The sequence below is a fragment of the Saccharicrinis sp. GN24d3 genome (genome assembly GCF_052400645.1).
GTDB lineage: Bacteria > Bacteroidota > Bacteroidia > Bacteroidales > Marinilabiliaceae > Saccharicrinis.
This window is the reverse complement of sequence record NZ_JBQTGI010000015.1, coordinates 56,909-114,579: the sequence shown is the minus strand read 5'-3', so window position 1 is coordinate 114,579 and position 57,671 is coordinate 56,909. Positions and strand designations below refer to the sequence as shown.

The 57,671-nt window shown below is 41.0% G+C and carries 41 protein-coding genes (2 of these 41 running past the window's edge); 23 read left to right on the top strand and 18 right to left on the bottom strand.

Features of this window, described 5'->3' with window-relative positions; translation table 11 throughout:
* From ACT29I_RS17825 to ACT29I_RS17785, 9 genes are all read left to right on the top strand, one after another.
* Positions 1-2,201 carry the 3' portion of a SusC/RagA family TonB-linked outer membrane protein gene (locus ACT29I_RS17825; protein WP_444794044.1) on the top strand. It extends 835 nt beyond the left edge of the window, so 2,201 of the gene's 3,036 nt are visible here — the last part of the coding sequence; the start codon falls outside the window, past its left edge; it ends in the stop codon at positions 2,199-2,201.
* A gap of 13 nt (positions 2,202-2,214) precedes the next feature.
* Positions 2,215-3,744, top strand: coding sequence for a RagB/SusD family nutrient uptake outer membrane protein (locus ACT29I_RS17820; RefSeq protein ID WP_444794043.1), 1,530 nt, complete (start codon positions 2,215-2,217; stop codon positions 3,742-3,744).
* A gap of 105 nt (positions 3,745-3,849) precedes the next feature.
* Complete coding sequence (locus ACT29I_RS17815) at positions 3,850-5,604, top strand: LamG domain-containing protein (RefSeq protein WP_444794042.1); 1,755 nt, start codon at positions 3,850-3,852, stop codon at positions 5,602-5,604.
* 155 nt (positions 5,605-5,759) lie between these two features.
* Positions 5,760-7,745: a glucoamylase family protein gene (locus ACT29I_RS17810; protein WP_444794041.1), complete on the top strand. Its 1,986-nt coding sequence runs from the start codon at positions 5,760-5,762 to the stop codon at positions 7,743-7,745.
* 137 nt (positions 7,746-7,882) lie between these two features.
* A complete protein-coding gene (locus ACT29I_RS17805) occupies positions 7,883-9,247 on the top strand; it encodes a glucoamylase family protein (protein ID WP_430934428.1) in 1,365 nt (454 codons plus the stop codon).
* A gap of 79 nt (positions 9,248-9,326) precedes the next feature.
* The gene (locus tag ACT29I_RS17800; RefSeq protein ID WP_444794040.1) at positions 9,327-11,132 is read left to right on the top strand and encodes a family 43 glycosylhydrolase; all 1,806 of its coding nucleotides are present in this window, start codon (positions 9,327-9,329) and stop codon (positions 11,130-11,132) included.
* Positions 11,133-11,210: 78 nt separating this feature from the next.
* Positions 11,211-11,996, top strand: a complete 786-nt coding sequence (locus ACT29I_RS17795; protein WP_444794039.1) for an alpha/beta hydrolase-fold protein — start codon at positions 11,211-11,213, stop codon at positions 11,994-11,996.
* Between the two features lie 69 nt (positions 11,997-12,065).
* Positions 12,066-14,423, top strand: a complete 2,358-nt coding sequence (gene bglX / locus ACT29I_RS17790) for a beta-glucosidase BglX (RefSeq protein WP_444794038.1) — start codon at positions 12,066-12,068, stop codon at positions 14,421-14,423.
* Between the two features lie 278 nt (positions 14,424-14,701).
* The gene (locus ACT29I_RS17785; RefSeq protein WP_444794037.1) at positions 14,702-16,297 is read left to right on the top strand and encodes a sulfatase family protein; all 1,596 of its coding nucleotides are present in this window, start codon (positions 14,702-14,704) and stop codon (positions 16,295-16,297) included.
* A 60-nt stretch (positions 16,298-16,357) separates the two neighbouring features.
* Here the strand turns inward: ACT29I_RS17785 and ACT29I_RS17780 are convergent, their stop codons facing one another.
* On the bottom strand, positions 16,358-19,216 hold the full coding sequence (locus ACT29I_RS17780; protein ID WP_444794036.1) for a triple tyrosine motif-containing protein: 2,859 nt from the start codon (positions 19,214-19,216) through the stop codon (positions 16,358-16,360).
* A gap of 152 nt (positions 19,217-19,368) precedes the next feature.
* Here ACT29I_RS17780 and ACT29I_RS17775 point away from each other — a divergent pair, with 152 nt between their 5' ends.
* From ACT29I_RS17775 to ACT29I_RS17760, 4 genes are all read left to right on the top strand, one after another.
* Positions 19,369-19,623 (top strand): hypothetical protein, encoded by a 255-nt coding sequence (locus ACT29I_RS17775; protein ID WP_444794035.1) that lies wholly within the window; start codon positions 19,369-19,371, stop codon positions 19,621-19,623.
* 12 nt (positions 19,624-19,635) lie between these two features.
* Positions 19,636-20,217 (top strand): GNAT family N-acetyltransferase, encoded by a 582-nt coding sequence (locus tag ACT29I_RS17770; RefSeq protein WP_430934434.1) that lies wholly within the window; start codon positions 19,636-19,638, stop codon positions 20,215-20,217.
* Positions 20,218-20,333: 116 nt separating this feature from the next.
* The gene (locus tag ACT29I_RS17765) at positions 20,334-21,818 is read left to right on the top strand and encodes a dihydrolipoyl dehydrogenase family protein (RefSeq protein WP_430934435.1); all 1,485 of its coding nucleotides are present in this window, start codon (positions 20,334-20,336) and stop codon (positions 21,816-21,818) included.
* A 28-nt stretch (positions 21,819-21,846) separates the two neighbouring features.
* Positions 21,847-23,001, top strand: coding sequence for a serine hydrolase domain-containing protein (locus ACT29I_RS17760; RefSeq protein WP_444794034.1), 1,155 nt, complete (start codon positions 21,847-21,849; stop codon positions 22,999-23,001).
* A gap of 210 nt (positions 23,002-23,211) precedes the next feature.
* Here the strand turns inward: ACT29I_RS17760 and ACT29I_RS17755 are convergent, their stop codons facing one another.
* The 4 genes from ACT29I_RS17755 to ACT29I_RS17740 all read right to left on the bottom strand — a co-directional run bounded on the left by ACT29I_RS17755 (position 23,212) and on the right by ACT29I_RS17740 (position 27,817).
* Entirely contained in the window at positions 23,212-25,113 is a 1,902-nt protein-coding gene (locus ACT29I_RS17755; protein ID WP_430934437.1) for an amidophosphoribosyltransferase, read from the bottom strand.
* A 182-nt stretch (positions 25,114-25,295) separates the two neighbouring features.
* Positions 25,296-25,751, bottom strand: a complete 456-nt coding sequence (locus tag ACT29I_RS17750; RefSeq protein ID WP_430934438.1) for an SPOR domain-containing protein — start codon at positions 25,749-25,751, stop codon at positions 25,296-25,298.
* Between the two features lie 8 nt (positions 25,752-25,759).
* Positions 25,760-26,620 carry a universal stress protein gene (locus tag ACT29I_RS17745; protein WP_430934439.1) on the bottom strand — a complete coding sequence of 287 codons (861 nt, stop codon included), beginning with the start codon at positions 26,618-26,620 and terminating at the stop codon, positions 25,760-25,762.
* An 852-nt stretch (positions 26,621-27,472) separates the two neighbouring features.
* Positions 27,473-27,817, bottom strand: a complete 345-nt coding sequence (locus ACT29I_RS17740; protein ID WP_430934440.1) for an STAS domain-containing protein — start codon at positions 27,815-27,817, stop codon at positions 27,473-27,475.
* Between the two features lie 409 nt (positions 27,818-28,226).
* Between ACT29I_RS17740 and ACT29I_RS17735 the strand changes: the two genes are divergently transcribed.
* Positions 28,227-29,360: a 1-acyl-sn-glycerol-3-phosphate acyltransferase gene (locus tag ACT29I_RS17735; RefSeq protein WP_444794033.1), complete on the top strand. Its 1,134-nt coding sequence runs from the start codon at positions 28,227-28,229 to the stop codon at positions 29,358-29,360.
* 409 nt (positions 29,361-29,769) lie between these two features.
* Here ACT29I_RS17735 and aspS read toward each other — a convergent pair whose 3' ends face one another.
* Positions 29,770-31,527, bottom strand: a complete 1,758-nt coding sequence (gene aspS, locus ACT29I_RS17730) for an aspartate--tRNA ligase (protein WP_444794032.1) — start codon at positions 31,525-31,527, stop codon at positions 29,770-29,772.
* 193 nt (positions 31,528-31,720) lie between these two features.
* Here aspS and ACT29I_RS17725 point away from each other — a divergent pair, with 193 nt between their 5' ends.
* The 4 genes from ACT29I_RS17725 (at position 31,721) to ACT29I_RS17710 (ending at position 37,608) form a co-directional block, all read left to right on the top strand.
* Entirely contained in the window at positions 31,721-32,167 is a 447-nt protein-coding gene (locus tag ACT29I_RS17725) for a nucleoside deaminase (RefSeq protein WP_430934443.1), read from the top strand.
* A gap of 38 nt (positions 32,168-32,205) precedes the next feature.
* On the top strand, positions 32,206-32,892 hold the full coding sequence (locus ACT29I_RS17720; RefSeq protein ID WP_430934444.1) for a DNA alkylation repair protein: 687 nt from the start codon (positions 32,206-32,208) through the stop codon (positions 32,890-32,892).
* A gap of 327 nt (positions 32,893-33,219) precedes the next feature.
* Complete coding sequence (locus tag ACT29I_RS17715; protein ID WP_444794031.1) at positions 33,220-34,551, top strand: DEAD/DEAH box helicase; 1,332 nt, start codon at positions 33,220-33,222, stop codon at positions 34,549-34,551.
* A gap of 369 nt (positions 34,552-34,920) precedes the next feature.
* Entirely contained in the window at positions 34,921-37,608 is a 2,688-nt protein-coding gene (locus ACT29I_RS17710) for an MGH1-like glycoside hydrolase domain-containing protein (protein ID WP_430934446.1), read from the top strand.
* 97 nt (positions 37,609-37,705) lie between these two features.
* Here the strand turns inward: ACT29I_RS17710 and ACT29I_RS17705 are convergent, their stop codons facing one another.
* The 3 genes from ACT29I_RS17705 to ACT29I_RS17695 all read right to left on the bottom strand — a co-directional run bounded on the left by ACT29I_RS17705 (position 37,706) and on the right by ACT29I_RS17695 (position 40,232).
* Positions 37,706-39,259, bottom strand: a complete 1,554-nt coding sequence (locus tag ACT29I_RS17705) for a M81 family metallopeptidase (RefSeq protein WP_430934447.1) — start codon at positions 39,257-39,259, stop codon at positions 37,706-37,708.
* A gap of 120 nt (positions 39,260-39,379) precedes the next feature.
* Positions 39,380-39,640, bottom strand: a complete 261-nt coding sequence (locus ACT29I_RS17700) for a hypothetical protein (protein ID WP_430934448.1) — start codon at positions 39,638-39,640, stop codon at positions 39,380-39,382.
* Positions 39,641-39,677: 37 nt separating this feature from the next.
* Positions 39,678-40,232 (bottom strand): sigma-70 family RNA polymerase sigma factor, encoded by a 555-nt coding sequence (locus ACT29I_RS17695; RefSeq protein ID WP_430934449.1) that lies wholly within the window; start codon positions 40,230-40,232, stop codon positions 39,678-39,680.
* Between the two features lie 332 nt (positions 40,233-40,564).
* Here ACT29I_RS17695 and fabD point away from each other — a divergent pair, with 332 nt between their 5' ends.
* Positions 40,565-41,449, top strand: a complete 885-nt coding sequence (gene fabD, locus ACT29I_RS17690) for an ACP S-malonyltransferase (RefSeq protein WP_430934450.1) — start codon at positions 40,565-40,567, stop codon at positions 41,447-41,449.
* 218 nt (positions 41,450-41,667) lie between these two features.
* Here the strand turns inward: fabD and ACT29I_RS17685 are convergent, their stop codons facing one another.
* From ACT29I_RS17685 to hrpB, 9 genes are all read right to left on the bottom strand, one after another.
* Positions 41,668-44,313, bottom strand: a complete 2,646-nt coding sequence (locus ACT29I_RS17685) for a hypothetical protein (RefSeq protein WP_444794030.1) — start codon at positions 44,311-44,313, stop codon at positions 41,668-41,670.
* Positions 44,314-44,736: 423 nt separating this feature from the next.
* Positions 44,737-45,597, bottom strand: a complete 861-nt coding sequence (locus ACT29I_RS17680) for a protoheme IX farnesyltransferase (RefSeq protein ID WP_430934452.1) — start codon at positions 45,595-45,597, stop codon at positions 44,737-44,739.
* A 117-nt stretch (positions 45,598-45,714) separates the two neighbouring features.
* Entirely contained in the window at positions 45,715-46,668 is a 954-nt protein-coding gene (gene coxB / locus ACT29I_RS17675) for a cytochrome c oxidase subunit II (RefSeq protein ID WP_444794029.1), read from the bottom strand.
* 2 nt (positions 46,669-46,670) lie between these two features.
* Positions 46,671-46,958 (bottom strand): cytochrome C oxidase subunit IV family protein, encoded by a 288-nt coding sequence (locus ACT29I_RS17670; RefSeq protein ID WP_430934454.1) that lies wholly within the window; start codon positions 46,956-46,958, stop codon positions 46,671-46,673.
* An 11-nt stretch (positions 46,959-46,969) separates the two neighbouring features.
* Positions 46,970-47,587, bottom strand: a complete 618-nt coding sequence (locus ACT29I_RS17665) for a cytochrome c oxidase subunit 3 family protein (protein WP_430934455.1) — start codon at positions 47,585-47,587, stop codon at positions 46,970-46,972.
* Between the two features lie 10 nt (positions 47,588-47,597).
* Positions 47,598-49,208 carry a cytochrome c oxidase subunit I gene (locus tag ACT29I_RS17660; protein WP_430934456.1) on the bottom strand — a complete coding sequence of 537 codons (1,611 nt, stop codon included), beginning with the start codon at positions 49,206-49,208 and terminating at the stop codon, positions 47,598-47,600.
* A 12-nt stretch (positions 49,209-49,220) separates the two neighbouring features.
* Positions 49,221-49,982: an SCO family protein gene (locus ACT29I_RS17655; RefSeq protein WP_430934457.1), complete on the bottom strand. Its 762-nt coding sequence runs from the start codon at positions 49,980-49,982 to the stop codon at positions 49,221-49,223.
* A 258-nt stretch (positions 49,983-50,240) separates the two neighbouring features.
* Positions 50,241-50,396 (bottom strand): hypothetical protein, encoded by a 156-nt coding sequence (locus ACT29I_RS17650; RefSeq protein ID WP_430934458.1) that lies wholly within the window; start codon positions 50,394-50,396, stop codon positions 50,241-50,243.
* 188 nt (positions 50,397-50,584) lie between these two features.
* A complete protein-coding gene (gene hrpB, locus ACT29I_RS17645; RefSeq protein ID WP_430934459.1) occupies positions 50,585-53,053 on the bottom strand; it encodes an ATP-dependent helicase HrpB in 2,469 nt (822 codons plus the stop codon).
* Between the two features lie 424 nt (positions 53,054-53,477).
* Between hrpB and kdsA the strand changes: the two genes are divergently transcribed.
* From kdsA to ACT29I_RS17625, 4 genes are all read left to right on the top strand, one after another.
* A complete protein-coding gene (gene kdsA / locus ACT29I_RS17640; protein ID WP_430934460.1) occupies positions 53,478-54,311 on the top strand; it encodes a 3-deoxy-8-phosphooctulonate synthase in 834 nt (277 codons plus the stop codon).
* A gap of 23 nt (positions 54,312-54,334) precedes the next feature.
* Entirely contained in the window at positions 54,335-55,357 is a 1,023-nt protein-coding gene (locus ACT29I_RS17635) for a transaldolase family protein (protein ID WP_430934461.1), read from the top strand.
* A 156-nt stretch (positions 55,358-55,513) separates the two neighbouring features.
* Entirely contained in the window at positions 55,514-56,695 is a 1,182-nt protein-coding gene (locus tag ACT29I_RS17630; RefSeq protein ID WP_430934462.1) for a DegT/DnrJ/EryC1/StrS family aminotransferase, read from the top strand.
* 146 nt (positions 56,696-56,841) lie between these two features.
* A protein-coding gene (locus ACT29I_RS17625) for an iron-containing alcohol dehydrogenase family protein (protein WP_430934463.1) crosses the window boundary here: on the top strand, positions 56,842-57,671 show its 5' portion. 259 nt of this gene lie beyond the right edge of the window; the window shows 830 of its 1,089 coding nt (coding positions 1-830); the start codon lies at positions 56,842-56,844; its stop codon lies off the right edge, out of view.

Genomic DNA, 57,671 nt, shown 5'->3' with positions numbered 1-57,671 from the left:
TGCAAAGGTTTGGTAGAAGTCGCATAAACCCGAATATACCTGCCGTAAACACCGACTGGTATAAAGAAATTATGCATTCTGCAGCCACACAACAAAATCATTCACTTTCCATTGTTGGAGGAAGTGAGAATACGGCTTATTCGTTTGGTGTGAGTTATTTTGAACAAGAAGGACTGCTTAAAACGAAAAACGCCTACAAGAGATTTAATTTTAGGGGAAAGCTGGATCAACAGGTTAATAATTGGTTGAAAGCCGGAATAAATGTGAATATGAGCAACGGCATAAAGTACTTGGCTGATGATGCTGCATGGTTTAAGGCTTACCATGCGGTTCCGATTTTGCCGGTATATGATGATGAAAATTTTGCTGAGATGGTAGCCCAGGGGCATGAGAATCCGAGTAACTATGCAAATGCTAAATTAATTGGTTATCGTGGGTCACAAAACCCATTTATAAACCTTAAATATAGAGATCACAGGCAGGATATCAGAAAAGCACTTACAGGAATATACTCGGAAATAAGTATTATCCCGGAGAAGTTAAATCTAAAAACGAGTTATAATTTGTCGGTTCTGCATATTAAAGACAGAAACGTAGGTTTACCTTATGATTTAAATGGCGATGAAGTAAGACCGCTATCTACACTCAGTACTTACCGGGCATTGGACGTAAATCAGTATTTGGATAATGTGTTAACATTTACGGATAGTTATGGAGGCCATAATGTTTCGGTAATGTTAGGGACTTCATACAGAGATGAATGGTACGATTATTTAAGTGGTTCGGCAGAAGATGTTCCCCAAAATGAAAACTCGTGGTATATCGGACAGTCCCAGTCAGAGACATCAAAACAAGTAGATGACAATGCGGAACGAATATATGGTCTTTCGTACTTTGGACGAGTAGCATATAATTATAACAGCAAGTATTTGGCATATTTTACCCTACGACGGGATGGAACATCCAAATACCAGGAAAAATGGGGTACCTTCCCTGCCTTTGGGCTGGGGTGGGTAGTTTCGGAAGAAGATTTCTTTACTGATAACGTTAATTTCATTAATTATTTAAAAGTACGCGGAGGTTGGGGAAAATTAGGAAATGATAAAATCAAAAGACAAGATGGTGCCAATACCACAAATCCTCAATTTCTTGCCATCAATGATACGCAGGTAACCGGAACAACAACTACCAGTACCTTTGGATATCTGGGTTGGGAAACCGTTAAAGGGACAAATATTGGGATCTCGGCTAAGTTTCTGAATAATCAACTTAGCTTAGAGTCGGATTATTATATCCGGAATACAGAAAATGCTGCTATACCCGTTAGTCTTAAACTGCAGTCAGGAAGCGTACTGAAAAATGTAGGAACGATCAGGAACTCTGGATTTGAATTGGCAGTGAGCTATAACGGAAAAATCACAGATGATCTTAAATATATGGTCGGTGCCAATATGGCGACCCTTAAAAATGAGGTGCGCGACTTGTTCGGACAAGCCTTTATTAACGGCGGACAGGCAGAATTCCGGCAAAGGTCGCAGGTTGGCGAACCATTATTATCTTTCTACGGATATGAAGTGGAAGGCGTTTACCAAAATCAAGCTGAAATAGATGCGGACCCTGTGGCTGTTGACAATGGATTGGTCCCTGGAGACTTCAAATTTAAAGACCAGGACAACAGCGATGTGATCGACGATGATGATAAAGTGTTTTTGGGGTCTTATATTCCGGACTTAACCTATGGAGGGGTTTTGGGGCTTACTTATAAAAATGCCGAGTTTTCAATGAATTTCACAGGTCAAAGCGGTAACAAAATCCTAAACCGGAAAAGAGGTGAAATTATCTGGACCAACGACACAAATATAGATGCGGATTTAGCCAACAATCTATGGAATGGCGAAGGAACGTCGAATAAATACCCGTCGGCATCAGGATTAAGAAGAGGCTGGAATCAAAACTTTAGTGATTATCTGGTAGAGGACGGCTCGTTCTTTAGAATTCAAAATATTCAGGTAGCCTACAATATTAAAGGAGAACGTTGGTTCGGCCAAGGTATGCCTGATGCACGAGTGTATTTTACTGCGGAAAGACCACTAACGGTATTTGATTATAACGGCTTTAATCCTGAGGTTCCCAACGGAATCGATCGCCAGTTTTATCCGGTACCATCCGTTTATACCGTAGGACTTAATCTTAAATTCTAAACTCTATATAAAGATGAAAAAGATATTAAAATATTATATGTCTGTGCTGCTTTGTGGATTACTTCTGTTATCTATGTTCAGTTGTGCCGACAAGTTAGATGAGCCTTTTGAGGATGAGGCTTTCACCAGTGATGTAGATTATTCGAACGGTGAGGATATGATCCTTCCTATGTTAGGGGCCTATTATGGATTATATACCCGGGGATGGGAAGAGCCAATTACGCTAGGACTGCGAGGGGATGATGTAAACGCGGCCGGCGACCAGGTGCCCATGCAGGAACAAGATCAGTTTAAATACCTGCCAAGCCATTGGAATTCGAATGCCATTTGGCAAGGGCATTACAATGATATCGTCAATGTGTTTACCGCCATGGATGAAATTGAGAAGTACAGGCCGGCAGCTGCCGATGATGCTTTGGCGGATCAGTATATTGCGGAATGCCGTGTAATTAGAGCGTACCTGTATCTGAATATATCCAGAACCTATGGAGGGTGTATTGTGATTGACCAGTTGGATAATATCCAAAATACGCCGGTAAGTAACAAGGCAGAAGTAATGCAATATATAGTAGATGAGATGACAGAGGTAATTCCTAATTTGATGGATTTACACCCCAATAAACGGGACGATATAAAGGGAGGAATAACCAGTTATACAGCATATGCAATCCAGGCATTAGCCTACCAGGAAATGGAAAATTATCAGGGAGTTGTACACGCCACATCCCAAATCATTAGTTCAGGCGAATATGAACTGGCTGCAGATTTTTACCATTTATTCAAAAAAGCAGGCAAACTGGATGATGAAAATATTCTGGAATTTCAGTATTCAGACTTTGGTCAGGGAGAAGGAGATAGGTTCGCTTTCTTGTTTGCCCCGTTTGGCATTGGAGGCTGGACCCCTGTTGTGTCAGGAGCAGGTGCCGGATGGGGTTTCTATGAACCTACCATGAAATATATATCTTTTATGCTGGACCGTGGGGAAACAGTTCGCCTGGAAACAAGTGTTGTTTTTACACCGGATGGTATTACTGAAATTCAAGATGATTATAGTGGGACCATGCCCGCATGGATTTCCAATGTAAACAGGGAGGGCGATATTTTCAACAACAACGCCCGCTTAAATTTCGGTAGTGGCAAACATATACAACCTTCTACTGAACTAATACCGGGAAGAACAAATCCGGGAAGCAACAAAAATTTTATCGTGATCAGATATGCGGAGATGTTACTGATGTATGCGGAAGCTTTGACAAGAGGGGCTACAAGTAGTATTTCAATGAGCGCTGATCAAGCGGTCAATTTAGTGAGAGCGCGTGCTGGTATGAGTAATTTAAGCAATGTGACCACGGAAGATGTTTTGGACGAAAAATTTGCGGAACTGGCCATGGAATGGGGAACCCGGTTTTACGATATGGTTCGAACCGGCAACACTTCGGAGCTTAGCCACGAAGGTAAAACATTTACCATGGAGGACGCTTATTTGCCATTCCCCGCAGATCAGGTATCGGAGTTGCCGCAATTGGCTGAAGGAATCAACTAAAGATTTAGGAAAATGAAACGAGCCATAAGAAAAGGTTCTCGTATGAGGGTGATTATGTTTCAGGCGAGTTCCATCGAATACATTAGGAATTAAAACTATAATGAGATGAAAACATATTTTAAACTTATCATGTTCGCTTTGGCTATCTTGGTTTTGAATGCCTGCGAACAGGACTATATAGACGGTATAACTAAAGTAGATCCGGGATCGGATGAAGCGAATCCGGTAATTACGGTGAGCTTTCCTCCCGAAGGTTACGAGCTACAGACGAACGAGGATCTGGCTACAATTGATATCAAATTCGAAGTCCGGGACGACATAGAAATAGGTTCAATATCTTTGAAAGTGGATGGAACTGAAATAGCAAGTTTTTCAGAATTTAAAGATTACCGCAAATTTATTGGCAAATATACCTACGACCAGGTTACCACAGGTAGTCACGTGTTAACCATTGATGTAACTGACCTTGAAGGAAAGTCTTCTACCTTCAATGTAAACTTTTCTAAATCTCCTCCTTATGTACCCTTGTATCCCGGGGAGGTTTTCTATATGCCATTTAACAATGAGTACCGCGAGATGAATGGATTGCAACTGGCTACAACCGTTGGGTCACCGGGTTTCAGTGAGGGTATCCAGGGAGGAACAGCTTATGCGGGTTTAGCCGATGCATATCTGACCTTCCCATCCGCTATTTTGCAAGGCGCCACCGCAATGAGTGCCAGCTTCTGGTTGAAGATTGACGATGCCATGGATAGGGCCGGTATTTTAGTGGTAGCCCCACCTGCAGATAATAACAATGACAGGACCAAGGGATTCCGTTTCTTTAGAGAAGCCAGTAATGGAGGTGTAACGCAGCGTTTTAAGTTAAACGTGGGCAATGGTACCTCAGACAGCTGGTTCGATGGAGGTGCAACTGCTGATGTTACCCCAAATACGGGTGAGTGGGATCATTTTGCCTTTACTATATCGGATACCGAAGCAGTGGTTTATGTGAATGGTGAGGTAGTTAAACAAGGTGCTTTCGACGGCATTGACTGGACGGATTGTAACGTGATCTCTATTATGTCAGGAGCACCTAACTGGACCGGATGGAGCCACTTTTCGGATGGAAGTTTAATGGATGAATTGAGGATTTTCAATACTGCACTGACACAAACAGAGATTCAAACCATCATGCTGAAAGAAAAGGCTACTTTCTATATGGACTTTAACGGGGATTACAAAGATATGATCACAGGTACAGACGCAACAGTGGTAGGTTCTCCTTCTTTTGACTATGGAGGAGGCGTTTCAGGGGATGCTTATCAGGGTGCTTTGGATGCTTATTTGACTTTCTCTACAAGTGATATCAGTGTGCAAGGAAGCGAATTTAGTGCCAGCTTCTGGTTAAATATTAATAATGTCCCCGACAGGGCAGGTATCTTAACCATGGGGCCTGAGGATACCGCAAATCCGGATGCTCAAAATGTAAGAACCAACGGATTCAGGTTTTTCCGTGAAGCCTCCAATGGTGGCGCCACGCAACGTTTTAAATTGAATGTAGGAAACGGAACCGCCGATTCGTGGATTGACGGTGGTGAGGCTGCAGACGTAGACCCCACAACAGGTAACTGGGTTCATTTTGCATTTGCGGTGGATGACACAGAGGCAAAAGTATTCATTGATGGAGTACAAGTTAAACAAGGCGACTTCGATGGTATCGATTGGACAGGCTGTAATTTGATGTCTATCATGTCCGGATCCCCCCGCTTTAATGGATGGAATCATAAATCGGATGCAAGTTTGATGGATGAATTATATCTCTTTGATAAAGCGCTTTCGGATGCAGAAGTAGTGCTAATGATGAACGACGGATTATAGTTACAGTGATAGATAATCAAAATTAATGGGTTCTTCCCCTGGCTTTGAGGCCGGGGAAGTACTCCAACGCAGTTGGAGGGATGGGGGTGATTTTAATAATCTGGTTTTATTCGCGAAGTCATAGACTATCCTCTTTTATTTTTTATTTAAACAACATGAGATTAATGCGCGCTTTTCTGTTGGTGATATGGTCATGTTTGCTCCTTACAGTCTCCTGTTCCGATGATGATTCCGGTCCTGAAAAGGCGCCGGAAAAATTAAGCGTTACCTATGTCTATATCGGCGAAACGGAAATTTTGGCTGCTGGCGATAATAAGAATGTTAAAACCGAGGAACGGATTGAAATACGGTTTGATAAATCTGTAGATATAGTTTCTGCTGAAAAGAACATTCGTCTGTTAGATGATTCCGGTCAGGCCATTCATCTGGAATTTACTTTCTTCAATGAAAACAAGTTGGTCAAGATGGATCATGAAGAACTAAGTGAAAATTCCACATATACCCTTTCCATTTCAGGTGGTCTGAAGGGAGGTAACGATGAAGTTTTTAAAGAACAATCATATACTTTTACAACTTTCACCCCACCGTTGCTGCTTGAGTCGATAGTGGTTGATGGGTTTCAGGTAAATCCTGCTGCGAGAATCAAAGATGTAAAAAGGAACGTGTCCATAGAATTTGGGTTTAATTCTTCGATTGAGGCTGAGGATCTCACTGTTTATTCTTCTTTTACCCAAAACGGAGCACCGGTGGGTTATACCTTAAAACAGGTGAATGAAAAGTCTGTCTCTTTTTCTGCAAACCAAGCATTGGAGGGATATAAGAAATTTCGATTCAGGATCTCTTCCAATATCGAAAACCGAATAGGTAAACCATTTGATGGCTTGGAACTAAATTTTTATACCGAACTGGATTCATCTTATAAATTCCCTGAGATATCCGACGATGAGCTCTTGACAAAAATTCAGGAGCAAACATTTAAATACTTCTGGGATTTTGGGCACCCTGTAAGTGGACTTGCACGAGAGCGTAATACCTCCGGTGAAAATGTAACCTCCGGGGGATCGGGTTTTGGGGTAATGGCCATTATTGTTGGTATTGAACGCGGTTTTATAACCCGTCAGCAGGGCGTGGAACGATTAAATACCATGGTTGATTTTCTGGGTAATGCAGAACGTTTTCATGGAGCCTGGTCGCATTGGCTCAACGGGACTACCGGTAAGGCAAACCCTTTCAGCCTGAAAGATGACGGTGGCGATTTAGTGGAGACCTCCTATATGGTAGCCGGATTGTTGGCAGCTCGCCAGTATTTAAATTCGGGCAATGCCATCGAAAACAGTCTGATCACTAAAATCAATGAATTATGGGAGGCCATTGAGTGGGATTGGTATACCCGGGGAGGGCAAAATGTTTTGTACTGGCACTGGTCGCCGAATTATGGTTGGGATATGAATATGAAGATCCAGGGGTATAATGAGGCATTGATTACCTATGTTATGGCTGCTTCCTCCCAAACACATTCTATTTCAGCCGATGTTTATCATCAGGGTTGGGCTAAAAACGGAAGCATACAAAACGGGAATGAATATTATGGCATTTCCTTGCCTCTGGGCAAGAATCTTGGTGGACCGTTGTTCTTTGCGCATTATTCCTTCTTAGGTATCGATCCCCGGAAATTATCCGATAATTATGCCAATTATTGGGATCAAAACAAGAACCATACTTTGATAAACCGGGCTTATTGCATCGAGAATTCAAAAGGTTATGTAAGCTATAGTGCCGATTGTTGGGGACTTACGGCCAGCGATAATCATGAGGGATATTCGGCACATTCGCCAAATAACGACCTGGGGGTTATTAGCCCAACCGCGGCTATATCCTCCATTCCATACACACCGGTAGAGTCCATGCAAGTCATTCGTTTCTTTTATTATTTAATGGGGGATCAACTATGGGGAGAATATGGTTATTATGATGCATTTAACGTAACCCAGCAGTGGACTGCAAGCTCATATTTGGCCATTGACCAGGGGCCTGTTATTATAATGATTGAAAATTATCGTTCCGGACTGATATGGAACCTATTCATGTCGTGCCCCGAGGTACAGTCCGGGTTGAGCAAATTAGGCTTTACCTATGAGTAAGCAGTGGGGGCGATGCGACTTACACGCAACTGTGGATGATTTTTAAATGGCGATAAACATCTGGTAGATCCGTCACCCTGCATTGGTGGGACAGGTTTTATCCGGATAATTAAATCTTGATTCTAAATTTTAGATTGATGAAGAAGAAACAACTACACATATCGGTTATTGTATTGCTTATGGCATTGTTAGTATCAGCTTGTCAGCCTAAACAAGGACATAAACGTGGGGCAACGAACACTATGGCAGCCGTACAAAGTGATTCATTGCTCGACTTGATTCAGTACCAGACTTTCCAATATTTTTGGGATGGTGCCGAACCTAACTCAGGTATGGCTTGTGAGCGAATACATGTAGATGGGCAATACCCGCATAACGACCGGCATATAGTTACTTTAGGTGGTTCCGGCTTTGGTGTTATGGCCATCCTTGTAGGTGTCGAGCGTGGCTTTATCAAGCGTGAGGATGCTTTAATGCGTTTTCAAAAGATAGTGAATTTTCTGTCCGAGGCCGATCGTTTTCATGGTGCCTGGCCGCATTGGCTCAATGGCCGGACGGGTAAGGTAAAGCCTTTCAGTAAGAAAGATGATGGGGGCGATTTGGTGGAGACGGCCTTTATGGTCCAGGGGCTGCTGACCGTTGCCGAATATTTTAAAGGAGGCTCAGCGGAAGAACAACAGCTGGTCGCTGATATCAAGCGGTTGTGGCACGAGGTAGAATGGGATTGGTACACCAAAAATGGTGAAAATGTATTATACTGGCATTGGTCGCCCAACTTTGGGTGGGAGAAGAATTTCAAGGTAGGTGGATACAACGAGTGTTTGATCATGTATGTATTGGCCGCCTCCTCACCGACACACCCTATCAAACCGGAAGTATACCATGAAGGATGGGCGCACAGTGGTGCCATTGCCAACGATACGGTATATTATGGTTTGCCCACCGTTCTCAACTTTTACGAGCACAGCCCCGACCCTATCGGTCCCCTATTTTGGGCGCATTACTCTTATCTGGGACTCAACCCGAAGGGCTTAAGAGATCGTTACGCTGATTATTGGGAATTGAATACCAATCACGCTATAATCCATTACAAATATTGTGTTGATAATCCGAAAAATTATAAAGGATATGGAGCCAACCAATGGGGGCTAACATCAAGTTATTCCATGAGAGGCTATGTGGGTCACCATCCTGGCAAGTCAGATTTAGGGGTGATTTCGCCCACGGCGGCATTGTCGTCATTTCCTTATACACCAGATGAATCCATGCAATTTTTGAAATACTTGTACCTCGAAGCGGATTCTTTGGTGGGCAAATATGGCCCTTACGATGCTTATTCACATTCTGCCAACTGGTATTTGCCACGTTATCTGGCTATTGATCAGGGACCAATACCGGTGATGATAGAAAATTACCGGAGCGGACTGCTTTGGGATTTATTTATGCAAAACCAGGATGTTCAAAACGGCCTGCAACGGCTTGGTTTTTTTATATCCAACTAAAAGAAGATTAACGCACGAGCAGGGATTGGCAGAGAGATGCTGAAAAATAATGTTGAAGAATAGATAAAAACTTAGGTAAATGAAGGTGATAAAGAACATGATGGCACTTTTAATTTTCTGTGCAGCCATTCCCGGAAACGCCCAGGAAATTCTTCCGCAGACCTATTGCAACCCCCTGGATATCGACTATACTTACATGGTGTACAATTCCAGCAGGAATATTTCATACCGTTCAGGGGCCGACCCGGCCGTGGTGGAGTTTCGTGGCGAGTATTACATGTTTGTAACACGCTCGTTTGGCTACTGGCACTCCAACGATTTAATAGAATGGGACTTTATCAAACCCGGACAATGGTTTTTTGAGGGTTGCAATGCGCCAACGGCCTTTAATTACAAAGATTCCTTGTTGTATTTTGCGGGTGATCCGGCAGGGTATGGCAGTATTCTGTACACCGACGATCCGAAAAGCGGAAGATGGACACCAACAGCTTCTATCACCAACAATATACAGGACTCGGAACTATTTATCGATGACGATGGAAAGGCCTATTTGTATTGGGGTTCATCAAACGTACATCCTATCAGGGTGAAACAGTTGAATAAAGATGACCGCATGCTGGAAACAGGTGTCAAAAAAGATTTAATCAACCTGGTAGAGGAAGAACATGGCTGGGAGCGTTTTGGTGAAAATAACTTTCACCCAACCTTAAAGGAAGGGTATATGGAAGGCGCCTCCATGACCAAGCACAACGGTAAATATTATTTGCAATATGCAGCTCCCGGCACACAGTTTAACGTGTATGGCGATGGTGTTTACATTGGCGAAACACCGCTGGGGCCTTTTAAATATATGAAAAACAACCCGATGTGTTTTAAACCGGGCGGATTCACCAATGGTGCCGGCCATGGCATTACGGTTAAGCAAACCAATGGGCAGTATTGGCATTTTGCCACGATGGCGCTCGCTTCCAATTCGCATTGGGAACGCAGGCTTTGTATGTTTCCTGCGTATTTTGACAAGGATGATTTGATGTACGCTGATACGCATTATGGCGATTATCCCAGGTTTGGGACCAATCATCCGACAAAAGCCGGCCAACATTGTGGCTGGATGTTGCTTTCGTACAAAGGAAAGACCACTGTTTCATCCTCGCTGATGCAAATTAAAAAGAGTACTTCCACCGATAATGATTACGAAATATCGGAAATGCCACTTCAAAAGAATGATAAAGGGGAGATTACTTCCGGCGTGTTAACCGATGAAAGCCCCAAATCGTATTGGGTGGCCAAGTCCAACGACGATCAACAATGGGTAAAAATAGAGATGCTGAAGCCTGGAATGGTTTATGCGTTTCAATTGAATTTCCATGATCACCAATCGGGTATCTATACACGCACAGAAGGCCTGCGCCACCGGTTTACAATTGAGGTGTCGGATGATGGTAAGAAATGGCGCACGGTAGTCAACCGCAGTCACAGCTATAAAGATGCCCCCAATGCATATATCGTTCTGAACCAACCGGTGAAGGCCAGGTTTGTCCGCTACAAAAACATTCGGGTGCCGGGCCGTAACCTGGCCATGTCGGAGATTAGGGTGTTTGGTAAAGGTTTTGGCAAACAACCATCGGGAGTGAAAGGCTTCACCATTAAGCGCGAAGCAGACAGGCGTGATGTTACGCTGAATTGGAACAAGGTCAAAGGGGCACAAGGGTATAACATACGCTGGGGCATTGCACCGGGCAAATTATACCAATCATGGTTGATTTATGACGATAATACGCATTTTATGCGCTGTCTCGATCGGGATACACCCTATTGTTTTTCCATTGAAGCATTCAATGAAAACGGTATCTCGGCAAAAAGCAAGATAATAAAAGTTGATTAACGGAAAGTACGGTTGGTAAGCTGCTTCCTTGAGGATAAGAGCTATGTTTCAACCTGTAAATAACGAAAAATACATACCATGAAATTGATTAAACATTTATACCTACTTGTGTTTCTTCCTTTGCTTTCATTGCAAGGGCAGACTAAAAATGGATATGTTAAAAAGGAGTTTATACTAAAACAGGATACCTTAAAGTATTGTATTTTACACCCCCGGGAAATGAAATCAGGAAAAAAATATCCCTTGGTTTTATTCTTGCATGGAGCGGGAGAAAGAGGCAATGATAACCATAAGCAACTCACCCACGGATCTACACTTTTTTTAAATGAAAAAAACAGGAAAAAGTATCCCGCCATTGTTCTGTTTCCTCAATGTCCTAATGGAATTATGTGGACTCACCGCTTAAAAGAAAAATCGGACATAGGCGTATGGGAGTTTGAGTTTCCTTTAAAATCAGGGCCTACTAAAGCTGCTTTTTTGGTCAACGAATTGGTGGAACAACTGTTGACTTCGGGAAAAGTGGATGAAAGAAGGGTGTATATTATGGGTTTGTCAATGGGAGGCATCGGAACGCTTGATTTCTTGTCGCGATGGCCCGATAAATATGCGGCAGCCCAGGTTATTTGCGGAGGTCACGATCCAGCCTTGGTAGATAAATATAAACATGTACCCATTTGGTTTTTTCATGGGGACAAGGACGATGTGGTGCCACCTAAATATGCGCAACAGGTTTATAAAGCACATAAACAGTTAAACCCCCAAACAAAATTCACTATGTATCCCCATGCCAACCACAACAGCTGGGATCCAGCTTTTGCGGAACCAGACTATTTAAAGTGGATTTTTAAACTGAAGAAGAGATAAGAATTGTTGAGTTTAGAGAGAAAATATAATGCCATTTAAATAATATGAATGGGTATAAAATAAAGAAAAATGAAGACGATAAAAAATAACAGTGATCCAGTATTCCCAACTATTTTGTTGTCTATGGCCATATTGGTAATGCATGGTTTGGCATTGATTTCGTGCCAGGCACAACCGGCTAAATTTAATAGTTATAGTGGTGACAAAGATATTGAGCAGAAGGTAGATTCTGTGTTGAGCCTAATGACCCTGGACGAAAAAATAGGGCAAATGAATCAATACTCAGGAAACTTTGCCACAACTGGAGTGGTTAGTGACAATAAGTCGGGGGAATACCTTAGGAAAGGGATGATAGGAAGTACCTTTAATGTTTTTGGGGCAAAGCATTTAAGGATGTTACAAGAACAGAACCTGAAGCATTCGCGTTTGAAGATTCCCATGCTATTTGCGGGTGATGTGGTTCACGGACTTGAAACGACCTTTCCCATTCCATTGGCCGAAGCCTGCTCGTGGGACCTGGATTTGATGGAACAGACAGCACGCATAGCCGCAGAAGAAGCCACAGCGTCGGGAGTGGCATGGAACTTTGCTCCCATGATAGATGTGAGTCGCGACCCACGATGGGGACGTGTGATGGAGGGGGCCGGCGAGGATGCTTATTACGGTTCACTGGTGGCACGTGCACGAGTGCGCGGATTTCAGGGTGTTGAAGACTATACGGACCTGTCGAAACCGAATACAATGATTGCTTGTGCCAAACATTTTGTGGCCTACGGAGCCGGTCAGGCCGGACGCGATTATCACTCGGTGGACATTTCAAACCGGAATTTGCACGAGAATTACTTACCTCCCTTTAAGGCGGCAGTGGATGAAGGGGTGGGGTCGTTTATGACCGCATTTAACGACTTGAACGGTGTTCCATGTACCGCCAATAAATACCTTTTTACCGATATTCTTCGCGATAGATGGGGTTTTGGAGGAATGGTAGTGACCGACTATACGGCCATCATGGAACTGATACATCATGGTGTTGCACAAGATCTTAAGCATGGTGCCCAATTATCTCTGGATGCCGGAATAGATATGGATATGATCAGTGAAGCTTTTGTTACCCACCTCAAAGATTTGGTGGAAGAAGGGGAAGTGGATGAAAGCCAAATAGATATTGCCGTATCTCGAATCCTGGAAATGAAATTCTTGCTGGGGCTATTTGACAATCCTTATCGTTACTTTGATGAGGAAAGAGAGCGGCAAGTGGTGATGAATCCTGATTTTCTTGAGGTGGCCCAAAAGGCAGCCCAACGATCCATTGTGCTCTTAAAAAACGAAAACAATATTTTACCGCTTAAAAAAGACATAAGAAAAAAGGTTGCACTTATTGGACCTTTTGTCGAAGAGCGAAATAGTTTAAATGGAGAATGGGCCATCAAAGGCAATAGGGATAAAACCGTTACCTTAAAAGAGGGCTTGGAGGAGAAATATGCCAATGGCGTTGTATTGTTTTCCTATGCACAGGGAACGACCTTACCGCTAATCGATCGTGCCACCAGACACATATCAACAACGATGGTTCCAAATGACAATGGTTTTGCAGAAGCTGTTGGTGTTGCAAAAAAGAGCGATATTATTCTGGTAGCCATGGGCGAAGAATATAATTGGTCGGGCGAAGCAGCATGTAGAACAGATATAACCTTGCCGGGCAATCAACGCAAATTGCTAAAGGAACTTAAAAATACAGGTAAGCCTATCGTTTTAGTCCTTTTTAACGGGCGACCGTTGGATTTATCATGGGAAGCAGAAAACATGGATGCTATCGTAGAGGCCTGGTACCCGGGAATCATGTCGGGTCATGCGGTGGCCGATGTGCTCTCAGGTGATTATAACCCCTCAGCCAAATTGGTGATGACGTTTCCACGCAGTGTGGGGCAAATACCCATTTACTACAGTGTTAGAAACACGGGCCGTCCATTCAATGCAAATGCACCCAGCGATTATAAATCATCTTATATCGATGTGCCCAACTCCCCGCTATATCCGTTTGGTTATGGACTGAGCTATACTTCGTTTAGTATTTCGGATGTGAAGTTAAACCAAGAAGCGATAAGTCCGGGACAGCAACTGACCGTATCGGCCAAAGTCACCAACAATGGAAGTGTTTTCGGAGAAGAGGTGGTACAGTTGTATATTCAGGATGTGCAAGCAAGCGTAACCCGCCCCCTGAAGGAACTCAAAGGATTTGAGAAAATTGCACTGGAAGCAGGAGAAAGTAAAACGGTTACTTTAAGCATCTCCTGGGAAGACTTGAAATTCTATAACATCAATATGGATTTCGTAGCAGAAGAGGGTAAGTTTAAATTATGGGTAGGTAACAGTTCTGATGATGAATCAAATGAATTGCAATTTACACTAAATGCATTAGTACCTTAATATTTCTTACCAAAAAGGGCAGAAATATTAAGGATGTATTTTAGGTTAGTGGCAATGCGGTCAACGGATGGACATCGCCAAGTGTTATTAACACACGTAAATCTATGTTGCGCATAATCTTTTTATCTCTTATGGTATGGTTAGCCCAACTTGCTTTTGCTGTTAAAAATCAAAAGCAACATTGATCGCCCGATAGGGTATTTGAGTTTTGTTTCCCTAAAAGGAAAGACTATTGTAAGCGGCATTAAAATCAGAAGAATCCTATAAAAGAACGAATTATGTATTTAAAACTAATCGTATTATTTAGCGTTGCAGCGCTGGTTACAGGATGCAGCACAGGCACGCCAAAAGAGACTAAACGACCCAATATCTTGTTTATCATGTCCGACGACCACGCGTATCAGGCCATCAGTGCCTATGATAATACATTGACAACTACGCCCAATATCGACAGGATTGCCAAGGAAGGAATGTTGTTTACGAATGCCTGTGTCACCAATTCAATTTGTGCACCATCACGTGCTGTATTGTTAACGGGTAAGCACAGTCATATCAACGGAAAGGTAGATAACCGTTTCCCGTTCGATACTACACAGGTCACCTTTCCCCAAATTATGCAACAGGCAGGATATCAGACCGCCATGTTTGGGAAGCTTCATTTTGGAAATAACCCCAAGGGCTTCGACCAGTTCCGTATTTTGGATGATCAGGGGAGTTATTATGCCCCCGATTTTTTTACCAAAAACGAAGGCAAAATCAATATTAAAGGCTACACAACGGATATCATCACAGATATGACCATCGATTGGTTAGATAAAGAAAGAAAATTGGATAAACCGTTTTTGTTGATGTACTTCCATAAAGCACCGCATCGCGAATGGTTTCCTGCTCCGCGACACCAAAAAGAATACATCTCAAAAACCTTTCCTGAACCGGCTACTCTGTTTGATCAATTCGAAACCAGGGGAACAGCGGCTAAAACAGCAGAGATGAACCTGGTTGATCATATGAATTGGGCCGGGGATTCTAAAATTTACCCCGACGTTATGGATAAGTTAGGGTTGAAACCCTATATGAAATGGGATATTTCAGCTTTTGAAAGGGAATATAACGGAATGACACAAGAAGAAAGAGAATCCTGGGATAGGCATTATCGGCCTATGAACGAGAAATTTGTTCAGGCCTATCCAAATATGTCTAGGGAAGATCTAATGCACTGGAGGTATCAGCGTTATATGCAGGATTATTTGGGTTGCATTGCCTCGGTTGACGAAGGTGTTGGCAGGGTATTGGATTATCTCGATGAAAGTAAGCTGGTCGATAATACCATCGTGGTTTATACTTCCGACCAGGGGTTTTATTTAGGTGAACATGGTTGGTTCGATAAAAGGTTTGCCTATAATGAGTCGTTTAAAACACCATTGCTGATCAGGTGGCCAAATGTGGTAAAGCCTGGTATCACCAACGACGAGATGGTTCAGAACTTGGATTTTGCGCAAACCATGCTAGAGGCAGCCGGAATAGTGCCCCCCGACGATATGCAAGGGGAAAGCCTGGTTCCGATCCTGAAAGGGGAAGTGGAAAAGGTAAGGGTTGCGGCATACTATCATTATTACGAGTACCCTTCCATTCACATGGTTAAAAGGCATTATGCCATCATCACCAAAGCGTATAAATTAATTCATTTTTATTACGATGTGGATGAGTGGGAGTTTTACGACCGTAAAAAAGACCCTTATGAAATAAACAACGTTTATGATGATCCGGCTTATGCCGAAGTAGTCCAGGAATTAAAGTCTGCGCTGGAAGCACTCCGCATAAAATACGAAGATTCCGCCGAGCTGGACCAAAAGTATATTGAGGCCTATAAGTGATTTTTGACTAGGTCATATATTTTAGTCTTGGAGTTTCTTCGTACCGAAGTGGTTTTCTGTTTAAAACTCCATAATCTTTGAGGTTAAGTTTTCTTCAGGCTTAAGCCCCATTTTTTTTCTTAACCTATATCTGCTAACCTCAACGCTCCTAACCGTTATGCCAAGTAAAATAGATATTTCTTTAGAATTCATATTCATTTTAAGCAGCGAACACAAACGTAAATCACCAGGGGATAATTCCGGATATTCATGTTTAAGCTTATCGTAAAAACCACTTTGGGAAGCTGCAAAATGTTGTTCGAAATTCAGCATATCTCTTTTTTGCGTCATCTGGTTATCAATAACATTCACAATTTTGGAGTAGTCGCGTTGAGGGAATCTGCCTTCAAGCCTTTTGTAGATATGGTGCAGTTCGTCTTTGATAGTGTTGATTGATTTATCCTTCTCCACTAATGCATTGGCCGATACGGTAAGTTTACTCTGTAGGTTTTCCAGTTCTTTTCTTAGCACATCTTCCCGTAATTGTGCAATGGTAGATTTGTTCTGTTTGTGCTGGTTCTCATGTTTTTGTTCTATTTCGGAGGTTCGTTTTTTTATTATTCGATGGTTGAAAATGACCATAAACACAATGGAGCCAATAATAATAACAATAATGGTAAATATACCGGCTTTTGATGTATACCACGGATATAATACTTCAAATGGATATTCTACGATGTTGGAGGATTTTCCGTCGGAGTACACTGCCTTTGCGCGAAAGATATATTTGCCGGCAGGAATATCGTTTATCACAACGCTATTCTCGGAACGGTTATCCACCCAATCGTCCATCAGGTTTGTTATCGTGTACCGATAATTAACTTTATTGGGCCCGAAGTTGACAGCTGTTAAGCCAAATTCTATCGAATTATTTTTGTTTTTTAATTGTATCGGAATTTCATTGTGGAGAGGGAGTTGGGCTTCCTTGTTTTTTAACCCACTTCTCCCATTGTACACACCTGAAATTACCAAAGGTAAATGCATGGTAGAGTCTTTGTTGTATATAGGTAAAACAGCAATGCCATTTTCCAGACAAAGAACGCTTGTTTCCCCGATTATCGAAATATTTTGATATTTGTCAGGGAATGAATACGGGCTGTCGAGGGTTAGTGTGTGTTTTATGATGGTTGTGTCGGAATTATGTTGTATTAGGGCCGCCTCATTATCGGTTATCACCCAAAAATAGTTTTTGCCCGCATTTACAATCCTAACAGCTTCTTTAAACCTTCCTAATGCTTCGTTAAGTTTTTTATAGGGTAGCATTTTGTCGTTTAAATCATCGTAGGTGTATATTTCTTCACCGGTTGTTACTACAACCCTGTTGTTGAGCTTAAAAACGTTTAGGCCGTAATCTGTTGGAAGGCCATTTTTTACGCCAAACGAATGGTTGGAGACTATGGTTTTTAAATCACCTGAAAGCCGCAAGCGATTTAATCCTTTTATCTCGTGACTCATCCAGATGTATCCGGAGTGGTCCATCTCAATAAAACGGCACGAGCCCTGGAACCCCTGTACAAAGTGTGAAAATACCCATTGGTTGTTGATCCGCTTTTGCAATCTTATCTTGTAATAAGTGGATTCAATAAGCCATTCTTCTCCCTGGTGTTGGAATGTCATAAAATCGGTGCCGCCCGATGTTAGTGATAATGCTGTAGCTTTGCCATTATCAATTTTATAAATACCATCGTTGTTGCCGCATAGTAACTCGCCGTTTAATAAATCAAGCTTCCAAATATGCCCATAAACACCTGCCAAAGGTTTTAATTCTTTAAAATTAAGGTTGGCAAGGTTCTGGTTAAAGCGAGTATGGAAAACTCCGTTGTTTGTGCCGATATAAACATAGCCTTGGTGCTCTACGACCGAATAAATAGCGGATGGCGCATAGTCCAGGTCAATATTGTATTCCACCGGTGAGTTCAAGTCGATATAGGATATGCCATTGTCCATCGCTAACCATAAATCTCCCGATTGGTCAATATTCATTCCCAATACCGTGTTGTTTTCAAGTTTGGATTGCCTGTCCAGGTGTTTCAGAATGTTTCCGTTATCGTCAATAATGTACAAACCGCCCTTTAGCGTTCCAATGGCATAAGTGGTACTATCGATAACCGCCGCCGAATTCACGTCGAGTGTCTTAAGCGATTTGTTGGCCTGGCAATCCCATGGTTTTAACGAGCCATTGTTTAACAAGTGTAATCCCGTTTTTCCCTCGCCAACAATGATTCCTCTTTTGCTGGGTATGAAAAACCGTATTGTCGACCTTTGGGCAAAGTCGGTATTGTTTATGGTTTTAAATGTTCCGTTCGCGTAGGTTACAATTCCTTTTCCGCTAACACGTGCGTAAACCTTGTTGTTTACATGGTTCAAAAAAAGTATTTCACCTTTGGGATCAACGTGTTTTACTTCGTTTGTTATTGTATGATATGTAAAAACTGCCGGGAATGATTGAAATATTATTTCATTTTCATGTTTGACGATACTCCAAATTCGCTCTCCCGAAAAAGGGTAAGAATGGAGTTTGTCAGCTAGTGAGGTGTATGCTAAAATGCCCAGGCTGTCTCTTTCCCAATAGCCAAAATCCTCATAACATCCAGAGTATAATCGTTTGCTTTTGCTATCGAAAAATAAAGACCGCATGGCCGATTTAGATTTGTGCTGATGAAGTTGCCAGTTGTTCCCGTCAAATTCGAGCACTCCTCCAGAGTTGCCGAAATAGGCCCTTCCAATATCATCGAAGGCTACAGCCCAGTTTTGGCTCATGGCCTTATACACCGAACGGTTGTAGTTGATTACAAAAGGCCGGAGTGAACGACTATGACCCAATATTCCGCCACAAAAAAACATTAAAACGAATGCAGATATAAAATGTGTAATTTTCATTGGCTGCTGTAGAATTAAAAATAAAAATACTAAAACTGTTTGAGAAGTGGCTACGAATTACGTTTTTAATGCGTATTTCCTTGAATACCTAATGCATGTGTGTATTTAAATTTAAAGATTGCTATATTTGGAATTGACTTTAGGTATTATTAATGAAAAATAAGGCACTCTATTATTTTTATCCACTAATGGTTCTTGTCCCCTTGGCATTTTTGATGTTAAGGCCGGGTTCCTTTAACCTGATCCCTAATACGATATATCATTCGTTCGAAGTTAGCTCCATGCCCGAGTATCAATTTATTATGTGGTTCGATATTGTTTTCCTGCTCATCATGTATGGGTTAACGCTGAGGGTGGTCAACAGGATTATTTCCTGGAGGAAGTATAACAAACGCAACCCAAAATAATCAAAGTAGTTAATGCATAAAATAGATGATACCACTGTTAAAAGCATTCTGATAAATGGGAATATTAGTTTACGTCCTGTTTTAATTAGTGATGCTCAAAATATTTTTGACATTGTAGATGCCCAAAGAGCTTATTTGGGAGAATGGTTGCCCTTTGTTCGTTTTACAGTTAACACAGAGGATACTTTAAGTTTTGTTCGTAAGGTAATTAAAGCTGCGGAAAATGAAGAAGAATATGTGTATGTGATAGAATTTAAAGGTAAGTTGGCAGGATTAATAAATCTTAGAATAATGAGCCATGTTAATAGGATTGCGGATATTGGTTACTGGCTTTCGCTTCGGTTTCAAAAGAATGGTATTGTGAGTAATTGTGTTATCGCATTATGCAACCATGCTTTTAACCATCTACACTTAAACAGAATTCAAATTAGATGTGGTATGGGAAATATGCCCAGCAAAAAAGTGCCCCTGCGACTAGGGTTTACCTTCGAAGGTATTATTAGGGAAGGTGAACTTTTGAATGGAGGATATATTGATTTAGAAATTTATTCTTTACTAAAAAAGGAGCGCCATAAACTTCCTGTTTGGCTATAATACGCATTTTCAGGATTGACAGTATAAAATAAAACGTCATTTCATTGAATTAACTCCGGAAAACATCTATTTTCATACAGATTTATTTTTTTATGGACAATCTTCAAATGATATAGATGAACGAATACGATTTGATTGTTATTGGCTCGGGACCGGCAGGCTATTCAGCCGCGATGCGTGCGTTGGATTTTGGTTTGAAAATATGTATTGTGGAAGGGGCGCACCTGGGAGGGGCAGGTATCATGAACGGAGCTCTTACCTCAAAAACCATGTACGAGTTGAGTATGGACTATGCGGTTGCTGCCAGAACCGACCGGGGATACCGATCAGGCAGTTTAAGCGTGGATTTTAGCAAAGTGATAACTACGGTGATACACGCTGCCAAAGAAAAGCAATACCAAATGCTCAGTCAAATTGAAACTTTTTCTGAAGGAAAATCCAAGTATGGTTCAATCTGCCTTAAAAAAGGTTGGGCCAAATTTGTTGATCCATACACCATTACAGTGACGGCAGACGATTCAACAGAAACTCTGAAAGCTAAAAATTTTGTAATCGCAACAGGGGCTAAACCAAGGCAAGCTCCCGGTTTGGAGATTGACCACGAGAGAATCATTAATTCCGATGACCTGTTAGATTTGAAGGAATTTCCGGAAAGGATGTTGATTGTTGGTTCGGGTATTATAGGTTGTGAGATTGCGACCATTTTTAGCAATTTCAAGCAAACCGAAGTGCATTTGTTAGACCGGGCTAACCGGGTTTTGCCCTACGAAGATGATGATGTGAGCCAGTTTGTGTCCAAAAACCTGGAAGATAACGGCGTGATTATTCATCATACGGCTCATTTAAGAACGATCAATAAATATCCGGATCACCTCGAAGTAATTTTAGATTATGATGCGGGAAACAGCAAGGTGATAGAGGTCGATGTTGCCCTGGTGGCAATTGGCAGGGTAGCGAATACCGAGAAACTGGGTCTGGAAAAAATCGGGGTTGAAACTACCGAAAGAGGAACACTGGAAATAGCCGATCATTGTGTATTGAGGGATGGCAACAATATCTGCCATATTTATGCGGCCGGAGATATTTCGGGGCATACGCAATTGTACAGTGTAGCCGAGTTTCAGGGAAGACTGGCCGCGGAACAAATTGCTGATACGCCTAGTTACCCCCTGGATTATTCACATATGTCGACCCTGATGTTTTTTAAGCCTGAACTGGCTTCGGTTGGGCTGAACGAGAAGCAATTGCGGGCAAAAAAAATACCTCATAAGGTGGCTTACTATTCCAATAAATTGGTGAACAGAGCAATAGCCATGAGAAGCACCAATGGTTTTATAAAAATTATTGTGAGTAACGAGGAGGAACCAAGAATATTGGGAATGCGCGCAGGAGGTCCCCAGGCATCCGCCTATATTGTTTCGGTAGCCCATCTTATAAATCAAGGGAATAGTCTGCAGGAGGTGCTGAAGATTTTTTATCCGCACCCAAGTCTAGCGGAGGGAATCCAGGAGTGTTTGAGAACCTTGAGTGGAAAATCCATATACAAGCAAGCGGCCTTCCCGGAATATATAAAATTTAAGGAATGGGTGCCTGAGGATTAATTCAACTATCCAATTTAAGTAGTAGTGTATGAAGATACGAAAAACAGTAATCTGGCCCGGTGCAATAATATGCGGGCTCGGTGTTGTATATGCGCTGTTACCCGGATATACTAAAAACTCTTTGGTTTATTTGTTTCCGGGAATTGAAGATTACAAAATTTTTGACAATAGAGCCGTGAAAACCGGGATAGCCCAACCTTGGGGTGTTGCTGTAGATTATATGAAGTGCGATTTGCTTCCCGCGGAACGTGATACGTTGGAGGCGTACAAATCGGTAGCTTATCTAGTTGTTCAAAATGATTCAATTGTATATGAGGAGTATTGGGAAGGCTACAGTGAAAAATCTTTATCAAACTCGTTTTCCGCAGCAAAAAGTATAGTAGGATTACTTATTGGTGCGGCCGTTCAGGATGGATATATTAAAAGTGTTGATCAGTGTGTGGGCGATTTTGTTCCAGAGTATAAAGTGTCACCGAACAATCAGCTAAAGATAAAGGACCTGTTGACTATGAGTTCAGGTTTAAATTGGAACGAAAGTTATTCCAATCCGTTTTCCATCACCACAAAAGCTTATTATGGCGAAAATGTGAATCAGCTGGTAAAAGAATTAAAGGTTGTTGAAACGCCAGGCAAGGAGTTTAATTATAAAAGCGGAAATACGCAACTTCTTGCATTAATCTTAAAAAATGTAACAGGTAAAAGTTTGTCCAACTATGCTTCGGAGAAACTATGGAAACCTTTGGGAGCAGAAAATGAAGCGCTCTGGAGTTTAGATATGCCTAATGGCGACGAAAAAGCATATTGCTGCTTAAACAGTAATGCCAGGGATTTTGCACGTATTGGTAAAGTAATCCTAAACAATGGAAACATAAATGGTCAACAGTTGATTTCGGAAGAATACATTCAAGCGTCCATATCACCTGCTTCTTATCTGGTCGATCATAAAGACCGCAAAGAAGTGGATTTTTATGGTTATCATTGGTGGATACTGAATTATAAAGGTGAGCAAATACCGTATGCAAGAGGTATTTATGGACAATATATCATTGTGCTAAGAAAAGAGAATGCCATTGTGGTTCGTCTTGGGCATAAACGTAACAATGATAAAATCGACCATCATCCGGCTGAGATCTTTAGTTATGTTTCAACTGCAAAAAGGATGTTGTCGGAAAGAAAAAAATAAAAAAAGGCTGCGTTGGTTTTGTAGAAACTATTTAGATACATACTGTTCTACAGAAGTATTAATCAATTGATTTAATGATATTCCTTTATATATTCCTTTTCTTGATGCATCTTTATGAAGGTCAGGTGCGTTTATTATGTTTTAGTCTTTAAAAAAAGGCTGCTATGATACAATCAAAGCAGCCTCTTATTATTCTGTTATGTTATTTTATTAGTACGCTCTGGTATTACGTCCTTCCATAAAGTTGATAAACGAAGTGTTTACCACTTTGTTACCACCGGGTGTTGGGTAGTTGCCGGTGAAATACCAATCGCCTTTGTCGTTTGGACAAGCCACATGAAGGTTTTCGATTGATTGGTAAACAATGCTTACCTCCGCATCGATATCCTGAGGTTTAAGCATCACCGCAATCTTGTCCGAAACTTCCTGTGCGGTAAAAGGTTTATATATTTCCCTAACGTAGTTAACTATTTCTTCTTTTGGCAAATTTTGTTGCTCCTTACATTTCTTATACACATCATCAATAATATTCTTCATGCCTCGGTCCTTTAGTAATTCGATGGCAGCACGGAATGCACAGAAATCACCAAGTTTTGCCATGTCTATACCATAACAGTCAGGATATCTGATTTGAGGTGCGGAAGATACAATGATTATTTTCTTCGGGTGCAGCCTGTCTAATATTTTAAGGATGCTCTTTTTAAGTGTAGTTCCCCTAACAATAGAATCATCAATTACCACCAATGTGTCCTCTTGGTTTTTGACTACTCCATAAGTAACGTCGTATACGTGAGCAACCAAATCATCGCGGCTTTCGTCATCGGCGATAAAGGTTCTCATTTTAACGTCCTTGATGGCCATTTTCTCGACTCTTGGCTCCACCTTCATTATTTTTTCCAACTTTTCGTCGGTAATGTCGGCACCCAGATTCTTTATTTGTTCAATTTTTATTTTGTCCAGCTCGTCGCCAACACCTTCAACCATGCCATAAAAGGCTGTTTCGGCAGTATTGGGAATATAGGAGAAAACGGTTTTTTCAATATCGTAATCCACCATTTTCAGCAAGGTAGGAGCTAGCAATTTGCCCAACATCTTTCTTTCCTGGTAAATATATTTATCACTGCCACGCGAAAAATATATTCTTTCAAACGAACACGATCTGCGTTCCTGGGGTACTCTAACCAGTTCTTCCGATACCTCACCGTTCTTTTTTACCACAAGCGCATGTCCAGGCTTTAATTCCTGCACGTCGCGAATGGCTACGTTCATGGCGGTTTGAATTACTGCCCTTTCCGATGCCACCACAACCACTTCGTCATCCATGTAATAGGATGCAGGGCGAATGCCCCATGGATCGCGCGCCACAAAAGCATCGCCATGCCCAAACATACCAGCTATTACATAACCTCCGTCCCATCTGCGGCTCGATCGTTCGAGGATTTTTCTGACATCAAGGTCTGCCTCGATTTTATGGGAGATATCACGGTTTGTAAATCCTTCGTTTTTGTATTGTCGGAATAAAAATTGGTTTTCTTCGTCTAAAAAATGACCCACATTTTCTAACATGGTTACCGTGTCCGTGAAATCTTTCGGGTGCTGTCCCAGGTCTTCCAGGTTCTTAAAAATCTCATCAACATTGGTCAGGTTAAAGTTTCCGGCCAAAACTAAATTCCTCGATCGCCAGTTGTTTTCGCGCATCACCGGGTGCACGTAATCAATACTGCTTCTACCAAAAGTTCCATAGCGCAAGTGCCCAAGGTATAGTTCGCCACAGAATGGCATGTTTTTTTTAGCCCATTCCGGATCTTTCATCAATTCGGGAGTGCCTCCTTCAGCCTTGCCCATGGCATTGTTAATTCCCTTAAAAACATCCTGAATGGGGTTTTGCTTGTTGGAGCGTTTTCTCGACAAATATTTTGTTCCGGATTTTTGATCAAGTTTTAAGCTTACCACACCTGCTCCATCCTGCCCTCTGTTGTGTTGTTTTTCCATCAACAAATAGAGCTTATGGAGTCCATACATCCAAGTCCCGTACTTCTCTTTGTAATACTCCAAAGGTTTGCGTAACCTGATCAGTACGAAACCACATTCATGCTTAATTTGATCGCTCATAACATTAAGAGAATAACTATATTTTTAAGAAAGCGCAAATTTATTTTTTTTTTTCGGCATACCCAACAACATGGGGTCTTTAATAAACGTTAACCTTTTTTTAATTTAAACTACTAAATTAGTATATGTAGATTTGGATAATTGAAGTTGGAATTAAAAATGCCCTCAGCCGAGAGCATTTATCATTTTAAATTTTCAACCATTACATCGTTTACCGGAACGGGGTAGCAACTAGGGAACTCCTTTTTAAGTTCCCTATACAGCGCCAAAGCTTCGTTTTTGCTTCTGAAATCGCCTACCTGAACCCTCCAGAACGGAGCCTCGTACATAATGTATGGCTTTTCTTCGGGAAACAAGGATAAGAGTTTACCTTTAATTTGCGTAGCTTCTCTTTTTGCATTTTTGTTAGAGCCCAGATACAATTGAATCCGAAAACCATCGATACCTCTGGTTCTTTTATTGGCATCGATATGGATGCCAATTAAATCTTCTATCCCAGGCTCCTGAAAAACCATCAGGCTTCCGGAATCTTCCTGTACTTCGCAAATATTCTTAAAAAATTGAGTGCCTGTTTTTTCCTGTGATTTCAGGTTCATACAAAACAAACAAATAATAAATGCAATTGTTATCTTGAGCATATTTAATATTAATAGTTTGAGCTCAAAGATAACATTTCTTTTGTTGGAACAGCAAGTACCGGACAGTCGGATTCGTTAATAAGTTGATTGACAAAAGGTTTTATTATATTTTCGAAAGGTGTGCCAGAGTGGTGTATGCCAGTGGCCAAAACATCGGCATCTATTTCATTGGCATAATTCAATAAGGCTTCAGCCCTGTTGCCTTTGGTTATCAATTTTGATTCTACCTTGAGATCTGTGTTTTTTTCGATATATTTTAAGGTTTGCTTAACAAAAGCTTTAACTCGGCTATTGGCCAAACTATACCCTTTTTCCTTTACTCCGACAATATAAATTTTAGCATCGAACAAATTGGCCATTCCTAATACGGCAGGCACTTTTTGCCTACTGGACTTACGGTTGCTGATAGGAAGGACAATTTTATTGATACCACGCCATTTACGTTCCGGTCGAATGGCCAAAACAGGAACTTCAGAGGCGCTAACCAATCGGTATGCGTTGCTGCCAATGTATTTGTCTTCGAATCCGGAGGCGCCATGTGTACCCATCACTATTAAAGTGGTATCGTCGTATTTGGCCTGGTTGGATACTTCTTTAAAAACGTTCCCTTCTCTAACCTTATAGTCAAAACTTCCTCCCGGAACGAGATAACCGGACTTGTATTTGGCTACAATTTCATTTAGCCAACCTTCCAGGTCCTCGGTAATTAAAGAGCCCATGTTTTTTTGTAGATATTTTTGCGACAGTTTTCGGGTTCTGACATGAACAATGCGCAATTCTGCATCCAGTTTGTTTGCAATTTGTATTCCGTAATTCAACGCATTGAAAGCATTTTCGGAAAAATCAATGGGGACTAATATTCGCTTCATACAGATTTTGTTTTGTCAAAACACAACTTAGGTTTGTCTTTTATATGTTAGTACACAATTTACATAAAACTAATGTGTTAACCCGCAAAATTCATATGTTTTATGGAATATGAAAGTTCTTCGGGTTAATCCTTCGGTCGCCATGCACCTACGCTGAAGCTTCGAGCCCAAGCGTAAGGCTTACCGCAGGCGATGCCCAAATTTGATTGCCTCCGAAATGAATACGGAACGATCTGTTCCGAAGGATTTTGGGCGGTAGTCCCCAATTCAATTCAGGAAGGTCAATTTTGGGTTGTCAAAATATTTGTGACGCTTAATCGCTGCCGTAAGCAGTAATCATTCGTGAATAATTAGGTTTAATACGTAAATTCGCTGAAATAGTTATACTCTTCAATATATGTTTATGTGCAGCAAGCAAGAGTGTATTGATATTTAGGCAGTTGGGTGGTGCATTTGTGTGAAAAAATAGAGGACAGAATTTGCTCTGTTAATTGGAACGTTTGGTTTGTGCAGAGAAGAAAATACCGAGAAATGCCTGAATCACAACAATTTCAAACATCCTCGGTATCAATCAACACAACACATTTTTAGTGCTTTTAATGGCTTCTGCCAAATAGGCATAGCATTTATATCTTATTTGAAAAAACACCGAGAGTTACTTTTTTTGGGGACAAATCCAATGGCAACCCCCGGCATCAATCAACACAACACATATTTTAATTCCCGCTAAGGTAATGTTTATTAACCAACGTACAAAATACAAATATATTGTTGTTGAAAAGTATACCGGGAGTTACTCAAGTTTGGGGACAAGAAATGTAACTCCCGGCATTGATCAACACAACACAATCTTTAAGCCATTAATAGTTCCTGTGAAAATGGCTTAGGTTCATCACAAAAGAAGAATAAATGATCAACTTTTGCCAACCTTAATGCTTTATATACTTGTGCCTTCACATTAAAAAGACTTACTTGGCCCCGATTCATTTTTGAGAGCCGCTGTCCTGCTATTAGGGCATCTATTGTTTCTTTGTCTATTTCTTTAACCTCGTTAAAATCAACAATGATGTTCGAAAAAGGAAAAGTCAGTTTGGAAATTAGTTCGTTTTTGAACATGATTGAATTCTCTTGATTCAGTCGGGTGCTTTTTTCAAATGATACCAAAATGGTATTGCTGTATGTTTTTATTTTAATCATAACTTGCGTGTTTGTGTCTGAACCCACTGTTTCAATCTGTGTGCCAAAAAAATATAAGCGCTGATAATCAGATAGATAAAATTATGCCCAAATCAATATGTATTATATTATGGAAAAAAGTCCATAAAATGGAATTTGTAGGTGGTGATTTTTGTGATTTATATTTTTTTCGATGATCTCCGCAAAGAGATAGGAGACTTGTGTAAGAAGTAATGTGGTAAACGATTTTATTTGAATACGATACGAAAAGGAGTATTCTTTCTTGCCGCAATGCTCCAGGGCTGCCCGATCCTCGGAATTGCGGCAGATCATCTTAAATTTTACAATCAAAGAACTAAAAAGTAGCTGATAGTTTCTTTTCTTTGACGATTGTAATACTTTTGCAAAGAACTTATTTATACAACCAAATATGGCAACGGATCAAGAATTCAACGAATTACGTCCATATCGCGACAATGAAATACATCAGGTTTTTGAGCAGTTATTAAAAGAGGAGTCTTTTATTGAATTGTTAAAATACTTGTTTCCACAAGTTCCGATAAAGGATTTCGTTAACCAACTTTTATCAATTACCACAATAAAAGAATTTCAAATAGGAGTAGTTTACCCTTATATAAAGGAGATAATTAGAAACACAACGAAGGGAGTGACTGCCGAGGGGTTCGATAATTTAGATCCGAATAAGAGTTATATCTTTATTTCTAATCATAGAGATATAGTGCTGGATTCAGCTTTTTTAAATATTCTTTTGCACGAGCATGGCCACGAAACTTCGGAAATAGCTATTGGCGATAATTTGCTCATTTATCCCTGGATTACACAGTTGGTAAAATTGAATAAATCATTTGTGGTTCGTCGTAATTTGCCGGCCAGACAGATGTTGCAGAGTTCAATTTTAATGTCAAAGTACATTAGGTATAACATAACAGAACGTAATCAAAGTGTGTGGATTGCCCAACGGGAAGGGCGTTCGAAAGACGGTGACGACCGCACGCAAACTAGCCTTCTGAAAATGATAAATATGAGTGGCGACGGTGATTTTGAGCGGAGTTTTAAAGAGGTGCAGATTGTCCCGCTTGCTATTTCCTACGAATATGATCCTTGCGATTATCTTAAGGCGCATGAGTTTTTGATGAAAAGGAATAATCCTGAATACACAAAAACGCAAGCCGACGATCTAAATCATATGGCTTCGGGAATTCAAGGGCGTAAAGGTCGGGTTCATTTTAAAGCTGGAGTTCCGCTGGATAAGGAATTGGACGGTTTGAATGAATTGGATAAAAACGAGCAGTTGAATAAGCTGGCCGAGATAATTGACGACCATATACATAATAATTACAAACTGTGGCCTGGTAATTTTATTGCCGCAGATGCAATAGAAGGTAACAGGAATTATGCGCATAAGTATACCGACGAAGATGTGAGAGTATTCAATGATTATATTAATGAACACATCTCAAGGTTGGATGCCGATAAGGAATTTATACACAGTAGCTTGATGGAAATGTATGCCAATCCCGTAAAGAACTTTTATAAGGAATAAAGGTGTCATTTGCTTGTAGGCCAATGGCTGATGAAAGATGAAATAGTTGAACCGGGAACTGTTGTTGGGGATTTGAAGGGTTCCTTAATATCGGCAGGCCGGTTTAACCCGGATTATGTATTGGAGGTTCGTCATGAGCATTGCAAGTGCAATAAAACAAGGCATTACTGAAACGAGGCATAGCATCGTTCTGGTGAGTTGAAGTGGTGCAACAAAGTGTCTTGTTTTAAAGTAATTTCAATGTGTAATAGAAATTCTAATGCATATTGCGGGTTTAAATAAATTCTGATGACAATTTTAGGAGTATATGATATACAAAGAGGGTTTCGATTTTCGAAACCCTCTTTTGTATTATATTGATAGACAATAGCTTTTCGCACATTCCAAAAAATGGAAAGGAGGAATGTGGTTATTGTTTTATTTCTTTCATCTTGATGCTTAGCTCGTCCAGTTGTGCTTCGGTTACCGGAGATGGTGAATCGATCATCACATCACGTCCCGAGTTGTTTTTAGGGAATGCAATTACGTCGCGGATAGAATCAATACCGGCAAACAAGGATACCAATCTGTCAAAACCGAATGCAACGCCGCCGTGAGGAGGGGCACCGTATTTAAACGCGTTCATCAGGAATCCGAACTGGCCCTCCGCTTCTTCTTCCGTAAATCCGAGTAACTGAAACATTTTATGCTGAAGTTCATCGTTATGAATCCTGATAGAGCCACCGCCAATCTCTACGCCGTTAATCACCAGGTCGTAAGCATTAGCCCTAACCCTGCCCGGATCGGAGTCTAATAGAGCCAGATCTTCTATTTTAGGCGAAGTAAAAGGATGGTGCATGGCATGGTATCTTTCGGTCTCCTTGTCCCATTCCAGCAAAGGAAAGTCAACAACCCAAAGTGGGGCAAATTTATTTTTATCTCTAAGGCCTAGGCGTTTTCCCATCTCCAAACGAAGTTCGCATAGCGCACTCTGAGACCTGGCTTTTGGGCCAGCCAAAATCAAAAGCAAATCTCCAGGCTTCGCTCCGTACGCTTCTGCCCATTTTGTCAGTGCAGTTTCGTCGAAGAATTTGTCAACGGATGATTTAAATGAACCGTCGGTATTGTATTTCACATAAACCAAGCCTTGCGCACCAATTTGTGGTTTGCGAACAAAGTCGGTTAGTTTATCTAATTCTTTACGGCTATATCCGGCGCAGCCTTGGGCACATATTCCGCCCACGTATTCCGCATCTTCAAAAACCTTAAATCCGCAATTGGCTACCATGTCCTTCATTTCCACAAATTTCATTTCAAAGCGGATGTCTGGTTTGTCGGAGCCATAGTTTTTAATCGCTTCCTCAAAAGGCATCTGAGGGAACTCAAAATCGAAGTCTACGTTCTTGATAACCTTAAAAAGATGTTTGGTCATTCCTTCGAATGTTTCAAGGACATCCTGTTGCTCAACAAAAGCCATCTCGCAGTCTATTTGCGTGAACTCGGGCTGGCGGTCGGCTCTCAAATCTTCGTCGCGAAAACACTTTACAATTTGGAAATATCTGTCGAAGCCGGCCACCATCAACAGTTGTTTGAAAACTTGTGGAGACTGTGGCAAAGCATAGAATTCGCCCTGGTTCATTCGTGATGGGACAATAAAGTCACGCGCCCCTTCGGGAGTGGATTTAATCAAAACAGGAGTTTCTGTTTCGATAAAATTCTTTTGGTTTAAGTAGTTGCGAACCTCAAAACCTAACCTATGGCGTAACTCCAGATTTCTGCGAACAGGGTTACGACGTAAATCAAGGTAACGATATTTCATTCTTAACTCGTCGCCGCCGTCTGTTTCGTCTTCGATGGTGAACGGAGGAAGTTCCGACGGGTTCAGTAACTTTAGTTCGTCCACCAGTATTTCAATATCTCCGGTAGGAAGTTTATCGTTTTTATTGCTACGTTCTTCAACTTTACCCTTAACCTGAATCACATATTCGCGGCCAAGTTTACGTGCCTTCTCACTTAACTCTTTACTTGATTCAATATCCAGTACCAATTGGGTAATCCCGTACCTGTCTCTTAAATCGACAAAGGTCATTCCTCCCAAATTGCGGACCTTTTGCACCCATCCGCTCAACGTTACACTTTGGTTTACATCTGCAAGCCTGAGCTCACCACAAGTATGTGATCTGTACATTCTCTTATGCTATTAAAAGTTCAATGGATAAATGTGCTGTATCGATATTTTACTAATTTCGTTTCCATATCGGCAGCCTAACTTACTAACCTGAGTTCGATTAAAATTTTATGTTGCACTCAGGTTAATCAACATGCGAAAGTATAAAGAAATTAAATAAAAGAACAGGTATTGACCCATTTAAAGTTAAAAGATGACTAAAATCAATTTCTCAGATGAATATTTTATGAAGCAGGCACTAAAAGAAGCTCAGATTGCCGCTCGAAAAGATGAAATACCGGTGGGGGCCGTTGTGGTATGCAACAATCAAATTATCTCGAGGGCTCACAATCTTACGGAAGCACTTAACGATGTTACGGCGCACGCCGAAATGTTGGCCATTACGGCCGCTGCCGAATACCTAGGTGGAAAGTATCTGAATGAATGTGCGCTATATGTTACATTGGAGCCGTGTGCTATGTGTGCAGGTGCATTGGGCTGGTCGCAAATTGGAAAAATTGTATTTGGAGCTAAGGACGAAAAAAGAGGTTTTTTAAGGCATGAGCCCCTAATAAAACACCCTAAGACGGAAATTAAAACAGGAATTATGGAAGATGAGTGCTCTGAAATAGTAAAAAAGTTTTTAAAAAATAAAAGATAGATTTTTAAACAATTTCATTTTTTTGTAGTTTTGTTGGTATGGATTTCGAAGATATATATACCAAGTTAGAAAAATGTGGAGCCGAAGAAAACAGGAAGGTGTTTAAACGGCACGGAGCCAAAGGGGATTTATTTGGGGTAAGTTTGGCTGATCTCAAGAAGCTGAAAAATGAAGTGGTTTCGGCTACTGGGGAAAAAGGTGTTAATCATCGGATAGCACAGCAATTATGGAAAACAAGAAATATAGACGCTCGTGTTTTAGCCTGTATGGTCGCCAACCCCGAAATTATTTCCCGAAATGAAGCCAACCGGTGGGTGGCCAACATACAATATTATGCCCTGGCCGATTGTTTTGCCGAATTGATAGCCCAATCGCGTTTTGGAATGGATATTATGTATCTTTGGATTCAGTCGCCCAATGAATATACTAAAAGGGTAGGTTTTTCCATTTTAAATTACATTGCCAAAAACGATAAATCCAGAACCGATTTATTCTTTACCGGTTTTATTCAGAAAATTAAAAACGAAATACAAACTTCTCCCAATAGAGCCAAAGAGGGGATGTGTAATTGTTTGATTTCAATAGGTGCCAGAACAGAAGGTCTAAAAGAGAAGGTACTTCAGGCAGCAGAGGGTATAGGACCCGTTGAAATTGACCATGGTGGCACTTCGCCTAAAACTTTTGTCATAGAAGAATATGTTCGGAAATCCTGGGACAGGAAATAACTCGATTTTGACTTTTTCCCCTTCGTAATATTTTTGCACGTATGAATTAGCGCTTGGCCTTTCCGGCATTCTGCAGAATAGCATCCCGCAATCCTGCAGAACGGGCTTTCCCGAAGGATTTCGGGAGGTAGTGCCGAACTTGTTATTCACTGGAAGTAAACTTATTGCTAATATTATTAACATATTGGTATAGGTGTTATTATTAGGCATTGAGAATATTAAAGGCTGGTTGTATTTGCAACTGGCCTTGTTTTTTATAAATACCGTATGCACATGAATTACAAATATCATTCTTATCTTTGGCTCAAATTTTAAAACTGTCGTACTTTGAAGTTTTCCGAATTCAATTTAAATACTGTTTTGCTTAATGCCCTTGGAGAAATGGGGCTTGAAGAAGCTACCCCAGTTCAAGAGCAAGTATTCCCGGTTGCCATGTCGGGCAGGGATGTGGTTGGTATTGCCCAAACCGGCACAGGTAAAACCATTTCGTATATATTGCCATTGTTGCGAAACTTAAAGTTTAGCAAACAAAAGCATCCAAGAGTCCTGATACTGGTACCTACGCGCGAACTGGTGGAACAGGTGGCCGATGAGTTTAAAAAACTGACAGAATATATGAATGTCAGGGTGGCAGGAGTGTATGGAGGCACCAATATCAATACCCAAAAACAGATGGTTTATGATGGTTTGGATGTGTTGGTGGCTACCCCGGGTAGGTTGATTGATTTAACCCTTACAGGGATCTTACGATTAAAGTCTATTCAAAAATTAGTTATCGATGAGGTTGATGAAATGCTGAATCTAGGGTTTAAACCTCAGCTTGAACAGATTGTGGATTTACTGCCTGAAAGAAGACAAAACCTGATGTTTTCCGCTACATTGACCTATGATGTAGAGGCTGTTATTAAAGATTTCTTTTATGACCCAATAAAAATTGAGGTAGCTGCTTCGGGAACGCCTGTAGATAAAATTTTTCAGTCGGCTTACGAAGTTCCTAATTTTTACACCAAGATAAATTTGCTCCTATATCTTTTAGATACTTATCAGAACATGAAGAAGGTATTGTTGTTTGTGAAGAGCAGAGCCATGGCAGATTTGTTATTTGCGAACCTGGAAGATATTTTTACGGAAGAAGTGGGTGTTATTCACTCCAATAAATCCCAGAATTTTAGGTTTAGGATGCTCAAGGAATTTACCGAAGGTGATTTGCGTATACTCATTGCCACTGACCTTATTTCAAGAGGTTTGGATGTTTCTGAGGTGAGCCATGTCATAAACTTTGATATGCCCGAAGAACCTGAAGCATATATGCACAGGATAGGCCGTACCGGCAGAGCAGAAGCGGAGGGTAGTGCAGTTTCGTTTGTTGAAGAAAATGACTTGGGTATCTGGAATAAGATCCAGAAATTGATGGGTAAGAATGTGAATTTAGACCCGCTTCCCGGAGAAGTTGAAGTTTCCGATTTGCAACTCGACAGTGAGACCCCTGAGATTGCGGGAAAATTAATGGTTAAAGCTCCTAAAATAAATGCGACCAAAGGGGCAGCTTTTCATGAGAAGAAGGAAAAGAACAAAAAAGTTAACCAAGGTGGTTCCTACAGGAGAAAACTTGCCGCAAAGTATAGGAAACCAAAAACAAGAGGACAGAAAAGAAAGTAATTTATATAATACTTTTAGATAAAGCTTGTGCGTCCGGGGTGTTTCGAATTGAAATTACAAGTGCTTGTGTTGACGCCAGAGGCACCAAATATTAATAAAATGTATTTAAAATGAAGATAACGACTCTGGCGAGTCGGATATCTGTAAATAATACATTTGATACGCGACGGTGCGGGAATCATTTTTCCAAATGGAGTTGTATTTCTAATGTTAAATATATGCGTCTTATATCTTTAAAATAAGGGTGTTGTATTTAGAATATACCATAAAAAATGTTAAACCCTCCATTCACCTATTGCTTTTTAATTTAATGTAGTATTTTTCGCAGCCAACCCTAAGCAAAGGAAGAACTTAATATTAAGTAAGACAATGAAGACCCAGAGTGAAAAAGAGCGGTTAGAAGATTGTACAAACGGTCATGTGGATTGGAAGAAGTGGGGTCCCTACTTAAGTGAACGTCAATGGGGAACAGTCAGGGAAGATGACGGAAGACACGACAATCCCTGGATTTCATTCTCGCACGATCAATCCCGCTCGCGAGTATATAGATACGGTGAAGATGGAATAGCCGGAATTAGCGATGATAAGCAACAATTGTGTTTTGCATTGTCGTTATGGAATAAGAAAGATCCTATTTTAAAAGAACGCCTTTTCGGGTTGACCGGACCCAAAGGTAATCATGGCGAAGATGTTAAGGAATATTACTTTTATTTAGACTCTTCGCCAACGCACTCGTACATGAAATATTTGTACAAATACCCTTTAGAGGAATTTCCTTATCTAGATTTGGTAGATACCAACGCAGCTCGCACCAATAAGGACTTTGAATATGAGCTGCTGGATACGGATGCTTTCAAGGATAATAATTACCTGGACGTTTTTGTAGAATATGCTAAAAAATCTCCTGGTAATATACTGATAAAAATAACCGCACATAACCGAAGCAAGGAAGATGCCAGCGTGGTGCTGTTACCCACCTTGTGGTTTCGTAACACCTGGTGGAACTATAAAACTACGGAGCCGTTGATTTCGCTTTTGGATGATAATTCCATCATTGCCAAGAACGATACCTTGGGTGAGTATGTGTTAAGCTCCGAATTGTCGCCGCTTTGGTTGTTTGCCAATAATGAAGACAATAATGAGCGTCTTTATAACACACCCAACGAATCGCCATATGTTAAGGATGCATTTAACGAATTTATTGTAAACAACGTTAGCGAGGCCGTCAACCCGGAGCATAAAGGAACCAAGGCCGGCGCCATGTACGATGTAAATATTCCGGCAGGAGGTAGCGTGGAAATAAAGATGAGACTCAAGGCGGGAAACACGCCGAAGTATAGCTTTAGTAAGTTTGACGATAAGTTTGATCTCCGCAAGAAAGAAAACGAGGAATTCTATCAGGAAATATATCCACCAGACACATCTGATGACGAAAAAAGGATCATCAGGCAGGCATTGGCCGGAATGCTCTGGACCAAACAATATTACGAATTTGACGTATCAGAGTGGCTGAACGAATACCAGGGAGGGCCTCGACGTCATTTGCGTAACAACGATTGGGAACATCTTAAAAATAGTGACATTATTAGCATGCCCGACAAATGGGAATATCCGTGGTACGCGGTTTGGGATCTTGCATTTCATACTTTGCCATTAACCATGGTGGACCCGCAATTTGCAAAGAACCAGCTAACCCTGTTTTTGCAGAAAAATTATCAGCATCCTAATGGACAGATCCCCGCATATGAATGGAGTTTTAACGATGTTAATCCGCCGGTTCATGCTTTTGCCGTAATTACACTCTATAAAAACAGTAAGCAGATGCAGGGATTTATAGACAAGGAATTTCTGAAAAACTGCTTTGATGGACTGGATAGGAATTTCCATTGGTGGATCAATCACAAAGATCCTAGGTCTACTAATGCTTTTCAAGGAGGATTTTTGGGGCTCGATAATATAGGTGTTTTTGATCGAAGCCATACATTGCCTACGGGTGGGCATATAGAACAATCAGACGGTAATGCGTGGATGGCTCTTTATTCTCAGAATATGTTAGAGATCTGTCTTGAACTGGTACATTTAGGTTATAACGAGTACAGGGAGAAGGCGGTCGACTATTACAATCATTTTCTGGAGATTGCTTCTGCAATGGATAAAATTGGAGACAACAATGACGAGATGTGGGATGAGGAAGACCAGTTTTTTTATGATGTGTTGCGTTTCCCCGATGGAAGTGCTACAAGATTAAAGGTGCGCTCGCTGGTTGGATTACTGCCTATGTGCGCCGCAACGGTTCTGGAGCCCGATCATTTAGAGATGTTGCCGTCTATTGCAAAGGAACACAAGTATATGATTACCAGAACTAAAAGGCTGTCTAAAAACATAGCTAATCCGTTGCTAAAGGGTAAACATAACCGAAGGCTTCTAGGTGTATTAAATGAAGATAAATTAAGGAGTGTACTTAAGGTTATGCTCGACGAAAACGAATTTTTAAGTGACTATGGCATTCGTTCCTTATCGAAATACCATGAAGAAAACCCTTATGTGTTTACCTGGAACGATGAAGAATTTACGGTAAAATATGTGCCTGGAGAATCAGACAGTACCATGTTTGGTGGTAATTCCAATTGGCGCGGTCCCATCTGGTTTCCTGCAAACACTGTAATTATAAGGGCTTTGTATCAGCAATATGCTTTTTATGGCGACGAGTTTAAGGTAGAATGCCCAACCGGATCGGGAAATATGATGACCTTGATTGAGATAGCCCAGGAAATTATCAAACGTCTGGAACGTATCTTCTTAAAAGATGAAAAAGGATACCGTCCCGTTTACGGTTGGTACAAAGAGTTTCAGGAAGACGAACACTGGGAAAATAACTTGTTGTTTTATGAATATTTCCATGGTGATAATGGAGCAGGGATAGGTGCAAGCCATCAGACGGGTTGGACTGGAATGATTGCCTATTTGATGGTGATGTTTAGAACAACCAATTTTAGCAAATTAATGGAAAAATCGCACTGGGATAATGAAACCCAGTATAAAAAAGAGGTAGAATAATATATGAGGGTGTTCTCTAAAAACAACATAGAGGACACCCTTTTCTTTTAACCCGGATTATGTGTTTTCGAATGCAAAAAGGTTTGGTTGTTGAAATTTATGAACCTGAAACGGGGACTAACCTTGCGGACAAATCTGGGTCTTTCATATCCGGATCGAGCGGGAACATGGGGCGGTTAATTCGTTTATACCCCAATCTATCCAAATCCTGATCTACGCCACCGGGTGTTAGCGCCATCAACCAATCGCCTCTCATATTATAGAGTTCAGGGACCAGATAGCCAATTTTCACCACAACGATATCCGCTTCTCGGGGAGTAAGATCCAAGTTTGTGAAATCAGCTTCGTGGTGATATGGTTTACGCTTGTTGGTTACGATCACATATACATTGCCCACTTTTACAACCACTTCGGTTTGGGCATGCTTATCTCCTTGTCTGATAGCGGTTATTTCGCCAGAGAGTTTAATCGGCGGGCAATACCTATCGTCTACCATTGCTCCTACATTTGCAGTTATTTTTGCACCAACACCTAAACCTATAGCTTTCTCAGTTAATTCCGGCCCCGGAATAGAGGCGTAAATAAGAGATGGACCGTCTTTTTTCTTGAATTCAGGTCGGTTTAATATCTCGTTCAATGTCCAGGTAACATCACCGGCCCCTCCAGCAGTGGGGTTGTCGCCCATGTCGCTAATGATAAATGGTTTCTGGGTGCTCGTAACAGCTTGGTCCAGACACTGGTGCAATGGTGCCACAGGAGCCACAAAATCGAATTGTTTTCTGACTTCCCAAAAGCTTTCCGCTAGTTCCTCGGCACCTTTGGTAACGTTTTCTTTGTCGTCTCCAACCGTCATAACCACAGCTTGGTTTCGAGGTTCGTCGGCCCAGGCGTATCCTACCCAAACGGCTGCATCAACCACGCCTTTCTGATTTGCGATTGGGGCTACCTTGGCGTATAAACTTTTACCAGGTTCAATGCGCGTGCTTGTTTTTTCTCCCGGTAATAATATGGGAACGGGAATCCAGGCTTTGTAGGCTGGTTTCCCAAGCCCATTTTCTAATCTATATAGCAAATTATCAACGGCTCTTTTCTTCGATTCCATGGCATCTTCGTGCGGTGCCATGCGATAACAAGTCATTAAATCGGTGTTTTTAGCCAAGCGCCACGATACATTTCCATGTAAATCCATACAGGTAGATATTATGGTTTTGTAACCCACAACGCCTCTTATACGTTCAATAAAGTCGCCCTCGGGATCGTCTATTCCGACCACACTCATGGCGCCGTGAATATCTAAAAACAGGCCATCGTAGGGCATGTTTTCGCTCAGTATATTTAGGGTCCGGGATACCAGGGATTCATAGGCTTCTTTTGTGACAATGCCACCGGGTAGTGCTTTCCCCCTGAGTGTTGGAAACCAATGTGCCCTTTTGCGATTGGATGAATCCTGAGAGAAGAAAGGATAGTAGGCAAATATCTCATCTTTGATTTGTGCATGAAACGCCTCTTCTTGGGTCTGTGCAGGGGAAAACGTACTGGACTCTATGGCAATACCCGCAATAGCGATTCGAGGCAGTTGCTCAGCAGTTTTTTGGTGGCAGGAAACTATTGTAAAAGCTAACGCTAATAGTGTAAAATAATTTTTAATCATGGGCTGAAATTTCATTTCCTGCCAATATATAAAAGTCTTAATAAAGGATAAGTCTATGTGGAGTCAGATATCGTTTCAGCACAAAATTTTCATCTTTTGGCGTAAAAGTAATTATATGAATCATCCCTCGTTTAGTGTAGCAATAATATCGGCCTTGAATTTATCCAGGTCAATCATCACCACTTCTTTGTTTAATGGCTGTTTGAGTGCACTATCTAAAATCTGACTTTGTTTTCCGTATGCAGAGCATCCCTTGCACATAGATGTATGCATGGCCAGCTGCAAATTCTCCATAAAACTTAATGGATGATCTAACTTCTTCTCAACCAATACTGTTGCCTTTAGGCACGACAACATTATTAAATGCATTAATTTTTTCATTTCGTCTGTCTGTATATATTCCCAACAATAGGCAGTTTTATTCTGCTATAAACCAATTTTTTTCGATACATGCGCGGAGTTGAAGCTTTGCCCTGTGAATCATTTGCCAATAATTGGACGATGTAATCCCTAACTCCTTACAAATCTCTACCCCTTTTTTTTGAATCAGGTATTTAAGCTTGACCGTAGCGCTCCATTTTTCGGGTAAAGCGTCCATGCATTTTTTCAATACTCCCAAAAACTCCTGGTTATCCAATAAATGACCTTCATCCTGGTTCCATTCTTTAGGTCTGCTCTCGTTTTTCCAAGTCCCATCTTTGTTAAAAAAGTTGGATAAGAATGAACCATCGAAGGGAATATGGGCCTTCGATTTTTTTCGATAAAAGTCAACTATTTTATTGTTTAAGATGGAGAAAAGCCATGTCTTTACGGAGCTTTTGCGTTGAAAGGAATCTATTTTTTCAACTGCTACCACAAAGGTGTCCTGTACAAGATCTTGAGCCATTTCGGCATTTGATGTTTTGTGGTATGCCCAATCATATAAATCGGAAGTGTACTTTTCAACCCATTCAATTATCTCAGAATTTGCCATATGGAATTAAAATATTAATTGCTAACAATATAATAATAAGCTGTCATATTTTTTATGTTGTGCGCATGAAAAAAAATAATGAAGTGGATACTTTGGTTTATACAGGGTACAACTAACTATCTATCAGACAACCAAACGAGCAATGTGGCCTAAGGTTCGCGAGTGTTGCTTTTTTACTATATTTGCGCAAATTATCATGTGAGATAAATTTTACAACTTAATTCCCCTGCCTTACAGAATGACTAGGGAAACAAGCAATTAAGTTAAAACAATAACCAGAATTAATCGAACGCAACTATATGCAACAGGCATATAGAAATAACGTAAATTGTATGAAGGCATTTGTATTTCCTGGGCAAGGTGCCCAGTTTGTTGGTATGGGAAAAGACCTATACGAAAATTCAGAAGAAGCTAAAGCGCTTTTTGAGAAGGCGAACGAAATCTTGGGTTTCAGAATTACTGATTTAATGTTTGAAGGTACCGACGAAGACCTGAAACAAACCAAAGTTACTCAGCCTGCTATATTTTTACACTCTGTTTTGCTAGCTAAAACAATGGGTAGCGATTTTAAACCGGAAATGACTGCAGGTCACTCACTGGGTGAGTTTAGCGCGCTTGTAGCTGCGGGCGCCATGTCGTTTGAGGATGGTTTAAAATTGGTTTCTCAGCGTGCACTGGCTATGCAAAAAGCTTGCGAAGCAGAGCCTTCAACAATGGCTGCTATTGTAGGATTGGAAGATGCTATTGTTGAGGAGGTGTGCGGAAGCATCGATGAGATTGTTGTTGCTGCCAATTACAACTGTCCGGGTCAATTGGTTATTTCCGGTTCGTTTGCAGGAATTGACAAGGCCTGTGAGGTGTTGACAGAAAAAGGAGCCAAAAGAGCTATCAAACTTCCGGTGGGGGGCGCTTTTCACTCTCCATTGATGGAGCCTGCGCGCACTGAGTTAGCCGCCGCTATTGAAGCAACAGAGTTCAACGCTCCTGTTTGCCCGGTTTATCAAAATGTAAGCGCAACGCCGTTTACCGACCCTGCCCAAATTAAAGAAAACCTGGTGGCTCAGTTGACAGCCCCGGTTAAATGGACGCAAACGGTTCAGAACATGATTGCCGACGGAGCTACATCGTTTACTGAAGTTGGTCCTGGTAAAGTATTGCAAGGATTGGTTAAAAAGGTGGACCGAAAAATGGAGGTTGCAGGAGTCAGCAGCTTATAAGAGATTAAACGGATAACCTTATAAAATTAAAAAAACCGAAAGTACAGATGTGCTTTCGGTTTTTTTTACTGGATAATTAAACCCGCCATATGCATTAGGAAATCCCAGCCTGCAGGCTGGCACGCATTATACCCTGAAATTGCTTCAAAACAAGATGTTTTGCTGCTTCAGGACCGTGTTCTATTTTATGGTTTGGATAATGGAACAAATACTAAGCACTAATTCACAATCTCGTCAATACTCACCTTCTTTTTGGTGTGGTCGTCATCGTAATCAAATAACATATTGCCATTAGTGCTGAGAGTTAAGGAATTGAGGTTATACCAAACAATTGCTTTTCCTACGGATACACCATTTAAAAATTTAAGTTGGTATTCATCCGTATCGGTCTCCACAATTTGCATATTGCTATTGTTCTTGATACGCATGGAGAAAAGAGAAACGTTTTTACCTTTATAAGTTTCCACTTGTACTATACCACCTTTGTTGGCAACAAACTGCATACTCAATAAACCTTTGTACACATCAGGGTTTTCTTTTCTGAAACCGGGGTTGTTTTTCTGAAGCAGGTTACGAACTGTTAATCCTGACATACTCCCACCGTTTTGAGATAGCAGTTTAATGGCGGCAAACAAGCTGGCCATATGTCGGTTTACATTAGCAATTTTATAATTATTAAGGTACGATTCTAATTGATCTTCGGCGCTGTATGTGGCACTCGATAGGGTGATAGGTACATCTTTGGTAAGTCCTTCCACCTCTCCGACGATACCCCGAACAACTACTTCGTTTTTGGAATCTACCGTGATTTTTGAGGCAAAACGAACCTTATCGGTGGGGAAAGATAGCAAATCAATCTTAGTGCCATCAGGACGATATTTGCCGTAAAAAGCCAGCTTTTTGCCTTCCGGCACTTCAAAGTTGATGTTCTCGGTTAGGATGGGTTGCCCACGGGTTGATAATCCAAGAATCAGGTGTGCCGGTGTTTCGCTTGCGCACAGTCTGCGCTGATTCATATTAAGGGAGCCGGCATAGTTTATTAAAGCATAAACGTTGCCTTGCTTACCTACATTAAAAGCCTGGGTAAAACCATAATCGGAGCATTGAAGGGGCTGGAACCACTCCAATTTCCCTTTTTCACTATAGGTCGCAAACCATAAATCCCGGGTTTCCGAAGCTGCACGATAGCTTCTGTCTCCAATGTTCACTTGGTCAGAAAACCATCCTGAGACAATATATTTCCCATTATCCGACATTTTACGGTCGCTAATAAAAATTTTGCCCTCGTTGTTTTTTTCGACCGATTTAGCAATCATCTGCCAGATATTTCCCATCTGGTTATTGTTGTTGATTTTAATAGCCAACGGTTTGTAGCCTTCATACTCAGGCATTACGGAACCTATAGGAGCATTGATGTAGGTGGGGTCGCAAATGGTATAGGTTTGACCCGCAACGTCAAAATTGTAACCTTCAACGGGGTGGGTAAATGAAACGGCCGCTGCCATATGACTAAAATAAGTTAAGGCCACCACATCTAATCCCAACAAATCATTGACCAACCGGGTAAACAATACAGTTCTGTCTTCGCAATCGGAATACGGATAATAGAAAATCTCATCGGGGAAAAACATTTTTTCTTTCCCAAACTGGTCGCGGTCGGTTTTGTATTCAAACGAATTGTGCAGATAGTTTAATAGATAAGTCACTGCTTCAGTTTCAGTCAGCCCATTGATGCGAGGTTGGATGTATTCGTACAAGTCATCCTTCACAGAACCCGACATGGCGGCATTTAAATAAACGATATTGTCCGTTTGCGGATAACTGGCCAAAAATGCCATTGTGGTTTTATCCATTTGAAGTTTTAGAGATTCATTCTCTTTGGGTAATTTGGTGGTTTTGGTAACGGTATTTGAATTTTCTGTAAAATTTAAGCTGTAAGGCAAGTGCAGGTCAATTTTTTTAGCGGCACCGTCAAAGTTATCCTCGTAGGTAAAAATATTTTTCTTGCCCAACTTATCGTCTATCAGGTAGTAGTTGGTTCCTGCAATGCTGTAATAAGGTTTCTCGAATACTTGCTGCATAAAAGGTAACATCAAACATACGGTGCTACCGCTGTAGCCAATTTTGGCCTGGTAGCCTGCCTGGTTGAGCATAGCCCACTTCCACATATCCTGGTTGTTGGCCGAAGTAAACAGTTTTTTTGAAGATTTGTCTATCAGTTGATAAATACCCCAGTCGTTTAGGTTGGTTTTCTGGGCATAGTTTACCAAGGATTCAATGTAGATTTGATAGTGAGTGGCAGTAAAGTCGTCCCAATAACTCGCAAAGTCCTTGGGTTTAACGGAGGAAAGGTTGAGGTTCTGGGTTCTTTTGTCCACATATAAATTTACCATGCTTCCGAAAAAATCCACCGTCAAAGCTTGTTTATATTCGTCCATCCCTTCCGGGGTGGCAACGATGGGGGCAATGGAATAGGCTGGGGCATCTTCTAAAACTACTTTTGGTGCAACAGGCGCTGGCACTTTTTTGAATGGGGTGGGTGTTTTTACTGTGCTGGTTGGTTCAAACTTTGGTTGATCAACAGGTTTAGGGACCTCAACGGGTTTTACTTCCTTTTCTGTTTGTTCTACTTCCTTAAACCCTCGTTTCAAGTAGCTCTCAAAGGCCGTATTCATCCTCTTTATTTTGGATTCGTACTCCTTTTGCATGCGTTCCATTTTCCGTGCATAATCCTGCTCCATACGCTGCATCCTGGCCTCGTATGCTTTGTTCATGCGCTCAAAAGGATCTTTTTCTGTAGTTTGTGCATAGGTGCATGTGGCTATAAATATTGCTGCAATAGTTAAGATAAGAAAACTCTTCATTGTCTTATTTTTTAGTTTGTAGCTTTAGTTTTATTTTTTGCATAAAGATATCGGGAAAATGCATAAAACAAAAAGTGTTCCGTAAATCTAATCCTAATTTTACGGACATATTGTGATATGCTCCAAATCGAAGAAAAGTATAATGTTTTTCGATTGTAATCGAATAGACACTTAAATGAAGTCTAATGACAATTTTAGGATAATACTTTCGGAATGAAATCGGGAATGATAATCTATTTGAAATAGATGAAAGTATAGGCTATGATATCTCGAAGGATACAAAAGAAGGTTTCGGCTGACATCTTTAAAAGGAAACTATCGTTGTGAATCCTGATCATTATTATGAGTATTGGATGCAACAGGTAGAAGCGTACAAATAAACTCTATTATATTGGAGATATGGACGTTTTTTGCAAAGACTAATCAAATTTTGTCCACATAAATCAATATCATCACCCAAAGATAAAAGGAATTAAAGTAAACAAACATCTTTCTAAGGTGAGATGAATGCCCCTCTTTGTTGGCTTTTAAAGTGATGTGCAATGACCAAACCATCATAGCGATGCATGATACGGTCAGCGGCCAAACAATACCTTGGTGGCCTACCAGTTCGAAGACAGGAAGAAACAGAGCTGAAATATAAGTGGCCAGAAACCAGATTAAGTTAATTCTGACCACCTGCTTTTTAGATAAGACATCAGTAATTACCGGAAAGCCCGCCTTTTTATATTGTTCTTTATATTTAAGCACCAATAGCCAAAAGTGAGGCATCTGTCCAAGAAAAAAGAAAAAGGCCACGAAGTGAATTCGGGCATCAATTATTGAGCCACCTGCCGCAACCCATCCTGCAATAGGAGGAATAGCACCAACAATAGCCCCCGGAAATACCGAGAAAGCACTGCGTGTTTTCATAGGGGTATAAATGACATTATACCAGAACAGCCCAATCCATCCCCAAAGTACGGCTTGCCACCCAAAAAAATACAAACACCATGTGCCGGCTGCCGTAAACAGAAGGATGATGGCGATGGCAAGGTTCTTGGTCATTGTTCCAGCGGGCAAAGGTCTATTCTGAGTGCGGGCCATCTTGGCATCCCGCGGAATTTCTTGCAATTGATTAATGGCTGATGCTCCGGCAGAAAGAAAAAATATCCCCAATGCTGCCAAAAGTCCGTCCCACGAAAGTCGCTCGTCAAATAAAACATATCCGGCATAGGCAGTAAGCGCTATGGGAACGGATATGGAGAATTTCCCAAATGTTCGTATTGCTTTAAAATTAACCATGATTCAAGAATTAATTGAACTGCCATGCAAATCAGCCATGCCACTTTTTTAAAGGAAGTGCTATGCGCAATGCGTAGGCCAGGTCTCCTTATGTATTTCTTTTTTAACCGATCACTATTAATTACTCGATAATGACTCAAAGTATTGGATGAGTTGCGTTATCTCATCTTCCGATACCTGGTCTTTATAGGATATCATCAAACCTTTGTCATACCCTTTTACTACTTCGACATTGGGATCATAAATTGAACGCCGGATGTAATCTTCGTCGGCTTGTATCTCTATCTCCTGCCCATCTTTTATTACAATTCTGGATCTGCCCAATATGTTTTTATAGGATGGTCCAACCAACTTAGAACCGTCGGATGTGTGGCAAGCATTACAACCATATTTTCTTAAAATACCTTGTGCGGCTATACGCATGGCGGTTTCTGGATTTATGTTAGCAATTGCAGCTGAATCTACCTTATTCCATTCCTCAAATTCCTTTTGTGGCATCACTATGACCACCGATTTCATATATGAATGTCTTAGTCCGCAATATTCGGCACAAAATATTTCATACTCACCCTCCTTTCCTGATTCAAACCAAACTATGTCTTCTTTACCCGGAACCATATCTTGCTTTAGCCTGAAAGCCGGGATGTATAAGCTGTGAAGTACGTCTTGTGCGATTAAATCCAGCTTAACGGCCTTGTTTTTTGGTACAAATAGTGTATCCGTAATCTTTCCGTTTTCATACTGGAAAGAAAAGCTCCACATGCGGGCGATTGTTTTAATAGGTATCGCATCTTCTGGTGCATCCTTCTGGAAACGCCAACCCGACCAGCCATAATAAAACATAATCACAACTAGAATAGTTGGGATCACAGTCCATACGACCTCTAGCGTGTTGTTTCCCTCAATTTGGGTAGCTACGGCATTTTTACTTTTTCTGTACCGGATAATATAATATACCATCACGATAGTAATACCCAACAGAAAAAACAACGAGATACCAAAAATAAAAACAAAGGTAGAATCTACCTGTTCAACAAAGTTAGAGGCGTTATTTGTATTCGTTTCAATCATAGCTAGCGGAAATTATAGTCCAGGAATGTGATTAAAATGACCAGTCCCACCAATATAAAAATGGCAGGAACAAAAATTTGCAATATTTTATTGTCAAATTTCAGGTGCATAAAATATATCAATACCAATATTGATTTAATAGATGCCAATAGTAACGCAACAAATACTGTTAATTTGCCGAATTCTATTTGTGTTACGGCAACGGAAATTAACGTGAGGGTAATTAATGCCGCAAGTACCTTAAGGTATACTTTATATGGGACGATATGTGAATCACTATGTTTATCCATGCCTTAAAAATTTATGTGAGGAGGTAAAATAATGGGAAAAGGAAAATCCATATCAAGTCAACCAGGTGCCAGTATAAGCCCGAGTTGTCAAGTAAAACCGGGTTGTCATCCGTTAAGGTATTGTTATTTACTCTAACAAAAACAATGGTGATAAGAATAATCCCAACCAGGATGTGTAATGCGTGAAGTCCGGTCATAAAAAAGTATAAACCGAAAAATAAAGTATCACCATTACCCAGCCCTTGAAGCGTCTCGCTGCTGGGGAAAAAACCATGTTCAAATTTACCTTTCCACTCAAAGTACTTGTTGACCATAAAAAAAAGAGCCATCAGTAGTGTAACCATCAATAATCCTAATGTGAGCTTTTTGTTTTTCAGACGTATGGCCGAGCTGGCCATAGCAATGGTGGCACTACTCACCAGCAGGATAATGGTATTAATGCTTCCAACGGTAATGCTTAATTGTTGGGCTGCCAAATGGAAGGCCTGTGGATTTAAATAACGGTACACCCCGTAAACGATAAATAAACCTGCAAAAAGTAGTAGTTCGGTAAAAATAAATAACCACATCCCAAGTTTGGAGGCCTCGTCGTCGCGGTGAACATGCTGAATTGTTGCGCTTGTATCCATAGTTTAGTTTTTAGCTGTAATCGTAAGGGCCTTTTTTTACCACTGGTATTTCTTCAAAATTCTCTAGAGTAGGGGGAGATTCAACAGTCCATTCCAGGGTTCGCCCTCCCCAAGGATTTTTTGTGGCAATAGCACCATTTTTAGCGGAACGAACTAAATTGTAGAGAATAATCATCAATCCGATAAAAAGCACCCAGGACCCAATGGTAGAAACAATGTTAGGCCCATGAAAGCGTTCCACATAGTCGTAATAACGGCGTGGCATACCAGTCATCCCTAAAAAGAACATGGGGAGATAGAGTGTGCAAAATCCAATAAAGAAGAATAACCATCCTGTTGTGGCCAGCCGGTTGTTATACATGCGTCCCCAAATTTTGGGAAACCAGTAATGGATAGCGCCCATGAAAGCGAAACCAACACCCCCAAATACGATAAAGTGGAAATGAGCTACTACAAAGGCTGTATCGTGCAAGTGAACGTTTAGCGAAAGAGCTCCCAAGGCCAATCCCGACAATCCACCAATCATAAAAACAAACAAAAAGGATGCGGCCCAAAAAAACGGAGGTTCCAATTGAATAGAGGCCTTGTGCAATGTGCTTACCCAGTTAAAAACTTTGATGGCACTTGGTATTGCAACAATAAATGTCAGCAGTGAAAAGGCGTACAATGCTGTTCCGCTCATGCCGGAAGTAAACATGTGATGGCCCCATACAAAGTACCCCACAAAAGCAATGGCCAAGGTTGAAAATACAATGGCTTTATATCCAAATATTGATTTATTGGCAAAGGTGGGAATGATTTCGGAAATGGCGCCCATGGCGGGTAATATCATTATGTAAACAGCAGGGTGCGAGTAGATCCAAAATAAATGTTGGTACAAGATAGGGTCTCCACCTAAGGCAGGGTCAAAAAAACCGATGTTCAAAACTCTTTCTCCAACAATCATTAGTAACGTAATACCTACTATCGGAGTGGCCAATATCTGTATCCAAGCTGTTCCGTATAATGTCCAGGGAAACAAAGGCATCTTAAACCAGGTCATACCGGGCGCTCTAAGCCGGTGGATAGTTACAATAAAGTTGATTCCTGTTAATATGGATGAGAAACCCAGTATGAAAGCTCCCAGGACAGCAGGTAACATATTGGTGTTGGTTTTAAAACTATATGGAGCATAAAAAGTCCAGCCCGTGTCAGGAGGTCCGCCAGCCATAAATAATGAGGACAAAGCAATAATGGCACCTAAGACATATACCCACCACGACAATAGGTTGAGTTTGGGAAAAGCCACATCCTTAGCGCCAATCATTATGGGCAGAAGGAAGTTGCCAAATATAGCCGGTAGTCCCGGTATCACCACCAAAAATATCATGATGACACCATGCAGGGTGAAAACGGCATTATAAGTTGCCGGGTCCATTACTGTTTTCCCTGGTGCCAGCAACTCCAATTTCATAGCTATGCCAAGCAGAACTCCAGTAAGAAAAAAGGAGATAATGGAATATAGATAAAGTAATCCTATTCGTTTATGGTCGGTAGAAAATATCCAGGCGAACAGCCCTTTGTATTTACCTTTCTCGTCCCTAAAGCTAACATAAGTTTGGTTCAATTCTTCTTGTGACATATGTGGCGTGAATTAAGTTGTTCTTCTTTTAGGTTTAACGGTTAGTACAAAAAGCACCAGTCCGGCTATAACAATTATTAGTATCCCAGCCATTTTGGTAATGTTCAGCACGTACGATTGTCCCACCGGGTCGTAACTGTAACAAAACTGTAATATACGGTTGACCGTTGGTCCCGGGATGCCTTTGGAGGCTTCGATAACCGCTAGCTTAAGCTCGAAAGGAAGAAAATAGGTGCCGTTCAGATAGCGTGTTATTTTACCCTCCGGACTTAGCAAGACTAATCCGGCGGTATGAATAAAATCATTACCGGTTCTTTTGTAAGAAAACCCGGTAGCGTTGGTCAGCTTGGCCACATTGGCGCTGTCAGCTGTAAAGAATAGCCATCCATTCTCGAATCCATCTTTCTCAACGGTCAAAGAATAGTTGTTGCGTTTCTTTTTGGCCAACACATGGTCTTCTTTGTAGTCAAAACTTACGGTAATTATTTGGTAATCTTCCCCCAGATCCATGTCAGATAGATTTACTACTTCGGCAATTCCATCCATTAAAGGAGTGCAAACGCCCGGGCATCTATAATAAACAAAGTTTAAAACCGTGGGTTTATCTTTGACAATGGAGCTTAACAATACCGTGTCTCCTTCAATATTGATGACTTCAATATCGTTTGGAATATATTCATCCAAGTGTTCGATTACGCCGATTTTTTTGATCTCTTCCGCTTGGGAGGGTAGAAGAGTACACAGCAATAGGCATAGAATGATAAGGTGCTTCATACTTTATTCTTTAAAAATTGTAAAATATTACATACCCTATTGCCTTCGTGCGTTTAAATTAGTTTTAGGATGGCAGTATGTGAGATTAAGGCAACAAAGCGTGATTCTTTTTCACTTACCTTAACAACAAAGTTCGGATAATGTTTAGTTTTATATGAATGCCTAATCATTTTACAATCCAATCCATTATGATGAAAAAATAGCCTGCTTAAACTAAACAGGCTACATCGATCTAATTCTATACTTTTTAAGGCGCTACTACTTAATTTTTTCCAGTAATGATTTGTTGCTTCTCGGTTTTCTGGCGTGAAGTGTAGTCTCGCGTTTAAGCTTTTTCTCAGCACGTCTTTCCTTTAATGATTTCTGGGCATTCTTCTTTTTCTTGCCATCGTGAAGCGATCTATCGTGTGACATAAGCAGATGTTTAAATTAAATATTAGGAATTACCTTCATATACAAATTTAAGATAGTGGTATGCTGATGTCAAGACTGTTATGTTAAAATAAGAAAGATATTATTGTTTGTTGATGGATATTCTCATGTATAAAACACAATATTTTAATATATGAAGATATTAGCTGGGCTTGAGGGTTACTAATGTCCTACTTTCTGTTGGGTTCAGCTTTTAAGGGATTTTCCGGCCACTTATGCTTGGGGTATCTTGCCTTTAATTCCTTTTTTACTTCAAAATAAGCATGGTTCCAAAAACTGTTAAGGTCCGAAGTTATTTGAACGGGTTTATAGCCAGGGGATAAAAGGTGCATCAGTAAACCTATCTTGCCCCTGTTAACGGTTGGTGTTTCTTGCCATCCGAAAATCTCTTGCAATCGAACGGCTAAAACGGGAGCTTCCCCATTGGCATGGTATTGTATTTTTATTTTTGAACCTGTGGGGACTTGTATTGATTCAGGAGCTAATGCATCTATTAGTTGCTGTTGTTTAAAATCCAGGTGATGTTGAAGCACGGATTTTAAACCCATCTTTTTTAGATCTTCCGGCCTTTTTATTTGGGTTAGATAAGGGCCAAGCCATTCTTTGTTGTCTTCAAGTAAAGATGATGTACTCACATCAGGCCAATTATCAGATGGATTCCATTTTCGAAGGCTTAAAACCCTGTTTTGCCATTGTGTTACGTCTGTGTTCCAATCCAACAGGTGCGCTCCTTCTTTGGCAATAGCTTTTGAGATAGCCGAAATCTTCTGTTCTTCATCAAATTCTTGCAGCGGTTTGGATTGTAGTACAATATGTCCAATGCATAAGTTCTTCTCCGCTATAAAACCGCCTCGCTTGGTGTCCCATTCTACCTGTTCCTTTTCTTTAACCAGAGGAGCCAGGTCTCTTGGGTTAAGCGGGGATGCCATAAATATTTTGCCAACGGCATCCCTCATATTTAGGTTTGCGATGGCCAGCCAGGGTTCATGCGCCAGGTCGTCTTTATGTCCCGCAGCGGCAATGGCACCATTGGCTAATTTAAATTGAGCATTATTGCCCGGTTTTGCATGGGCAATCCTTTCGGGATATGCATGTACCAAAAGTAAACCTGTTTCAAAAGGGTCAACAGAATTGTTGTCCACTTCAATGTTTAATAACTTTCGATATTGAGCAGCTATTTTTTCTATTCTGCTTAGTATTCTATTGGAGATGATTCCTTTTCTGCTTTTTCGCAAAGCTTCCACCCGCAGGTTGATGTCAACGCCGCTTTCTTTATCCAGAGGATCTCGCTCTTCCAAAATAGCCGCCAGATCAGTTGCCACATCTGCGAAGCCCTCCTCTTTGGCCATAAGCAACATATGTGCAATTCGCGGATGGCAGGGGAGAGAATTTATTTTTTCTCCATGTTTTGTAATTCTGCCATTTTCCAGGGCATCCAACTGATGCAGTAAATCCGTAGCTTGGAGGATGGCACCTTTAGGTGGAGGGGTTAACCAAATTAGCTCGTTAGGATCAGATATTCCCCAAGCAGCCAAATCCAGAACCAATGAAGCCAAATCGGCTTCCAAAATTTCCGGGGTTCGATGTTCTCTTAGTCTGTTTTGGGTGGCCTTGCTCCACATTCTGTAACACACCCCGGTTTCTAAACGGCCGGCCCTGCCTGTTCTCTGGTCGGCAGCGTCTTTGGTGATTTCAACAGTAACCAATTTTGAAAGTGCTGAGTTGGGATCAAACCTCATGGTTCGGCCAAACCCGGAATCAATCACCACTTTAACACCCTGGATGGTCAAGCTGGTTTCAGCAATGGAAGTGGCCAGGACTACCTTGCGTTTTCCGTTTTTATCCGGCATGATAGCCGCAAATTGTTTGTTGGGTGTAAGTTGACCGTATAACGGGTGAATGGCAATTTGGGAAAGACTCCTTTTTAAAATAGCTTCCGTTTTTCTGATCTCGGCTTCTCCAGGCAAAAATATAAGTACGTCCCCCTGCTCATTGTCAACCGCTTTTTTCGCCAATCGTGCGGTCAATTCTGGTAACATCATCAAATCGGCATCACCCTCGTATTTTATCTCAACCGGATATTGTCTTCCTTTGCTTTCTACAATTTCCGCTTCCAGCAAAGCCGATAGTTTAGGCAAATCCAAAGTGGCCGACATAATCATGATGCGCAAGTCGGGACGGAGAACTTGTTGTGATTCTCGCGCCAATGCCAGGGCCACGTCGGCAAATAAACTACGTTCGTGAAACTCGTCGAATATCACCATGCCAGCATTCTCAAGCGCATTGTCCGATTGAAGCATTCTTGTCAGAATTCCTTCGGTAACCACTTCCACCCTGACTTTGTCAGATACACAGTTGTCGAATCTGATTCTATAACCAATCGATTCGCCTACTTTCTCACCCAATAAATCGGCCATTCTTATGGCAATGGTTTTTGCAGCCAATCGCCGAGGTTCGAGCATGATTATTTTTTTGCCTTTCAGCCATTGTTCATTCATCAAAACCAATGGTAAAAGCGTACTCTTTCCCGCTCCCGCTGGTGCGTGAACTATCAATGTGTTTTCTTTGGATAGTCCCTTTTTTACATCTTCAATAATCTCAACAACCGGTAAACCGGTTTTTCTGGCATCAAAACTCAAGGCAATACATCTTTAAAAATGGAGTGCAAAGGTAAGGAAAAGTTGCTAGTTGATTGGCCAAAGGGCAATTGTTTAAAATATCTTCTGGAACAAGTCTAAATCATTGCCGCTAAAGGAGGATAAGAAGGTTGAATTGTTGCCTTTCGTTTCACCATCAATTAATCCTGTTCCATTCATCGTTTTCACATATCTGAATCAATTCTCATTTATCTAACAACTATTTACTAATTTAGCCGCCGATTTTTTTATTTTGAAGTACGTGTTTGTTAAAACAGGATTGTCTAATATTCCGTAGAAGCTGATGCTTCCGGGGTAAAACTTCACAATAAAATAATCCGGGATGTTGAAATACATGACAATTCATCGTGTTTAATTCAATAATCCTCATTATTTTCGCTGAAAATAAAAAAGGCAAATACAACGCATGAAGAATATTAAAGTTGGCCAACAGGAGTTTGGCAAAGACAAGCTTTTCCTGATAGCTGGTCCGTGTGTGATTGAGAAGGAATCGATCATGATGGAAACGGCGGAGAAGTTGAAAACAATAGCAGAAAAACTCGACCTTCCTTTTATTTTTAAATCATCTTATATCAAAGATAATCGTAGCTCGGTTGAATATTATCATGGACCTGGATTGGAAGAAGGTTTAAAAATGCTCGAAAAAGTTAAAAATTCCTTTGACGTGCCGGTTATTTCGGATGTTCATCAAGAGGCTGAAGTAAAAGCTGCTGCCGATGTATTGGATGTAATCCAGATTCCCGCCTATCTCTGCATGCAGACTTCGCTGGTAACCGCAGCCGCTAAAACAGGTAAGGCCATCAACGTAAAGCACGGTCAGTTTTTGGCTCCGGAAAACATGATTAAGCCGGTTCGGAAAATAGAACACTTTGGCAACAAAAATATCATGGTAACTGAACGAGGTTATGTATTCGGTTACAATGATTTGATTGTAGATCCACGTAGTTTTTATGAAATGCAACAAACGGGGTACCCTGTTGTATTCGATATTACACATTGTATTCGTCGTTATGGTATTCCTAGTTCCGATCCTAGCGGAGGAACACGTCAGTACCTGGGGCCCATTGCCCGGGCAGGGGTTGCTGCTGGTATCGATGGAATATTTATTGAAGCGCATCCTGATTGCACAAACGCACTATGTGATGCGGCGAGTCAGTACCCATTGGATCAGTTAGAGGAATTCTTAAAGCCTTTGATTGACATTCACAATATTGAGAAACAAACAAGAACAGAAGTTTAATATCACCATACAAATATTTTATCATGGAATTATATCTTGATTCTGCTGACATTAATGAAATTGAAGAAGCGTTTAAGTTAGGCTTTATTGATGGTTTAACTACCACGCCAACTTTTATGCACAGACACGGTATTACCGATATCGATGCCGCTATTGTAAAGCTATCGAAAATGGTACCTGTACTAATGATTGAAGCGTTAGGGGATACTGCCGAGGAAATTGTTGCTGAGGCTAAGCGTTTATTGAGCTTAGGTTTAGATAAAAAGAAAACTGTATTTAAGATACCAGCTTCGTTGGTTGCGGCTAAAGCCTGTAAAATGCTTCGCGACGAAGATATGATGGTGAATATTCACTTGGTTTACAATATTCAGCAAGCGTATATGGCCATGGCCGCTGGCGCTACATACGTTTGTGTATTGGTGGGTCGTATGCAGGATCAGGGTTATGATGCATTGAAGCTGGTTGATGATTGTGTCAAGTTAGTTGACAAATATAACTACAATACAAAAATAATGTTCTCGTCGGTACGTTACCCGGAGCACATTAAAAACGCCATTGAATTAGGTGCGCAAAATATCACCATTCCTTGGAAGATAATGAAGAACCTGAACAACAATAACTTTACTGAGATTGGAACGCAGCAGTTTGTAAACCATACTCGCCAAATGACCATGAAGGTAGGTGAGATTATTGGAAGCAAAAACCCAACTATTGGTTTGGATGCCAAAGTAACCGATGCTACTGTCGAAATGACTAAGTATGCTACTGGTGCGGTTTCTGTTGTTGATGCAGAAGGTAATCTTAAGGGAATATTTACGGATGGAGATTTGCGTCGTCATATGAATATTAACGGAGAGAAGATCTTGACCATGAAGATGAGCGATTTTGAAATGAAGATGCCTATTTCAATTGATATGGAGGAAAAACTTCATGCAGCTGTCGGTATATTCAAAGAAAAACAAGTAGACAACATCATTGCGACCAGTAACGGAAAACCTGTTGGGATGGTTGACGTACAGGATTTGGTTAAGTTAGAAATCCTTTAGTATATATAAGAGTCTACTTTATCCCTAAGCGGATAGCTATAATATGATAAGGGGTGATTATTTTTAATCGCCCCTATTGCGTAAAAAAGGAAGTGTAACATTTTATTATTCCCTCCCGTCGGTAACGGGTTGTCTAATATCTAAAAATTTAAGAAAATGCCGGGTACAGAATTATTTGGTAAGGAAGAAAGAGAACAAGTAATGGAAGTCCTTGAGACAGGAATTCTATTCAGATATAACCACGATGCGCAAAGAAAAGGCATTTGGAAAGCCAAGGAGTTTGAAAAAGAATTTGCGGATTACCACGGTGCTAAATATTGTCATATGGTTACGAGCGGTACTGCTGCCGATGCTGTTTCATTGGCTTCGGTGGGTGTTGGTGCCGGCGATGAGGTAATTGTTCCTCCGTTTACGTTTATTGCGCCAATTGAAGCAGTAGTTAACTGTGGGGCTGTTCCTGTATTTGCGGAAATAGACGAAACGCTTTGTTTGTCCGCAGCGTCAATTGAAGCTGCCATCACACCCAAAACCAAAGCGGTGATGCTGATACATATGGTAGGTGCCATGGCTCAAATCGACGAGATTGTTGATGTTTGTAACAAGCATAATATCATTCTTATAGAAGATACTGCTCAGGCTTTGGGAGGATCTTATAAAGGAAAAATGTTAGGTACCTTTGGTAAGGTTGCTTGTTATTCTTTCGATTTCTTTAAGTTGATTACTGCTGGAGAAGGCGGTGCAGTGTTGACTAACGATGAGTGTGTTTATAACACCGCGCATACCTGGTCCGATCATGGCCATAGCCATATTGGGAACAACCGTGGAGCTGAGGAGCATCCGATATTAGGAACCAATTACCGTATCAGTGAGCTTCATGCCGCTGTTGGTCTGGCACAGTTCCGTAAGATCGATTATATACTGGAAAGACTTCGTGCCAACAAAAAAGTGCTAAAGGACTATTTGAAGAAATTCCCTCAGGTGGTTTTTCGGAATGTTCCGGATGAAGACGGAGATTCGGCTACTGTGTTGAATTTCTTTTTGCCAACACAAGAGGAAGCAAAGAAAGCTTGTGCGGATTTAGGTGCTGAAGGTGTTGCTGCCGCTTATTGGTACGATAACAACTACCACTTTATTAAAAACTGGGGACACCTGACTGAGTATAAGGTGGCCGCCCCTGTGGGTATGCAGTTTTTAGATAAGCCTCAGGATTATACAAAGCTGGATTTGCCTAAGTCATATGATCTAATCGGTAGGTTGGTTTCTGTTAACATGAACATCAAAACTACTCCCGAACAGTTAGAGGCTATCTGTAAAGCTTTCGATAAAGTTTTAGGATAAATATATAATTTAACCACGAATGATAGTATATAGTATTATATGCATTATTCGTGGTTTTTATTAATTAGTGGTTGATGGATGAATTTGTTTTAAGGATCATATAAATCAACTTTCAACTTTCAACTTTTAACTTTGAACTAATTATTATGCTATACGATTTTAGAAGTTTTGTGAACCCGGGTCATTATGCTTTCGGAAAAGGAAACCTTAAGCATTTGGGCGAATTGATTGATAGAAGAAAAAATGAAACCAATGATTGGACCGTGTTTATGATCGATCATTATTTTCAGGATAAAAAAGAAACGTTGGATCGTCTTCCTATCGGGGAAAAAGACCTTGTGTTTTTTATTGATACCAAAGATGAGCCAAAAACAACCTTGGTAAATCGATATCGCGACCAGATATTGGCGCATCAGCCTGCATTGCCCGCAGTAATGGTGGGTATGGGTGGAGGCACCACCATGGACTATGCCAAAGCAACAGGTTTGATGGTGACCAACGAAGGCGATTCAAAGGATTATCAAGGTTTAGATAAAATCAAAAACGAAGGTATTTACACAATCGTAATCCCAACGGTTTCCGGCACGGGAGCCGAGGTCTCAATGACGGCTGTGTTGAGCGGGCCGGAAAAGAAATTGGGTATCAAGTGTGATTATACTATACCTAATGAGGTGCTTTTCGATCCGGAGTTATTGGCAACAGTGTCGGATGAGGATCGTTTTTTTACTGGAATGGATAATTACATCCATAATGTGGAGTCTTTGAACGGAACCTGGATTACTTCCATGGGTAAGGCTTTTGCGGAAAAGTCAAATGAAATCTGTGTAGATGTATTTATGAACAAATATCCTGACCGACTTGAAGCTGACGAAAAAATGATGGTAGCTTCCATCATGGGAGGTAATAGTATTACTTATGCGCAAGTTGGGGTTTGTCATGCTTTGTCCTACGGATTAGCCGTTGTTTTGGGAACGCA

Excerpts from the sequence above, each read along its gene's own strand:
- ACT29I_RS17820 (WP_444794043.1), top strand. The coding sequence starts at position 2,215 with ATGAAAAAGATATTAAAATATTATATGTCTGTGCTGCTTTGTGGATTA.
- ACT29I_RS17815 (WP_444794042.1), top strand. The coding sequence starts at position 3,850 with ATGAAAACATATTTTAAACTTATCATGTTCGCTTTGGCTATCTTGGTT.
- ACT29I_RS17810 (WP_444794041.1), top strand. The coding sequence starts at position 5,760 with ATGAGATTAATGCGCGCTTTTCTGTTGGTGATATGGTCATGTTTGCTC.
- ACT29I_RS17805 (WP_430934428.1), top strand. The coding sequence starts at position 7,883 with ATGAAGAAGAAACAACTACACATATCGGTTATTGTATTGCTTATGGCA.
- ACT29I_RS17800 (WP_444794040.1), top strand. The coding sequence starts at position 9,327 with ATGAAGGTGATAAAGAACATGATGGCACTTTTAATTTTCTGTGCAGCC.
- ACT29I_RS17795 (WP_444794039.1), top strand. The coding sequence starts at position 11,211 with ATGAAATTGATTAAACATTTATACCTACTTGTGTTTCTTCCTTTGCTT.
- bglX (WP_444794038.1), top strand. The coding sequence starts at position 12,066 with ATGAAGACGATAAAAAATAACAGTGATCCAGTATTCCCAACTATTTTG.
- ACT29I_RS17785 (WP_444794037.1), top strand. The coding sequence starts at position 14,702 with ATGTATTTAAAACTAATCGTATTATTTAGCGTTGCAGCGCTGGTTACA.
- ACT29I_RS17780 (WP_444794036.1), bottom strand. The coding sequence starts at position 19,216 with ATGAAAATTACACATTTTATATCTGCATTCGTTTTAATGTTTTTTTGT.
- ACT29I_RS17775 (WP_444794035.1), top strand. The coding sequence starts at position 19,369 with ATGAAAAATAAGGCACTCTATTATTTTTATCCACTAATGGTTCTTGTC.
- ACT29I_RS17770 (WP_430934434.1), top strand. The coding sequence starts at position 19,636 with ATGCATAAAATAGATGATACCACTGTTAAAAGCATTCTGATAAATGGG.
- ACT29I_RS17765 (WP_430934435.1), top strand. The coding sequence starts at position 20,334 with ATGAACGAATACGATTTGATTGTTATTGGCTCGGGACCGGCAGGCTAT.
- ACT29I_RS17760 (WP_444794034.1), top strand. The coding sequence starts at position 21,847 with ATGAAGATACGAAAAACAGTAATCTGGCCCGGTGCAATAATATGCGGG.
- ACT29I_RS17755 (WP_430934437.1), bottom strand. The coding sequence starts at position 25,113 with ATGAGCGATCAAATTAAGCATGAATGTGGTTTCGTACTGATCAGGTTA.
- ACT29I_RS17750 (WP_430934438.1), bottom strand. The coding sequence starts at position 25,751 with ATGCTCAAGATAACAATTGCATTTATTATTTGTTTGTTTTGTATGAAC.
- ACT29I_RS17745 (WP_430934439.1), bottom strand. The coding sequence starts at position 26,620 with ATGAAGCGAATATTAGTCCCCATTGATTTTTCCGAAAATGCTTTCAAT.
- ACT29I_RS17740 (WP_430934440.1), bottom strand. The coding sequence starts at position 27,817 with ATGATTAAAATAAAAACATACAGCAATACCATTTTGGTATCATTTGAA.
- ACT29I_RS17735 (WP_444794033.1), top strand. The coding sequence starts at position 28,227 with ATGGCAACGGATCAAGAATTCAACGAATTACGTCCATATCGCGACAAT.
- aspS (WP_444794032.1), bottom strand. The coding sequence starts at position 31,527 with ATGTACAGATCACATACTTGTGGTGAGCTCAGGCTTGCAGATGTAAAC.
- ACT29I_RS17725 (WP_430934443.1), top strand. The coding sequence starts at position 31,721 with ATGACTAAAATCAATTTCTCAGATGAATATTTTATGAAGCAGGCACTA.
- ACT29I_RS17720 (WP_430934444.1), top strand. The coding sequence starts at position 32,206 with ATGGATTTCGAAGATATATATACCAAGTTAGAAAAATGTGGAGCCGAA.
- ACT29I_RS17710 (WP_430934446.1), top strand. The coding sequence starts at position 34,921 with ATGAAGACCCAGAGTGAAAAAGAGCGGTTAGAAGATTGTACAAACGGT.
- ACT29I_RS17705 (WP_430934447.1), bottom strand. The coding sequence starts at position 39,259 with ATGATTAAAAATTATTTTACACTATTAGCGTTAGCTTTTACAATAGTT.
- ACT29I_RS17700 (WP_430934448.1), bottom strand. The coding sequence starts at position 39,640 with ATGAAAAAATTAATGCATTTAATAATGTTGTCGTGCCTAAAGGCAACA.
- ACT29I_RS17695 (WP_430934449.1), bottom strand. The coding sequence starts at position 40,232 with ATGGCAAATTCTGAGATAATTGAATGGGTTGAAAAGTACACTTCCGAT.
- fabD (WP_430934450.1), top strand. The coding sequence starts at position 40,565 with ATGAAGGCATTTGTATTTCCTGGGCAAGGTGCCCAGTTTGTTGGTATG.
- ACT29I_RS17685 (WP_444794030.1), bottom strand. The coding sequence starts at position 44,313 with ATGAAGAGTTTTCTTATCTTAACTATTGCAGCAATATTTATAGCCACA.
- ACT29I_RS17680 (WP_430934452.1), bottom strand. The coding sequence starts at position 45,597 with ATGGTTAATTTTAAAGCAATACGAACATTTGGGAAATTCTCCATATCC.
- coxB (WP_444794029.1), bottom strand. The coding sequence starts at position 46,668 with ATGATTGAAACGAATACAAATAACGCCTCTAACTTTGTTGAACAGGTA.
- ACT29I_RS17670 (WP_430934454.1), bottom strand. The coding sequence starts at position 46,958 with ATGGATAAACATAGTGATTCACATATCGTCCCATATAAAGTATACCTT.
- ACT29I_RS17665 (WP_430934455.1), bottom strand. The coding sequence starts at position 47,587 with ATGGATACAAGCGCAACAATTCAGCATGTTCACCGCGACGACGAGGCC.
- ACT29I_RS17660 (WP_430934456.1), bottom strand. The coding sequence starts at position 49,208 with ATGTCACAAGAAGAATTGAACCAAACTTATGTTAGCTTTAGGGACGAG.
- ACT29I_RS17655 (WP_430934457.1), bottom strand. The coding sequence starts at position 49,982 with ATGAAGCACCTTATCATTCTATGCCTATTGCTGTGTACTCTTCTACCC.
- ACT29I_RS17650 (WP_430934458.1), bottom strand. The coding sequence starts at position 50,396 with ATGTCACACGATAGATCGCTTCACGATGGCAAGAAAAAGAAGAATGCC.
- kdsA (WP_430934460.1), top strand. The coding sequence starts at position 53,478 with ATGAAGAATATTAAAGTTGGCCAACAGGAGTTTGGCAAAGACAAGCTT.
- ACT29I_RS17635 (WP_430934461.1), top strand. The coding sequence starts at position 54,335 with ATGGAATTATATCTTGATTCTGCTGACATTAATGAAATTGAAGAAGCG.
- ACT29I_RS17630 (WP_430934462.1), top strand. The coding sequence starts at position 55,514 with ATGCCGGGTACAGAATTATTTGGTAAGGAAGAAAGAGAACAAGTAATG.